At 45.8% G+C, this 57,671-nt stretch carries 51 protein-coding genes (1 of these 51 running past the window's edge); 30 read left to right on the top strand and 21 right to left on the bottom strand.

Going from position 1 to position 57,671, the window contains the following annotated elements; all coding sequences use genetic code 11:
* Together pstC and pstS are read right to left on the bottom strand one after the other, a co-directional pair.
* On the bottom strand, positions 1-265 hold the start of the coding sequence (gene pstC / locus H8K55_RS18560) for a phosphate ABC transporter permease subunit PstC (RefSeq protein WP_230408704.1). It extends 713 nt beyond the left edge of the window; only the first 265 of its 978 coding nucleotides appear in the window; it begins with the start codon at positions 263-265; its stop codon lies beyond the left edge, outside the window.
* A 208-nt stretch (positions 266-473) separates the two neighbouring features.
* Positions 474-1,517, bottom strand: a complete 1,044-nt coding sequence (gene pstS, locus H8K55_RS18555; protein ID WP_186943561.1) for a phosphate ABC transporter substrate-binding protein PstS — start codon at positions 1,515-1,517, stop codon at positions 474-476.
* 417 nt (positions 1,518-1,934) lie between these two features.
* Here pstS and ppk1 point away from each other — a divergent pair, with 417 nt between their 5' ends.
* Positions 1,935-4,016, top strand: a complete 2,082-nt coding sequence (gene ppk1 / locus H8K55_RS18550; protein ID WP_230408709.1) for a polyphosphate kinase 1 — start codon at positions 1,935-1,937, stop codon at positions 4,014-4,016.
* Between the two features lie 17 nt (positions 4,017-4,033).
* Positions 4,034-4,513 carry a phosphohistidine phosphatase SixA gene (sixA, locus tag H8K55_RS18545; protein WP_186943560.1) on the top strand — a complete coding sequence of 160 codons (480 nt, stop codon included), beginning with the start codon at positions 4,034-4,036 and terminating at the stop codon, positions 4,511-4,513.
* Between the two features lie 14 nt (positions 4,514-4,527).
* Here sixA and H8K55_RS18540 read toward each other — a convergent pair whose 3' ends face one another.
* On the bottom strand, positions 4,528-5,403 hold the full coding sequence (locus tag H8K55_RS18540) for a UDP-2,3-diacylglucosamine diphosphatase (RefSeq protein ID WP_186943559.1): 876 nt from the start codon (positions 5,401-5,403) through the stop codon (positions 4,528-4,530).
* Positions 5,400-6,167, bottom strand: a complete 768-nt coding sequence (locus tag H8K55_RS18535; protein WP_186943558.1) for a GNAT family N-acetyltransferase — start codon at positions 6,165-6,167, stop codon at positions 5,400-5,402. Before H8K55_RS18535 ends, H8K55_RS18540 begins: the two co-directional genes overlap by 4 nt.
* Positions 6,168-6,390: 223 nt before the next feature.
* Here H8K55_RS18535 and H8K55_RS18530 point away from each other — a divergent pair, with 223 nt between their 5' ends.
* Positions 6,391-7,071: a MarC family protein gene (locus H8K55_RS18530; protein WP_186943557.1), complete on the top strand. Its 681-nt coding sequence runs from the start codon at positions 6,391-6,393 to the stop codon at positions 7,069-7,071.
* 126 nt (positions 7,072-7,197) lie between these two features.
* Here H8K55_RS18530 and H8K55_RS18525 read toward each other — a convergent pair whose 3' ends face one another.
* On the bottom strand, positions 7,198-7,512 hold the full coding sequence (locus H8K55_RS18525; protein ID WP_186943556.1) for a hypothetical protein: 315 nt from the start codon (positions 7,510-7,512) through the stop codon (positions 7,198-7,200).
* Positions 7,513-7,750: 238 nt separating this feature from the next.
* Here H8K55_RS18525 and H8K55_RS18520 point away from each other — a divergent pair, with 238 nt between their 5' ends.
* Complete coding sequence (locus H8K55_RS18520) at positions 7,751-9,871, top strand: bifunctional diguanylate cyclase/phosphodiesterase (RefSeq protein WP_186943555.1); 2,121 nt, start codon at positions 7,751-7,753, stop codon at positions 9,869-9,871.
* A gap of 116 nt (positions 9,872-9,987) precedes the next feature.
* Entirely contained in the window at positions 9,988-11,025 is a 1,038-nt protein-coding gene (gene tsaD / locus H8K55_RS18515; RefSeq protein ID WP_186943554.1) for a tRNA (adenosine(37)-N6)-threonylcarbamoyltransferase complex transferase subunit TsaD, read from the top strand.
* 129 nt (positions 11,026-11,154) lie between these two features.
* Here tsaD and plsY read toward each other — a convergent pair whose 3' ends face one another.
* From plsY to H8K55_RS18480, 7 genes are all read right to left on the bottom strand, one after another.
* Positions 11,155-11,760, bottom strand: coding sequence for a glycerol-3-phosphate 1-O-acyltransferase PlsY (gene plsY / locus H8K55_RS18510; protein ID WP_186943553.1), 606 nt, complete (start codon positions 11,758-11,760; stop codon positions 11,155-11,157).
* 154 nt (positions 11,761-11,914) lie between these two features.
* Positions 11,915-12,403, bottom strand: a complete 489-nt coding sequence (locus tag H8K55_RS18505; RefSeq protein WP_186943583.1) for an aminoacyl-tRNA deacylase — start codon at positions 12,401-12,403, stop codon at positions 11,915-11,917.
* A gap of 94 nt (positions 12,404-12,497) precedes the next feature.
* Positions 12,498-13,457 carry a site-specific tyrosine recombinase XerD gene (gene xerD / locus H8K55_RS18500; protein WP_186943552.1) on the bottom strand — a complete coding sequence of 320 codons (960 nt, stop codon included), beginning with the start codon at positions 13,455-13,457 and terminating at the stop codon, positions 12,498-12,500.
* Positions 13,451-13,996: a methylated-DNA--[protein]-cysteine S-methyltransferase gene (locus tag H8K55_RS18495; protein ID WP_186943551.1), complete on the bottom strand. Its 546-nt coding sequence runs from the start codon at positions 13,994-13,996 to the stop codon at positions 13,451-13,453. Before H8K55_RS18495 ends, xerD begins: the two co-directional genes overlap by 7 nt.
* 589 nt (positions 13,997-14,585) lie before the next feature.
* Positions 14,586-15,866, bottom strand: coding sequence for a TRAP transporter large permease (locus H8K55_RS18490; protein WP_186943550.1), 1,281 nt, complete (start codon positions 15,864-15,866; stop codon positions 14,586-14,588).
* The gene (locus H8K55_RS18485) at positions 15,863-16,414 is read right to left on the bottom strand and encodes a TRAP transporter small permease (protein ID WP_186943549.1); all 552 of its coding nucleotides are present in this window, start codon (positions 16,412-16,414) and stop codon (positions 15,863-15,865) included. Before H8K55_RS18485 ends, H8K55_RS18490 begins: the two co-directional genes overlap by 4 nt.
* Before the next feature lie 121 nt (positions 16,415-16,535).
* The gene (locus H8K55_RS18480) at positions 16,536-17,489 is read right to left on the bottom strand and encodes a TRAP transporter substrate-binding protein (RefSeq protein WP_408057990.1); all 954 of its coding nucleotides are present in this window, start codon (positions 17,487-17,489) and stop codon (positions 16,536-16,538) included.
* Between the two features lie 363 nt (positions 17,490-17,852).
* On the opposite strand from H8K55_RS18480, the gene H8K55_RS18475 reads away from it, so the two are divergent.
* On the top strand, positions 17,853-19,937 hold the full coding sequence (locus H8K55_RS18475) for a two-component system sensor histidine kinase NtrB (RefSeq protein ID WP_186943547.1): 2,085 nt from the start codon (positions 17,853-17,855) through the stop codon (positions 19,935-19,937).
* Positions 19,937-20,527: a response regulator transcription factor gene (locus H8K55_RS18470; protein WP_186943546.1), complete on the top strand. Its 591-nt coding sequence runs from the start codon at positions 19,937-19,939 to the stop codon at positions 20,525-20,527. The genes H8K55_RS18475 and H8K55_RS18470 overlap by 1 nt, the downstream gene beginning before the upstream one ends.
* A 134-nt stretch (positions 20,528-20,661) precedes the next feature.
* On the opposite strand, the gene queG is transcribed toward H8K55_RS18470, so the two are convergent.
* Entirely contained in the window at positions 20,662-21,732 is a 1,071-nt protein-coding gene (gene queG, locus H8K55_RS18465; RefSeq protein WP_186943545.1) for a tRNA epoxyqueuosine(34) reductase QueG, read from the bottom strand.
* A 55-nt stretch (positions 21,733-21,787) separates the two neighbouring features.
* Here queG and tsaE point away from each other — a divergent pair, with 55 nt between their 5' ends.
* Together tsaE and H8K55_RS18455 are read left to right on the top strand one after the other, a co-directional pair.
* Positions 21,788-22,273: a tRNA (adenosine(37)-N6)-threonylcarbamoyltransferase complex ATPase subunit type 1 TsaE gene (tsaE, locus tag H8K55_RS18460; RefSeq protein WP_186943544.1), complete on the top strand. Its 486-nt coding sequence runs from the start codon at positions 21,788-21,790 to the stop codon at positions 22,271-22,273.
* A 15-nt stretch (positions 22,274-22,288) separates the two neighbouring features.
* Positions 22,289-23,632 (top strand): N-acetylmuramoyl-L-alanine amidase, encoded by a 1,344-nt coding sequence (locus H8K55_RS18455; RefSeq protein ID WP_186943543.1) that lies wholly within the window; start codon positions 22,289-22,291, stop codon positions 23,630-23,632.
* Positions 23,633-23,797: 165 nt separating this feature from the next.
* On the opposite strand, the gene H8K55_RS18450 is transcribed toward H8K55_RS18455, so the two are convergent.
* Positions 23,798-26,008 (bottom strand): carbohydrate binding family 9 domain-containing protein, encoded by a 2,211-nt coding sequence (locus H8K55_RS18450; RefSeq protein WP_186943542.1) that lies wholly within the window; start codon positions 26,006-26,008, stop codon positions 23,798-23,800.
* A gap of 556 nt (positions 26,009-26,564) precedes the next feature.
* On the opposite strand from H8K55_RS18450, the gene H8K55_RS18445 reads away from it, so the two are divergent.
* The 7 genes from H8K55_RS18445 to ggt all read left to right on the top strand — a co-directional run bounded on the left by H8K55_RS18445 (position 26,565) and on the right by ggt (position 34,428).
* Positions 26,565-28,340 carry a glutamine--tRNA ligase/YqeY domain fusion protein gene (locus H8K55_RS18445; protein WP_186943541.1) on the top strand — a complete coding sequence of 592 codons (1,776 nt, stop codon included), beginning with the start codon at positions 26,565-26,567 and terminating at the stop codon, positions 28,338-28,340.
* A 234-nt stretch (positions 28,341-28,574) separates the two neighbouring features.
* Positions 28,575-29,522, top strand: a complete 948-nt coding sequence (locus tag H8K55_RS18440) for a retron St85 family effector protein (protein ID WP_186943540.1) — start codon at positions 28,575-28,577, stop codon at positions 29,520-29,522.
* A complete protein-coding gene (locus tag H8K55_RS18435; RefSeq protein ID WP_186943539.1) occupies positions 29,512-30,429 on the top strand; it encodes a retron St85 family RNA-directed DNA polymerase in 918 nt (305 codons plus the stop codon). Before H8K55_RS18440 ends, H8K55_RS18435 begins: the two co-directional genes overlap by 11 nt.
* A 229-nt stretch (positions 30,430-30,658) precedes the next feature.
* Complete coding sequence (locus tag H8K55_RS18430) at positions 30,659-31,231, top strand: zeta toxin family protein (RefSeq protein ID WP_186943538.1); 573 nt, start codon at positions 30,659-30,661, stop codon at positions 31,229-31,231.
* Positions 31,207-31,383: a hypothetical protein gene (locus tag H8K55_RS18425; protein ID WP_186943537.1), complete on the top strand. Its 177-nt coding sequence runs from the start codon at positions 31,207-31,209 to the stop codon at positions 31,381-31,383. Before H8K55_RS18430 ends, H8K55_RS18425 begins: the two co-directional genes overlap by 25 nt.
* 497 nt (positions 31,384-31,880) lie before the next feature.
* Positions 31,881-32,270, top strand: a complete 390-nt coding sequence (locus tag H8K55_RS22355; RefSeq protein WP_408057988.1) for a DUF6289 family protein — start codon at positions 31,881-31,883, stop codon at positions 32,268-32,270.
* A 460-nt stretch (positions 32,271-32,730) separates the two neighbouring features.
* The gene (ggt, locus tag H8K55_RS18420) at positions 32,731-34,428 is read left to right on the top strand and encodes a gamma-glutamyltransferase (RefSeq protein WP_222612531.1); all 1,698 of its coding nucleotides are present in this window, start codon (positions 32,731-32,733) and stop codon (positions 34,426-34,428) included.
* A 38-nt stretch (positions 34,429-34,466) separates the two neighbouring features.
* Here the strand turns inward: ggt and H8K55_RS18415 are convergent, their stop codons facing one another.
* Entirely contained in the window at positions 34,467-35,897 is a 1,431-nt protein-coding gene (locus tag H8K55_RS18415; protein WP_230408703.1) for a class I SAM-dependent methyltransferase, read from the bottom strand.
* An 83-nt stretch (positions 35,898-35,980) separates the two neighbouring features.
* On the opposite strand from H8K55_RS18415, the gene H8K55_RS18410 reads away from it, so the two are divergent.
* Positions 35,981-36,235, top strand: a complete 255-nt coding sequence (locus H8K55_RS18410; protein ID WP_186943536.1) for an addiction module protein — start codon at positions 35,981-35,983, stop codon at positions 36,233-36,235.
* 266 nt (positions 36,236-36,501) lie between these two features.
* Here H8K55_RS18410 and H8K55_RS18405 read toward each other — a convergent pair whose 3' ends face one another.
* Positions 36,502-37,827: an alpha/beta hydrolase family protein gene (locus H8K55_RS18405; RefSeq protein ID WP_186943535.1), complete on the bottom strand. Its 1,326-nt coding sequence runs from the start codon at positions 37,825-37,827 to the stop codon at positions 36,502-36,504.
* Positions 37,828-38,333: 506 nt separating this feature from the next.
* On the opposite strand from H8K55_RS18405, the gene H8K55_RS18400 reads away from it, so the two are divergent.
* The 6 genes from H8K55_RS18400 (at position 38,334) to H8K55_RS18375 (ending at position 43,772) form a co-directional block, all read left to right on the top strand.
* Positions 38,334-40,043, top strand: a complete 1,710-nt coding sequence (locus tag H8K55_RS18400) for a hypothetical protein (RefSeq protein ID WP_186943534.1) — start codon at positions 38,334-38,336, stop codon at positions 40,041-40,043.
* A 532-nt stretch (positions 40,044-40,575) separates the two neighbouring features.
* Positions 40,576-41,034 carry a Crp/Fnr family transcriptional regulator gene (locus H8K55_RS18395; RefSeq protein WP_186943533.1) on the top strand — a complete coding sequence of 153 codons (459 nt, stop codon included), beginning with the start codon at positions 40,576-40,578 and terminating at the stop codon, positions 41,032-41,034.
* Between the two features lie 525 nt (positions 41,035-41,559).
* Complete coding sequence (locus H8K55_RS18390) at positions 41,560-42,714, top strand: hypothetical protein (protein WP_186943532.1); 1,155 nt, start codon at positions 41,560-41,562, stop codon at positions 42,712-42,714.
* Positions 42,715-42,806: 92 nt separating this feature from the next.
* Complete coding sequence (locus H8K55_RS18385) at positions 42,807-42,944, top strand: hypothetical protein (protein WP_186943531.1); 138 nt, start codon at positions 42,807-42,809, stop codon at positions 42,942-42,944.
* Between the two features lie 14 nt (positions 42,945-42,958).
* Positions 42,959-43,459: a hypothetical protein gene (locus tag H8K55_RS18380; protein WP_186943530.1), complete on the top strand. Its 501-nt coding sequence runs from the start codon at positions 42,959-42,961 to the stop codon at positions 43,457-43,459.
* A gap of 136 nt (positions 43,460-43,595) precedes the next feature.
* Positions 43,596-43,772 carry an addiction module protein gene (locus tag H8K55_RS18375; RefSeq protein WP_186943529.1) on the top strand — a complete coding sequence of 59 codons (177 nt, stop codon included), beginning with the start codon at positions 43,596-43,598 and terminating at the stop codon, positions 43,770-43,772.
* A gap of 73 nt (positions 43,773-43,845) precedes the next feature.
* On the opposite strand, the gene H8K55_RS18370 is transcribed toward H8K55_RS18375, so the two are convergent.
* From H8K55_RS18370 to H8K55_RS18355, 4 genes are all read right to left on the bottom strand, one after another.
* A complete protein-coding gene (locus H8K55_RS18370) occupies positions 43,846-46,467 on the bottom strand; it encodes an Ig-like domain-containing protein (protein WP_186943528.1) in 2,622 nt (873 codons plus the stop codon).
* 898 nt (positions 46,468-47,365) lie between these two features.
* A complete protein-coding gene (locus H8K55_RS18365; RefSeq protein ID WP_186943527.1) occupies positions 47,366-48,718 on the bottom strand; it encodes an amidohydrolase family protein in 1,353 nt (450 codons plus the stop codon).
* Positions 48,719-48,860: 142 nt separating this feature from the next.
* On the bottom strand, positions 48,861-49,577 hold the full coding sequence (locus H8K55_RS18360; RefSeq protein ID WP_186943526.1) for a glutathione S-transferase family protein: 717 nt from the start codon (positions 49,575-49,577) through the stop codon (positions 48,861-48,863).
* Between the two features lie 10 nt (positions 49,578-49,587).
* Positions 49,588-50,010, bottom strand: a complete 423-nt coding sequence (locus tag H8K55_RS18355; protein ID WP_186943525.1) for a DoxX family protein — start codon at positions 50,008-50,010, stop codon at positions 49,588-49,590.
* Between the two features lie 102 nt (positions 50,011-50,112).
* Here H8K55_RS18355 and H8K55_RS18350 point away from each other — a divergent pair, with 102 nt between their 5' ends.
* The 5 genes from H8K55_RS18350 to H8K55_RS18330 all read left to right on the top strand — a co-directional run bounded on the left by H8K55_RS18350 (position 50,113) and on the right by H8K55_RS18330 (position 54,993).
* Positions 50,113-50,997, top strand: a complete 885-nt coding sequence (locus tag H8K55_RS18350) for a LysR family transcriptional regulator (protein WP_186943524.1) — start codon at positions 50,113-50,115, stop codon at positions 50,995-50,997.
* 401 nt (positions 50,998-51,398) lie between these two features.
* On the top strand, positions 51,399-52,919 hold the full coding sequence (gene thiI, locus H8K55_RS18345; protein WP_186943523.1) for a tRNA uracil 4-sulfurtransferase ThiI: 1,521 nt from the start codon (positions 51,399-51,401) through the stop codon (positions 52,917-52,919).
* A 99-nt stretch (positions 52,920-53,018) separates the two neighbouring features.
* Positions 53,019-53,177: a hypothetical protein gene (locus tag H8K55_RS18340; protein ID WP_186943522.1), complete on the top strand. Its 159-nt coding sequence runs from the start codon at positions 53,019-53,021 to the stop codon at positions 53,175-53,177.
* 93 nt (positions 53,178-53,270) lie between these two features.
* A complete protein-coding gene (locus H8K55_RS18335; protein WP_186943521.1) occupies positions 53,271-53,810 on the top strand; it encodes a TlpA family protein disulfide reductase in 540 nt (179 codons plus the stop codon).
* 322 nt (positions 53,811-54,132) lie between these two features.
* Entirely contained in the window at positions 54,133-54,993 is an 861-nt protein-coding gene (locus H8K55_RS18330) for an OST-HTH/LOTUS domain-containing protein (RefSeq protein ID WP_186943520.1), read from the top strand.
* 145 nt (positions 54,994-55,138) lie between these two features.
* Here the strand turns inward: H8K55_RS18330 and H8K55_RS18325 are convergent, their stop codons facing one another.
* On the bottom strand, positions 55,139-56,065 hold the full coding sequence (locus H8K55_RS18325) for a TraB/GumN family protein (protein WP_186943519.1): 927 nt from the start codon (positions 56,063-56,065) through the stop codon (positions 55,139-55,141).
* A gap of 60 nt (positions 56,066-56,125) precedes the next feature.
* Here H8K55_RS18325 and H8K55_RS18320 point away from each other — a divergent pair, with 60 nt between their 5' ends.
* Together H8K55_RS18320 and H8K55_RS18315 are read left to right on the top strand one after the other, a co-directional pair.
* Positions 56,126-56,353, top strand: coding sequence for a hypothetical protein (locus tag H8K55_RS18320; protein WP_186943518.1), 228 nt, complete (start codon positions 56,126-56,128; stop codon positions 56,351-56,353).
* A 433-nt stretch (positions 56,354-56,786) separates the two neighbouring features.
* Complete coding sequence (locus H8K55_RS18315) at positions 56,787-57,380, top strand: HD domain-containing protein (RefSeq protein WP_186943517.1); 594 nt, start codon at positions 56,787-56,789, stop codon at positions 57,378-57,380.
* Positions 57,381-57,671: the final 291 nt, after the last annotated feature.

The following is a 57,671-nucleotide window of genomic DNA, read 5'->3' as shown; positions in this document are numbered from 1 at the left end:
ATGTCACGAGTGTACCGACAATCGCGATCATGCCGCCGTATTTATCATTGATGGGATCCCACTCTATCGTCGTGATAAAGGCGAAACCGAATTCTTTCATCGCTGGTAAGGCGCCGTAAAACAAAGAAACGACAATGCCAACCAAGACCAACAACACCATCAAGGCAAAACTAAAAGTGAGTTTATGAAACAGAAAATCCTGCAGTTTCTGTTTGCGCATAGTTGAACTATGCTGAGTGTTCAGAGTTATTTGAGAACTTGTCATCGCTGGACTATCTTCCTGTTTAGTATTCCAAGTCATGCATGACATAAATTGGAGATACAAGCTTCATCGCTGTGGCAGTTTTATTTTATTTATTATCCGCTTGATGTACAAACATCCCAACTAGTCAGTTGGGATGTTTGCGTCGTTCAAGCCGTTTTGTTCAACCTAAATTCAAGCTAAATTAAGCTAAATTCAAGCTAACTCTTGATTAATACAAAGCCTTGCCTGAAGCGTCTTTCAAATTGGCTTTCCAGCTAGCGTGAATCAATTTAGTCACGTCAGTTGGCAAAGGTACATATTCCAATTCAGTCGCCATTGCTGCGCCATTCGCAAATGCCCAGTCGAAGAATTTCACAACTTCTTGTGTATTTGCTGGAGTCGCAGGCACTTTGTGTAACAAGATGAATGTTGCGCCGCTGATAGGCCAGCTATCTTTACCCGCTTGATTCGTCAACACCACGCCCATGCCTGGTGTTTTCGCCCAATCAGCGCCAGATGCTGCTGCTTTGAAATTCACATCGTCTGGTTGTACAAATTGACCGTCACGGTTTTTGACTTGCGTATGGATCATTTTATTACGCTTTACGTACGCATATTCTACGTAACCGATAGAACCTTTGATGCGCTGTACGTTCGCTGCAACGCCTTCATTACCTTTGCCGCCCAAGCCCACTGGCCATTTCACCGCTGTACCAGAGCTGACAGTCGATTTAAATTCTGCACTAACTTTAGACAAGTAATCAGTCCAGATAAATGTCGTACCAGAACCGTCAGAGCGATGTACTACAGTGATATCTTCCGCTGGCAATTTTGCACCTGGATTGAGTGCAGTAATTTCTGCCGCATTCCATTTAGTAATAGTGCCCATGTAGATCTTTGCTAAGACTTCACCTGTCATCTTCAATTGACCTGGTGTTACGCCTTCCAAATTCACAACAGGAACTACGCCACCGATTACGGCTGGGAATTGCATCAAGCCATCGGCTTCTAATTCTTCTGCCTTCAAAGGCATGTCAGACGCACCGAAGTCGACTGTTTTTGCTTTGATCTGTTTGATACCACCACCGGAACCGATGGATTGATAATTAATAGTGTTTCCCGTTGCTTTTTTGTAAGCATCTGCCCATTTTGCGTAAATTGGGTAAGGGAAAGTCGCGCCAGCGCCAGTCACTTCAGCGGCATGCACAGACGAAAAAGCCATCGCAGCACCTGCCGCAACAACTAAGGACTTAACAATACGATTGAATTGCATATTTACCTCGATTAAATGGGGAAAACAAAGCTGTATGTCATTTGACTTCTCTTCGGTGTCAACACTCCGGCCACACCGTTTAACTAAGCAACTAACACGAGGCGAACTTTACAAGTCGAATATGACAGGAATATGACAGGGCACAGAACATTGTGAAATATTTGCCTTGTAGGAATTTTATTGTCATAAACTTGTCACAATCAACAATTACACTCCCAGCAAGACAAATGCGCTACCCAGCGCCTACACTCACTAAATCGAAAAATCATGATAAATCCTGATGTCATAAATGGTACAAATAATGGTACAAATGACACCTCAATGAGTTTGGAAGCGATCAGTGCTTCTTCATTACCTGCAGGCGAGACGATAAGTCATATTTCTCCCAAAGCCAGTAGCGATAGCGAATCTGCTTTAATGGCGGCTTGGGGTTTGCCACGTTCAGGCATCTATTTAGATAGAGAACGTTCCCAAATCGCTTTCAATTGGCGTGTGCTGGCGCAAGCCGAAGATAGAAGCATTCCTTTATTAGAGCGTTTGAAATATCTTTGTATCGTCGGCAGCAATCTGGATGAATTTTTTGAAGTGCGGGTTGCCAGCTTATTGGCACAAAACACCATAGACGGGCAATTGGCACAACATGCGGGCTTCACCGGCATGATGGAAAGAATCGCCAGAGATTGCCATGATTTAGAAATACGCCAATATGAAGTGCTCAACCAAGATATTTTGCCAGCACTCTCACGCAAAGGCATCCATCTGCTGCGCCACACCGAAAGAACTGAAGCTCAGCGCGCCTGGGTAAAAGCCTATTTTGATCGTGAAGTACGCCCACTGTTGACGCCGATTGGTTTAGATCCGGCACACCCATTTCCGCAGGTAGTAAATAAGAGTTTGAATTTTATTGTCTCGCTAGCGGGCAAAGATGCCTTTGGTCGCGGTACTGCGATTGCGATTGTAAAAGCGCCACGCGTATTACCACGCGTCATCAAAATTCCTGATGAGCTAACTGAAAGTGGACAAGCATTTTGTCTGCTCTCCTCCGTCATTCATGCCCACATCGGCGACCTATTTAATGACAGAGAAGTGCTCGCATATTCGCAATTTCGCGTAACCCGTGACAGTGATTTGTGGGTTGATGAAGATGAAGTCAAAAATCTGCGCCAAGCTTTACAAGGTGAATTACAAGGTCGCCAATTTGGTGTGGCGGTGCGCTTGGAAGTCGCAAAAAATTGCCCTGAAGCTTTATCCCAATTTTTGTTAGAACAATTTGCATTGAGTAAAGATCGCTTATATGCGGTCGATGGTCCAGTGAATATGGTGCGATTGTCTGAATTAATTGATCATGTAAATCAAGCCAATTTACGCTTTCCAGCCTTTACCGCTAAACCCGATCCCAAATTGGCGCAGAAAAATATTTTTGAAGTCTTAAACAAACAAGATATTTTGCTACACCACCCGTTTCAGCCATTTCAAACGGTGATCGATTTTATCCGCAGCGCCTCACTTGATCCGAATGTGCTCGCGATCAAACAAACGATTTATCGCACGGGCATGAATTCGGATTTAATGGAATCCTTAATCACCGCTGCGCGCATGGGTAAAGAAGTGACAGTGATTGTGGAAATCATGGCGCGCTTTGATGAAGAAGCAAATATCAATTGGGCGGATCGCTTGCAAAGAGCTGGCGCGCAAGTCGTGTATGGTGTGGTTGGCCTAAAGACGCACGCTAAACTCGCTCTGGTCATCCGACGCGAAGAAGGTGGGCGACTGCGTCATTATGCGCACTTAGGCACGGGCAATTATCACCCGTCGACCACGCGCTTTTATACTGACTTTGGACTATTAACCGCGCATCCTAAAAAAGCCGCGGAAGTGAATGAAATTTTTATCCACCTGACCGGTTTGACCAAACCGAAAAAGTTGGAGCATCTATGGCTTGCACCATTTTTCTTACAGCCAAAAATTATCAAAGCGATTCGTAATGAAGCCCGCATCGCGCGTGAAGGTCGCCCCGGTCGCATCATTGCCAAAATGAATGCACTAGTGGATGAATCGGTGATTCGCGCGCTATATGCAGCCTCTGCAGATGGCGTCAAAATTGACTTGATAGTACGCGGCGCCTGCACGCTGCGCCCTGGTGTGCCCGGGCTCTCGGAAAACATCAAAGTGCGCTCAATTATCGGCCGCTTCCTAGAACATTCGCGTATTTATTACTTCCGCAATGATTTGGAACATGATGTCTATCTTGCGAGTGCCGATTGGATGAGTCGTAACCTATTCCGACGTATTGAAGTTGCATTTCCGGTTTTGGAAAAACATCTGAAAAAACGCATCATCAGCGAAGGCCTTGATCCGTATTTGAAAGACAATCAAAACGCGTGGATCTTGAATGCCGATGGTAGTTATGAGCGCAAGAAAATCCGTGGCAAACAAAAATCATTCAGTGCACAGCAATATTTGATGCAAACCTTGGGTTCTCCGGAGACGGATAACTAGCGCATTAGGGGCACGACATGGACTTAATATTATGGCGCCACGCTGATGCAGAACCAGGCCATGAAGGATTAGCCGACAACTTACGGCGCCTCACGCCCAAGGGGCAAAAACAAGCGCAAAAGATGGCTTATTGGCTAGACAGCGTATTGCCTCACAATTGCAAAATACTTGTCAGCCCGACGATCCGTACGCGTGAAACTGTCGCGGCACTCGCCAAGCTTAATCGTCAATTCAAAATCATGGAAGAATTGAATCCTGAGGCCAGTGCGGAAGATTTGTTACAAGCGGCCCATTGGCCAGATGCACGTGAATCTGTGCTCTTAGTTGGACATCAACCTACTCTGGGTGAAGTCGCCGCACGCTTGATTACCCCCGCACAAAGTACATGTGCGGTACGTAAGGGCAATGTCTGGTGGATTACGCAAAAAGAACGTGATGGCGAGGGTTTGCGCACTTACTTGAAAGCGATTATGACGCCAGATCTGGTGATCAAATAATTCTACAAAAGTGGCTACACCAATAGCTCGACCTGCTTCACTTCTATACTCTGCGGCTGCAACATCACATCATGCCAAGTAATCAGACGCAATTCACCATCTGCTTCTTCTATCAATGCCGACAGGCTTTCCACCCAATCACCATCATTGCAATAAATGATACCGTTGATTTCGCGAATTTCTGGTTTATGAATATGTCCGCAAATCACCCCATCCAATCCACGCTTGCGTGCTTCATCAGCTAAAGCGTCTTCAAATTTAGTGATGTAGCTCACCGCATTTTTGACTTTTGATTTGAGATATTGCGACAAGGACCAATACGGTAATCCGGCACGCGCACGCCAGTGATTGAAGATCTGGTTGATTTTCAAAATCACGGTGTACATGCTATCGCCCAGATAGGCCAGCCACTTAGCGCAGGCAATTACGCCATCGAAGCGATCGCCGTGCAGTACCAACATACGCTTACCATCCGCGGTGGTGTGTACCAATTCATCGCGTACTTGTATGCCACCAAAATCGAGTGCGATAAATTGACGCGCTGCTTCATCGTGATTTCCAGGCACGAAGATCACATTCGTGCCCTTCTTGGCTTTCTTCAACACGGTTTGCACGATATTGTTATGGGTTTGATCCCAAAACCAACGTCGTTTCAATTGCCAACCATCGATGATGTCCCCCACCAGATACAGGGTTTCAGACTCAGTGGCTTTAAGAAATTCCAGCAGCCGCTTGGACTGGCAGCCGGGTGTTCCCAAATGCAGATCAGATATCCATATTGTTCGAAAATGCTTTACATCTTTTTTACCATGCTTGGTGTGTTTAGTGTGCTTAGCATGCTTAGGATGTTTTTGCATTGCCTTTTCAAGGAACTGATCTGCTGGCATCATTTGGCAATGTCCTCTGTACCGTAATGTTTGGCGTAACGATTATCTAGATTCGCTAGAGGTAACATCACAAATAGATCTGCACTGTGAAAATCAGGATCCCACGCTGGCTCGCCACAAACCCAGGCGCCTGCACGCAAATACCCTCGTAACAGAGGCGGGATACGCGCTTCACATCCTTCATCCATATTCTCTAAAGGGAAAGGCAAATGCGGCGTCACGCGATATTCCAGCGGAGAAAATTCTTGTTCGGTGAACTGACGATAAATCGCCGCCGCATTATACCCACCATCTGCCAGACTAATACTGGCGCAACCGATTAAATACTCACAGCGCTCACGTCGCATATAAGCGGCTAGACCTGCCCATAACAACATGATCACGGCACCACTACGATAATCGGGGTGTATGCAAGCACGTCCAGCTTCGGCAATACTGCCACGGATATTTTGCAGGCGAGATAAATCAAATTCGCCTTCTGAGTAATAACGACCGATCTGACGTGCTGCATTCGGGCCGAGAATTCTGTAAGTACCAACCACTTTTAGGGTTTTGGTATCGCGTACGATCAAGTGATCGCAATGATCATCAAATTCATCTTTATCCAGGCAGTCTTCATTTGCCAGCGCAGACAATCCCATCGCCTCAATGAATACTTTGTAACGCAAGCGCTGCACTTCTTTCACTTCTTTTTTAGTGCTCGCTAGGCTCAGACTTAATTTAGAAAAACTGGGATTAGCATCTCCCGGTATGGTCAACACTCTCATGCACGGTTCTCCTTTAACCAATGAAACTGACAGTGCAGAATAGAGAATGAATACTTCAAGAAGATGACAATTTCATGTCTGTTTTGTGACATAAAGGTAGAACATAAGCGCAAGACACAGGCTGCGGAGTTGTTGTGCGCCAGTTTGCACCTTGCAATGGATTTTCCACCAAAGCGGAGAAATATTGCATAATCACAATTATTATAAAATTTCAGGAGGCAAGATGAGCATTGCACTTTCCGTCTTTGTTAAAGCTCTCATCGTGGTGCCCGTCACACTCTTACCCATACTTAATCCAATTGCGGTTGCGCCTATCTTTTTGTCGATGACGGGGCCGATGGATCAGGTGATGGCGAATCGCTTAGCCAAGCGAATTGCGTTTAATTGTTTCTTCCTTTTGATGGGGGCAGTATTTGTTGGCTCTTACGTACTCGATTTCTTTGGTATTTCCTTACCCATAGTGCGGGTTGCTGGCGGCATCGTGGTGGCGATGGCGGGTTGGAAATTACTGAATGATCAGGGGCAGGATAAATTACGTAACTCCGTAGCTGCGTCGGCTGGCAGTTGGACCAAAGAAGAATTGCGTCGCCACAGCTTTTTTCCGTTTAGCTTTCCACTCACTGTTGGGCCCGGTGCCATTGCAACTTCAATTACCTTAGGTGCACAACTTCCGAACAAGCCGGTTGATTGGTTAATCACGGGTTTAGCAGCAACGATAGGCGTATTCTTGACCACTTTTGCGATTTATCTATCCTACCGTTTTGCACGTAATCTAGAGAATTTCTTAGGCGATGTGGGAGCCACAGTCTTGATGCGTTTGTCGGCTTTTATCTTGCTGTGTATCGGTATTGAAATCGGCTGGACGGGTATCGCAGAATTGTTGGAAGATTTGAAAATGCACTAAAGAATCACTGATTAATTACTGAGGTGAGAAACAAAAATGGCTTGTCAGCACTCTTCATGCTGACAAGCCATTTTTGCATACATCTGCTGCAAAACAGCGTTACCAATGATGATAGATGAAAAAAATTTACTCGCCAGCCTCATCCGCAGTCGCGACATCGTGCAACATTAATGCATGTTCCACCTGAGTCGATTCGTCACCAATTTTACTCTTCCAAGCTTTCATGAAATAGATGCGCTCAAATTCCGTTGGCGCTTCATGCCAGATCACCATTAAGGTACCTTTGTGGTCATGCAGTTTTGCCAGTTTGGTGATGCAAGCCTCGTTACCGTCGGCATCCGCCAGCGCCATCGCATAGCCATAAACACGGTTTAAGCGTTCGATACGATCTGGTTCTGTTTCACTATGTGTGGCAGAGATTTTTGCGTGATCTAAAAACATAGGGGCGCTCCCGAAATCGATAGAATATGAAGAATTTCATTTTAGCTGATCCAAACTCGGTCTGGGCGCTTTCTCGTTGATTATCAGAACTATGCGATAAAATCCGAACTTGTTTACAACGCTTCTAGCTTGACCATGCACGTCGAGAGAAAGTTTCACTTTCCAGTTAGCATAGAATTTGTTTAAATGGTGGAATAACACAATCAGTCAGGATAAGGCTGCTCGCCGACGCGGAACTATGAAAAATGCCTACCTTTACTTTATTGACCGCTTTCTGCCACGCAGAATCAGTTATCGCCTAGCCCTCAGCTATCTATTAATTCTTTGCCTATTTGTCATTGTCGTCGTTCGCAGCGTAACGCAAGTGCAGGATATCTCGCGACGCAGTCAAGAATTTGCCCGTAACGATTTACAAAAACTTCTGCAAGTACAAAATTTAGCACTCGATATTGAAGGCTCAACCAGTGCCTTAGTATTGATTTTTAATGCTACACAGGACAAACGTAAGCCGGCATACGACGCAGTCGATGCGAAGAAAAAACATATCGATCAATTAATACAAAAACTCGGTGCAGAATCCGACGATGAAGTCCAAACTCTTTGTCTGCAGCGCCTGGATGTGACTCATCAAGAATTTCGCCAATCGTATCTGAATTTATTTGATGAAATTGAATTGGATAATCCAGATGGTGCAAAACGGGTGTTTGAAACCCAAGTAGCGCCGGCTCGTCAGGCTTTTCTGACGGAAAGCGGAATATTGCTGGACTTAGCAAAAAAACGCATACAACAACGCCAAGACGAAGAACAAAGTGATTTGGCCAGACTCAAATTACAAGTCATCGCAGTTTCTATTTTTGCGGTCTTATGCGGCATAGGACTCGCATTTATCACGCAAAGTAGCGTGGTCCAGCCACTGACGATGTTGGAGAAAAGCGCATTACAGATTGCTGCGGGCAATTACACCAGCAAAGTACCCCCAACCAGAACGACTGAAGTTGCCCAAGTCGGGCGCGCGCTAAACACCATGGCCGACGCCATCGCCTTACGCGAAGCAGAAATTGAACAGCTCGCTTATTACGATCCACTTAGCAATTTACCCAATCGTATCCTGCTCTTAAAAACATTTGAGCAACAAAGTCTGCACGAGCATGCGATGCTCTTGATGGATATCGCACGACTGAAGATCGTCAATGAAACTCTGGGCTTTGGCACAGGTGATACGTTGATCGTTGAAGTCAGCCAAAGATTAAAGCTTGCAACTGAGGCCCTTGCACAAAATCACCACGCCTTTCTGGCAAAATTTTCTGGTGGCCAATTTGCACTGTTATGCGCAGCGCCGGACGGTGGACTGATCAAGGATGTGGTGGCAGATTTACTCAACAATATCAATCATCAGTTGAGTACACCAGTTCAATGTGGCAATCACAGTGTTGATGCGAACTTAGTATTCGGAATTGCACTCGCCAACAATGAAACCAGAGATTTAACCGGACTGATTCGCAATGCGGAAGTCGCGCTTTATGCTGCCAAAGAAAACACTTTGATGTCCGCGTGGTACTCAGATGCGCAAGAAGCCTCGCGTTTAGGTCACTTGAGTTTGCTGTCTGATTTACGTTCTGCAGTACAAAATAATGAATTACAAATGTGGCTGCAACCCAAAATTCATCTCAGCGATTTGTCCTGCTATGGTTTTGAAGCACTGGTGCGTTGGCAACATCCGCAACGCGGTTTTATTTCTCCGGCTGAATTTGTTCCCTTTGCTGAACGCACAGGTTATATCAATCGGGTGACTGACTGGATGCTGAAACAAGCAGTTCAAACTTTGGCGAGTTGGCGCGATAGTTATCCTCAATTAAGCATTGCGGTCAATGTCAGCACGAATGATTTACGCGATCAACACTTCCCAGAACGGGTTCGACAATTGATCGATCAATATCAAGTCAATCCTGCCAATCTACAATTGGAACTGACCGAGAGCGGCATTATGGAAAATCCGGGGAATGCAATTCCCCTGCTGCAAGCCTTACGCTCTATCGGCATAGGCCTGTCCATCGATGACTTCGGCACTGGTCATTCTTCACTCGCGTATTTACAAAAACTACCGGTTTCCGAATTGAAAATCGACCGCAGTTTTGTCATCAATATTGATCAACATCCATCGACCCAAAAACTAGTCAAAACCATCGTTGAAATGGGGCATGGGCTAAATTTGCACGTGATTGCCGAAGGCATAGAAACACTCGCAGAACGGGAAGCTCTGGTTGCACTCGGCTGCGATTCTATGCAGGGCTATTTCGCCAGCAAGCCATTGCATGGTGATGCCTTGCAAAACTGGTTGAACACCTTGCCGAAAGCTTGACGACTTTGCCGAGCTAGTCACGGTCATCTTTGCCTTAACAAGGCGCAATCGAGACGATGTTCTATAATAGCGCCTGCCTGATTGGCTCAATTTTCATTTTCCGTAGAAATTAAAACATGATAGTTCTTGGTATCGAATCTTCTTGCGACGAAACCGGTATTGCTTTGTACGATACCGAGCAAGGCTTACTGTCGCACGCCTTGCATTCGCAAATCGCCATGCATCAAGAATATGGTGGCGTAGTGCCAGAACTCGCCTCACGAGATCATGTAAAACGCGCCCTCCCCCTATTGCGCGAAGCATTAGAAAAGGCGCAGCTTCATCAAAATCAAATTGATGCCATTGCCTACACTCAAGGCCCAGGCTTGGCGGGAGCATTATTAGTGGGCGCGTCGGTTGCCTGTGGCTTAGGTATGGCGCTAGATAAACCTTTAATCGGCATACATCATCTGGAAGGCCATTTACTGTCACCACTGTTAGCAAGCCAACCGCCAGAATTTCCGTTCATTGCTTTGTTGGTGTCTGGTGGTCACACCCAATTAATGCGAGTTGATGGCGTGGGGCAATATGCCTTGTTAGGTGAAACACTGGATGATGCTGCTGGCGAAGCCTTTGATAAATCGGCCAAGTTACTTGGACTTGATTATCCTGGTGGCCCTGCGATCTCGAAATTAGCGACCTTAGGCGATCCAACGATTCATCAATTTCCACGCCCTATGCTGCATTCTAAAGATTTAAATTTCAGCTTTTCTGGCTTAAAAACCGCCGTCCTCACCGCTGTCAAAAAATACCCTGATGCTTTAAGCGATACAGATAAAGCCAATGTCGCACGTGGATTTGTCGATGCGATTATTGATGTACTGGTCGCAAAGTGCCTAACCGCGCTCAAGCAAACCGGTCTCAAGCGTTTAGTGATCGCGGGTGGTGTCGGTGCCAATCTACAATTACGCGCCGCTTTAAATGCGGCCGCCAATTCTTCGAATCCCAAAAAGCGCTTTCAAGTGTATTACCCTGAGCTGGAATTTTGCACTGATAACGGTGCCATGATTGCGTTTGCTGGTGCGATGCGCTTACAAGTACATCCTGAACAGGCTACCAAGACTTATAGCTTCAATGTGCGCCCTCGTTGGCCACTGCATGAGTTGATGCGGTGAGTAGTTTGTGTAGATGTGGTGACTAAATGGAGTAACTAAATGCGGTAACGTTTTGTCTTGTTCAGCCATAAAAAAATCCCTCAATGACATTCATCATGAGGGATTTTTTATTGCATGAAATGAAGAAACTTACTTCTTCTTACTACCTATCCGGCTTTCTTTACCGCGCATCAAATTGCCAATATTGGCGCCATGACGGTAAATCAATAAACCACTCATAATCGCCACCGCTAACAAAGTCAAATCGGCACCAAACAATAAGCCATAATAAAACGGTGCAAACAAAGCCGCGATTAAAGCGGCTAATGATGAATAACGGAAAGCGTACGCCACTACCAACCAAGTGACGAAAGTCGCCAAACCTAACCAGATATTCAATGCCAGCAAAACACCCAAGGCTGTCGCCACGCCTTTACCGCCAACGAACTTGAAAAATACTGGCCACAAATGACCAATAAATACAGCAAGGGCAACTGCTGCAATCGTATCGCTCGACAACTCAAACTTCTGCTGAAAAAACATTGCCAGCCACACCGCCAACCAGCCTTTAAAACCATCGCCCAGCAAGGTCAAGGCCGCCGCCGCTTTATTGCCCGATCGCAGTACATTGGTTGCGCCGGGATTCTTAGAGCCATAGGTGCGTGGATCTGACAATCCAAATAAGCGACTCACTACTACCGCAAAAGAAATCGAGCCGATCAGGTAAGCCGCAATAATCGCGATCACTGCATTCATCTGTTATTCCATCCTATTTTTTTAAATTTATATTTAATTATTATTTGTCGTAAGCACTGAAAGCGTCCAGTTAGAAGCTCACAACAGGCTCAAGCAAAGCAGGACATTTTTGCACATCGCTCTATGAAATTCTAGTTATTTAGGTCTAGAAAACTTACAAAGCACAACTCACTGCCTTCGCCGACAAAATATCCAACAACAATGCGGGCGCTATTCCAATGAGGTAACCACGCCGACCACCGTTCAAATAGATTTTTTCCAAATCCAAAATCGAAGCTTCCACATACACGGGCATTGCCTTCTTAGTTCCAAACGGAGAAGTGCCACCTATCATGTAACCAGAATGCCGTTGCGCCACCTCAGGCTTGCAAGGCTCTACCGATTTACAAGCAATTTGGCGCGCTAGGTTTTTAGTTGACACGGTTTTATCGCCATGCATCAACACCACCATAGGCTTGGCATGTTCATCTTGCATAATCAAAGTCTTCACCACTTCATGCTCTTCAACACCTAATTCGCGTGAAGAGACCGAAGTTCCGCCATGCTCTTCATACGCATAAGGATGCTCGCTAAAAACTGCCCCTCTCTTACGCAACAACTGCGTCGCCGGGGTTTCTGAGACGTGTTCTTTTTTGGACAAGATAGCACTCGCTTAAAAACTTTAAATGAAAATATAACTTCAGCAACATCGTTTATTGACGATACTGCTCTCCGCACATTATATCGTCCCTCAGTTCCTATCCACGCGGATGATGTTGTGCATGTAATTGCTTAAGCCGTTCGCGTGCGACATGGGTATAGATTTGTGTGGTCGAAATATCCGCATGCCCTAGTAATAATTGCACCACGCGCAAGTCAGCGCCGTGGTTTAATAAATGGGTCGCGAAAGCGTGGCGTAGCGTATGCGGCGATAGAGGTGAAGTGATGCCTGCTAGTGCAGCACATTTTTTGATCACGACCCAAAACATTTGTCGTGTCATTGCACCACCGCGAGCCGTTACGAACAGAGCATCGTCGATTTGCCCATTTAAAATCGCTGGGCGACCTTCACTCAGATAGCGTTGTAGCCACATCCTCGCCACTTCGCCAAATGGCACTAAGCGCGTTTTACTGCCCTTGCCAGTCACGCGTAGCACGCCATCGTTCAAACTTACTTCAAATGATTTGAGTGAAACCAATTCAGTGACACGTAAGCCGCAAGCATAAAGAAGTTCTAGCATAGTACGGTCGCGCAATCCTAAAGGCGTTTGCTCATCAGGCGCTTGTAGCAAGGCTTCTACTTGTTGTTCACTCAGCGTCTTGGGTAAGCGATCTGCTTGCTTGGCCGATTTCAGTTTGGTACATGGATTGATGGCAATCTGATTTTGTCGAAACGCTTGTTGGTAGTAGCGCTTCAATACGGTCATGCGACGATTGGCCGACGTCGCTTTTGAACTACTATGTTTGGCTGCAACATAAGAAAAAATATCGATCTCGGTTACTTGCAACAAATGTTTCTGTGTTGTTGTATGTAGCCATTCTGCGAACAGGCGTAGGTCACGTCGATAGGCTTCCAGCGAATTTTTTGACAGGCCATCTTCCAGCCAAAGCGTGTCGCAAAATTGATCGATTTGCGCTTGTATTTGCGCCGGTAATTCCGCTGCATCGGCAAGCTTGATTTTCGCTTTGGTATTGGCAGTCGCTGCCTGTTTTACCACATCGCCTCCTGGTGTTGCGTGGACTCGGGCTTACTATACTCTGGTACCTGTTCTAAGCGTAGTAAATAGCGTTTAATGCCAAGATGAAAACCAGTTTCATCATCATGATGGGCAAAGCCGCCGAGTCCGCCTGATGCCGTCACACGATGGCAGGGAATAACCAAGGGATACCAATTCGCACCACAAGCCTGCCCGACTGCACGTGGCGCTGATTGTATGTGTTTGGCAATCTGACCATAAGTACGCACCTCGCCCCGCGGAATGCTGGCGATTGCCTTCCAAACCTTTTGCTGGAATTCTGATCCGACTGGTTTTAAAGGCAAGTCAAATGGAAAATCTGGATCAGCAAAATAATGTTCAATCTGTTGTGCCGCTAATTCGGCAACAAGATCCGATGGAGACTTGTCCTGAAATCGTGGCGGTAGATAAACCAGCTCGCTGATGTACTGATGCTCGGTACGCACGCCAACATAACCAAATGGTGCGGGCACGATTGCGGAGAAGATCGTTGATCCTAAATTTGATTCGGGAGTTGCCATCACTATTCCATGATCTATTCAAAAGGTTTACGTGATTGTCCTACAGAAACGCACAAGAAAAAAGGCGCATCCAGTGGATGCGCCTTCTAAAATTTTTCACGTTCGGGCTGTTTAGTCTCTTTGAACAGGACTCAGCTTATCTTGAAACGCGAATCTCCCCCCCTTTTTGACTGCACCCTACAGGGCGCTATTATTGCACTACCGTATTCTGTCTTGAACCGAATCCAACAAGTTTTTCAAGTTGCATTCGATCTGAAATTGCGATTTGTAAATCAAGCAAATTTCTAAGGTGTGCGAAATATAGCACGGCTTTTCAACAAATCTATCGTTAGATTTAAACAAAAAAACGCTTTGTTGCATTTGTGCTTCTGCAGCAGAGAAAGATCGCTAACATCAAAAAAAATGTGCTAAATCGAATCCGAATTATTAAATTTCCCATAGGGAAATATAAGCAATTCCCAGTGGAAATTATTTAGACCAAAAACGAATCGAAGGCGAAAAAAAATGCCGCAAATTATTTGCGGCATTTTCGTTTTCAATCTAATTTTTTATCTTCTAATTTAGTACTTAATGTCATTCCAAATCCAACTCATTTATAAATCAGATTCGGCAACCAAGTAGAAATAATCGGAACATAAGTCACCAGCATCAAGAATCCCAACATCGTAAATAACCAAGGCAAAACGGCTACCGTCAATTCAGTGATGCCCATTTTGGTGATGCCAGATGCGACATATAAATTCAATCCAACTGGCGGATGACACATACCGACTTCCATATTCACCACCATGATGATACCGAAATGAACAGGGTCGATTCCTAGCTTCATCGCCACCGGAAACAAGATCGGTGCCATGATCAATACGATAGAGGATGGCTCCATCACATTGCCCGCTAACAGCAACAAAATATTCACGACCAATAAGAAACTGATCATGCCGAAACCGCTGTCGAGTATCCATCCTGCCATCGCCTGCGGAATATTTTCGCTGGTCATTAAGAATGAAAATAAGACCGCATTCGTAATGATGTAGAGCAGCATCGCCGACATCGCTGCCGAATCAATCAAGACCTTCGGTACCATTTTCAAGCTCATGTCTTTATACACAAACACTGCGATGAAAAACGCATACACCGCAGCAACGGCAGCCGCTTCGGTCGGCGTAAACATGCCAGAGTAAATACCGCCCATCACAATAATAATTAAGGATAAACCCCACGCACTTTTTCTAAACGCCACCAAGCGTTCACCCCAAGTCGCTTTCGGCATGCGCGGATAATTATGCTTACGTGCCAAAAACCAGGTTGTCAGTCCTAGGAAGAATGCCAACAGCAAACCAGGAATCACACCAGCCATAAAGAGCTGGCCAACCGACGTATTCGTCGAGACGGAATACATGACCATCACAATCGATGGCGGGATCAAGATACCCAAAGCACCCGACGTGGTAATCACACCAGCACCAAAACCTTTCGGATATCCTTGCTTCACCATCGCAGGCAAAATGATAGAGCCGATCGCCACTACAGTCGCTGGTGACGAGCCGGAGACCGCCGCGAACAAAGCGCATGCTAATACACCAGCCAATGCCAAACCGCCGTGCCAATGACCCACCATCGATGCCGCAAACTTAATCATGCGCCGCGCCACGCCGCCATGGGTTAAGAAATTTCCGGCGAGAATAAAGAAAGGAATCGCCATGATTTCAAACTTCTCAATACCGGTAAATAATTTCAATGCTACTGATTCTATCGGTACCGATGTCATGGTAAATAAGAACGTCAACACCGTTAAGCCAAGGGCGATGGAAACCGGCATGCCCGTTAACATCAACAGCAATAACAAGCCAAAAATAATCAGGGCACTCATACGTTCACCTCTTCATCTAAACCTTCCACGTGCGCATGGTCATGTTTAGGTAATTCACCTGTTTGTAAAAATTTCCACGCGACTTGCAAGAAGCGAAAAGACATCAAATACGAACCAAGTGGAATCGCGAGATACACCCACCACATAGGGATTTCCATATCGGCCGAGGTTTGGTCAGTTTGTGCCATACCGTACACAAATCTCGCACCGAGAGTCCCGATAATGCCGGTAAATAAGGCGCCCGAGCCCAAGCTAATCAGTACAAATAATTTCTTGTTTTTGTCACTCAGGCGATTCACCAAAACATCAACTCCAACATGAATACCAGAGCGCACGCCATAAGCGGCTCCAAACTTTGCCATCCAGACGAATAAATAAATAGTCAGTTCTTGCGCCCAACTAGTATTGAGTTTAATCAAGGCATCTTGAACCAACGGAATATCAAATCCCGACAAGTAACGATGCAATACGGCGACGAAGGTAATTAAAGTCGCCGTTGCCATGAGCAAGGCGATCAAATACTCTTCCAAGTGATCAAGCAATTTCATGCTGGCTCCTTGTGAGAAAATTATAAGTAGGAAATCAGCCCAGAAACATTATTGGCGATCTGGGCTGTAGGTGGAATCAATAGACTCAAGAATTGGCGAGAGACAATGAGACCGAGAAAATTTATTTGAGACCTAAAGCAGCGGCTTCTTTTTGTACACTTTGGATCAAATCTTTACCGATACGACTTTCCATTTCACGCTGCACCGGCATCAATACCTTTAACCATTCTGCGCGTTCTTTATCGGTCAAAGTATAAACGGTAGTTTTGCCAGATTTCTTCACCGCGTCTAAAGCATTGTCATTTTCAATCTGCGCAATGGCGTTCGCATATTGCGTCGCTGATTTCATCGCCTTATTCAACTCTGTACGAATATCTGCTGGCAAGCCGTCCCAAAACTTCTTATTCACAATCACGGCGTAACCTAGATAGCCATGATTGGTCAAAGTCACGTGTTTTTGCACCTCGTGCATTTTTTGTGTATACAAATTGGACGGCGGATTTTCGGTGCCATCGACCACGCCAGTTTGCAGCGCTTGATAAACTTCAGAGAAAGCCATGACCTGAGGATTAGCACCAAGTGCGCGCATCTGTGCATCTAACACTTTAGACGATTGAATACGCAGCTTTTTACCCTTCAAATCACTCGGCAAATGCATGGGAACATTTGAGGACATGACCTTAAAACCATTATCCCAGAAGCCCAGGCCAGTAATCCCTTTTGGCTCTAACTTCGCCATTAAACCCGCACCTACCGGACCTTCAGTTACGCGATGTAAGACGTCACGATTTTGAAAAATATACGGCAGATCAAACACTTCAAATTCTTTCACACCAAGGGGGCCAAACTTAGCCAGTGATGGTGCCAACATTTGTACCGCGCCTAACTGTAAGGCTTCCAGCTCTTCTTTATCTTTGTACAAAGTGCTGTTCGGATAGAGTTCAACTTTGACCCGGCCTTTCGTCCCTTTCTCGGCCAGTTCTTTAAAGCGTTCAGCCGCTTTACCTTTGGGCGTGTCATTGGCGACTACATGGCTAAATTTAATGATGATGGGATTTTGCGCATAGGCGCCCATACTAAAAGACAGACCAGCTAGTGTTAATGCGGTGGAACCAATCGCTGCGGCTAAAGCGCGTAAAGACTGGCGTTTTTGAGTTTGGCGTTTTTGAGTTTGAATATCTTGATGTTTCATAAAAGTCTCCTAGTTTATTTGTATTACAAACTTATTTTGTAAACTTATTTTTCAAGCATTATTAGCTGCATAACTGCAAATGCACAACTGTGGTTTACCACAATGTCGTCAGAATTAGACAAATTGGATAGGAATGCCGCCACGCAAAGAGATTAAGCTACACTTTTACTATGAAAATCAAGCATTTATCGTTAAGCCACTGCATGACCCATGTAAGAGCCAATGAGCCCGACACAAAGTAAACCCATGAATAAATCAATCCGCATACCAATGAGCACGAAACGCTTTCGTACTTCGCTACCCTGGATGCTACCTATCGTGCTCGTCTTGCTTTTCTTGGCGGTACTGATCTGGCTGCCGTGGCAAGCTCAGCGCATGGAAGCTAACGAGCGCCAAGAGCAATTGATTGCCGACACGCTGTGGGTGGAACAAGCTTTGCAGTTTCAACTCAAGCGCAATGAAGAAAGCTTACTGAATTTGGCTGAAGACTACGTCGATCACAAAATTACCGCCCCGACCACATCCGATCGTCTGCGCTTATACACGACGAATAATCACGAAATTCAAGATGCACTTCTATGGGATGCCCAACACAGACTAGTTGCTAGCAATAGTGATAGTAACGATGATAGTAATGCACTCAAACAAGCATTAATTGCCAGCGATAGTTTTACCCAAAAAATACAAAAGCCCTCTTGTGCAAAAAGCCCGGAAAAACCTGACAGCCTGATCTGTCGTTATCCACTCTTCCGCGACAAGCTCTACCTGGCCAGCATTACCGTCAGCTATCGATTACAAACCTTATTAGATGAAACGGTACCTTGGTGGTTCGCACAAGATAACGATATTACTTTGCTCGATAGCGAAGACAAAATACTGGCGCGTCGCGCTGCCGGTGGTAGCGGTAAGAACGTCTACACGCACAACCGTACATTGGAATTTCCACAGTTAAGTATCACGCTACGAACCAATAGTACAAAAAGTGAGCCGAAGTTATTGTCCAATCTATTGGTCTTATCGGTCATTTTATTATCCTTAGGACTGGTCTGGAGTTTGATCGCTTTATGGCGCGATATTAATCGCCGCCTGCAGGCAGAAGGTGCGCTGCGCAAAGAAGCCGCATTCCGTGCGGCGATGGAGAATTCTCTGATCACTGGCTTGAGAGCACGTGATATGCAAGGTCGCCTGACCTACGTCAACCCGTCGTTTTGCAAAATGTTAGGTTTTCCGGCCGAAGAACTGGTGGGTAAACTTCCCCCCATGCCGTATTGGGCTCCCGAAGAAATCACCGAATATGAAAATCGTTTTGCACAAATTTTAACTGGAACGGTACAACCAGAAGGGTTTGAAACCATCTATCAACGTGCAAATGGTGAACGCTTCCCTGTCCTAATCTACGAATCACCACTGGTGGATGATCATGGTCAGCAAACCGGATGGATGAGTTCTATCCTTGATGTGTCTGAGCTAAAACGCGCACAGGAATTAAGTCGACAACAAGAAGAAAAGCTGCATCAAAATGCCCGCCTGGCAACCATGGGTGAAATGGCGTCGATGTTGGCGCATGAATTAAATCAACCTTTAGCCGCGATCTCCAGTTACACGACAGGCGCTTTAAACATCCTAAAGCAAGAACAAGCACCTGCTGACCTTAGTCTCTTGGCTGCAGCCTTAGAGAAAGCCACACAGCAAGCGCAACGTGCGGCGCAGGTGATACGTAGCGTGCATGAATTCGTCAAGAAACGTGAAGCGAGCCGCGCCTGGTTTGATATCAATGCCTTACTGCAAAGCGTCATGCCTTTAATTGCGCTACAAGCACAAAGTGCGCACATCCACGTGCATTATCAGATCGATCCAGATCTACCTGAGGTTTTTGCAGATAAAGTCTTAATCGAGCAAGTCCTGCTTAATCTGACCCGCAATGCAATTGAAGCCATGCACGATGTTGCCTATCCACAAAGGCAAATGCAGATTCATGCGCACTTCTTATTTTCTCCTTCATCTACTCCTTCATCTACTCCTTCAGCCAATCTGTCGTCCAATGAATCCACTGATCGCCAACAATATCCTGCCCTCTTGCTCATCCAAGTCATCGATCAGGGACACGGGATTTCAGCTGAGGTCGCGGAAAAATTATTTTCACCGTTTTTCTCGACGAAGGCCGCTGGCATGGGGATGGGTTTGAATATTTGTCGAACTGCGATAGAGTTCCATGGTGGCAGTTTGAAGTACCGCCCGAATCCCTTGGGCGGCACCGTCTTTGAGTTTACGATTCCCTGTCGAGACAAACAATCAATGAACAACGCGCAAAACACACACGAGGATGCCTGATGCTCCATATCGTTGATGATGAAGAAATCTTACGCGACGCCTTAATGTGGCTGGCACGTTCACGCAACATCGCTGCGCTCAGCTATGCGCATGGCGAGGCTTTTCTGGCGAAGCTCGATCAAGGCTTACAGTTCGCTAATGAAGGCGATTGCCTTTTGCTCGATGTCAGGATGGCAGAATTAAGTGGCACGGCTCTGTTCGACATACTCAGCGCACGCCAGTTGACGCAAAGATTGCCGGTAATTTTTTTGACTGGTCACGGCGATGTACCAATGGCAGTCGATAGTCTAAAACGAGGCGCATTCGATTTTTTTGAAAAACCCTTCAATGACAATGCACTGATGGATAGAGTCGAGCAAGCCTTGCAAGTTTCCATCAAAGCCGGTGAAGCGCATCAAATTCAAGTCAGATTACAAAGCCTGTCGCAACGTGAACGCGAAGTCTTGGAATTAATTTTGCAAGGCATGATGAATAAAAACATCGCCGATGAATTGGGCATTAGCATGCGCACAGTGGAAGTGCATCGCGCGCATATCTTTGACAAGATGCAGATTAAATCAGCAGTGGAATTGGCTGGATTATTGAAGTAGAGAAATTGGCTAATTGACTAATTCATAGTGGCTAATACTAATTACGCAAAATTGCGCCGGCTAGGCGCGGAGCCGAAGACAGTACATTTGTACGGCGAGGCGAGCGCAACAACGCCAGCGTCTGTTTTGCGTAATTAGCTAAGATGCTGTGCGAGCGCCCACTCGATGTGCTCACGCACTAAGTCCGATGCATCAGTCAAACGAGCTTGCAAAGCTTGCACAATATCGGCGCGCCCTTTTACATGTTGCGCGGTATTACCTAATCCTACCGCCAAATTTCTCAGCCATTTTTCATAGCCTATACGACGTATTGGACTACCTTCCATGCGGCGTAAAAAATCCGTCTCACTCCAGGCAAACAATTCCAACATGCTGCGATTATCCAAACCATGTCGCACGTCGAAATCATCCACTGTCGCCTTCTGCGCAAATTTGTTCCACGGACAATACAACTGGCAATCATCGCAGCCATACACGCGGTTACCAATCAAGGATCGCAGCTCAACCGGAATCGCGCCATGCAGCTCTATCGTCAGATACGAAATGCAACGACGTGCATCAAGCTGGTAAGGCGCAATAATCGCCTGCGTTGGACACACGTCGATACAAGAACGACATTGTCCGCAATGATTACTGGTAGGTGGATCGACAGGTAAAGGAATATCGACCAAAATCTCACCGAGAAAAAATAGAGAACCAGCTTCACGCGTTAGCAATAAAGTATGCTTACCGCGCCAACCTAGCCCTGCCTTCTCGGCTAAAGCCACTTCCATCACGGGTGCAGAATCGGTAAATACGCGATAGCCAAATTCGCCCACACGGGCAGCGATCGCGTCAGCCAGATGTTGTAAGCGTTGCCGCAATACTTTGTGATAATCACGGCCGCGCGCATAGATAGAAATCACCGCAGCATCAGCTGCATGCGATTTTTCCCGTTCGCGCCAATTGTCCGGTGCATCACCTGGCAAATAATCGACCCGAACAGTAATCACACGCACCGTGCCCGGAACCAACTCATCAGGCCGATAGCGTTTGCTGCCATGACTTTCCATATAGCCCATTTCACCATGATAACCAGCGGCAATCCACGCTTGATAGCGTTCGACTGCATGTGAGAGATCCACATCGCTTATGCGTACGTCCGCAAACCCGGCTTGCTGCCCAAGTTGTTTAATTTCGATAGCAAGTTGGACGTAATCAGTCATGTTTCGTGTATTTTGTGGTATGTTTTGAGGCTTCTATGGCAGCAAAGATTTCAGAATGCAACATTATAAGACAAGCCTGGCAGATGAAGCGGCAACGCAAGCTCTGGGTAAGAGTTTGGCACACTGCTTACAAAGCGGTATCGTGATTTATTTACATGGTGATCTCGGTGCAGGCAAGACCGCCCTGACCCGCGCCATCTTACACGCTGCAGGACATGAAGGCACGGTAAAAAGCCCGACTTACACCTTGGCAGAACCCTATGAGATTTGGGTACAAGGCGCGGTCACTAAATTCATGCATTTTGACCTGTACCGCATGCGCAGTCCGGATGAATTCATTGAAGCCGGTTTTCGTGATGAAATGAACGAACGCACGATTTGCGTGATCGAATGGCCAGAAAAAGCCGCTGGCATTTTGCCATCACCCGATATTGAAATACAAATTGATATTCTGGAAGCCGGACGCAAGGTAGAATTGCGCGCTTTGTCAGAAAAAGGCAATGCCTGTCTGGCGCAACTACGTTTCGCACCGAATTTATAAGTAGTCAAAGTCTCTATGTCCAAGCATCCATCAGCTCGCCGCCGCACCTTTCTCCAAGCGGGAGCGACTTTGCTATTGTCAGTGCTGGTACCCAAAGCAGCGAATGCCATGCAGATTCTGGCTGTGCGAGTTTGGCCTGCGGCTGACTATACACGTGTAACTTTGGAAAATGATGCTGAACTCAAGGCAACCCATTTCCTCGTCAAAGATCCAAATCGCATGGTGGTGGAAATCGAAGGCTTAACGCTCAATTCCACACTCAAAGAATTGGTCGCTAAGATACAAACTAATGATCCCTATATCAAACAAGTACGCGTCGGCCAGAATCGCCCAAATGTCGTGCGCATGGTGTTTGACTTAAAGGAAGAAATTAATCCACAAGTCTTCACATTGAAGCCCGTCGGCAATTATCAGCACCGCTTGGTGTTTGACCTCTATCCAGCCAACCCAGTTGATCCTATTACTGCGCTGATAGAAAAAGGCGAATGGCATAAAGATGATGCCTTAAGCGCAGCGATGGCGGGCAGCAGTACAAATCAAAGTAAGAATGAAAGTAGTCCGGGTAAAGCAGATAGCAAAGCGGGCGATAAGGCGGTGACTGGTTCAGATAAAGTTGTGCCAGATGAAAAACGCGCTAGCAATTCACAGATACGCATGATCACCATCGCCCTAGACCCTGGTCACGGCGGAGAAGATCCGGGTGCGATAGGACGTGGCGGCAGTCGTGAAAAAGACGTGGTACTGGCGATTGCCAAACGCCTCAAACATCAATTGGAACAAGAAGAAAACATGCGCGTCATGCTAACCCGCGATGGCGATTATTTCGTGCCTTTACAAACTAGGGTTACCAAGGCACGCGGGGTGCAAGCGGACTTATTTGTTTCCATCCACGCAGATGGATTCATTGAACCTACGGCACGTGGCTCATCGGTCTTTGTACTCTCCGAAAAAGGCGCGACTTCCACTGCTGCGCGCTGGCTCGCGAAGAAAGAAAACGATGCCGATTTAATCGGCGGTATCAATATCAAAAATCAAGACAAGCAACTCGCGGGCGTCTTGCTCGATTTATCAACTACTGCGCAAATCAATGACAGCATGAAGCTGGGTAAAGTCGTGCTGAAGGAAATTTCAAACGTGAATCGCTTGCACAAAGCAGCGGTTGAACAAGCGGGTTTTGCCGTTTTGAAAGCACCTGATATTCCCAGCATTTTGATCGAATCCGCGTTTATCTCCAATCCCGAAGAAGAAGCACGTCTGACTGACGAAGCTTATCAAACGGAATTATCTGAGGCCATCGTCAAAGGAATTAAAAAATACTTTGCAAAAAATCCGCCTTTGAATCGCGGAAAAATTGCTTAAACTGAAACGCCTAGGTGCTATCACCGCAGTGGCATGCTGCGATCCGAAATAATTTTAGAAATGCTTCCACGAAATCATCTTTTCTCTACCCCGAATGCCCCCAAAATATGATCTGTGCATGCTCAAGATTTCTCCAAGATTGACAGCCACCTATAGTTATCCACCCTACAATTGATACAAGTAATTCAATTTGATAAAAGCACGACGCCCAGTGCGCAAATTCAAATCCTCAGTCTTTTGCAATGCCGATGAAGTCGGAATAAATGCCAAGTTCTCTTGTCGATTGCCATAACCTGCGATCAGGCTGGTGCCGGGTGAGAGCAAGTAATTAATCTGAAAATCCAAATTCAATTGTTTGCCAGATTCAAGACTAGTTAAAGCAGAATTACTACTCAACAAATGATAATCAGCAATCACGCGCAAACCCAAATAACGATGGTGCTGATAACTGAATTTGCTACGCCACATCAGATTGCGATACACCGTATCACCATCTTCTAGCGCCGTATTTTTGGCAGGCATACGCAAATCATTCCACAGTAATTTCTGCTCGATACGCCATTGCTGATGCGGTTTGAAGTTCAAGGTTAAATCGATACTGCGACCTTTGCCCATCAAGTTCCCTACAGGAGTAAGCGGCGCATAATTGATGGTGTCCGAGCTACCAAATTCTGCCAGCGCACTTAACCAACTGAACCAGCTACTGCCAGCACTCACAAACCAACCTTGCTTGTGATACGACTTTCCTAAAAATTGTTCGTGACCACGTCGCTGAAACACCTCTAACCACGAATCACGACTCAGCTCTGCGCCGACACCCGCATCAAAAGACCAGTCTTGCAATTGATTTACCTGATCACGTGACACCGTCGTGTTGGCGATCACGCCCGCCTTGTGCAAAACCTCATCGTCAAAATGCCAGTAATACTTTCCTTCTTGATGCCACTGCTTTAGATCGGTGCGCGGCAAAAATGCCAAGCTATTCGCAAAATCGCGGCTGATGTCGGAATACTTGGTGAGATACTCCAAATGTTTGCCCTGATGCTTGGCTTCAAGATAATATAAATGCCCGCTTTGCTGATGACTCTCCACCTGACTTTGGCTCCCCGCCAACTGCGCTTGCACGACCCAGTTATCATCCACTTGATACCGCGCATCCATACCCGCCACGCTATCGCGCTGCTGCGTCAAACGTCGGTCACTCATGAAGCCGCCCAAGCTCAAATCCTGCGTCACATCGTTTTGCACGCGGGCGACAGCGATGTGCGCCGATGCACGACTATCTTCGGCCGCAGCCTGATCATCGATCAATAAAGCGCCATAAGCCCAATTGTCATAGCGTCCGGTCATACGCAAACCCGCTTGAGGCTGCAATACCCGACGCGAAAAAAAGAGCGGTGTCGGTGTCTGAAAAAAACCTGCATTCTCTAAGAAAAACGGGCGCTTTTCTGGGAACAAAACTTCATAGCGCTTATCGATCACGATCTGCGGCTCGTCCGATTCAACTTCACTAAAATCCGGCTTAATCGTCACGTCAATCGCACTCGCCTCACCCACCACCCACTTGGCATCAAGCCCGGCTTGGGCTTTGCGCTCATGGTGCCACCGCCCCTGCATATTATCGGTAGTGAGCAGGCGCGTATCACCCACATAGACAAAGGGATTGAGCTGAGCATTTAAGCCAGCCTGTAGCTTCTCAGGGATCGTCAGCTCGGCCATCTGCGGCACAAAACCCGCAAATTGTTTGGAAATATGCGGCCAAAATGCTTCTTCGTTCAAACGCGCAATCACACGACCAACCGTAAAGCCCCAATTTTGCACAGCGGCATTTTGGAAGCGCAGACTCTTAAACGGAATCGCCATACGTACCACGTAACCAAAATCCGTCAGCTTGCCCTCCGACTCCCACTGCGTATCAAAGTTTTTATCTAACTCCAATCCCTCAGTACGTTTTGAATCCGATTGCACACCATACGGATTGGCAAAGAATGAAAATGAACGACGCTTGTCATGAAAAGTGTCGAGCTCTAACACCACAAAATCATCCCCCACAAAATCTTCGCGCTTAGCGATATGCGCACGGATGAGCGCGGGATCATCTTGCGCCACAAACACTGCATACAAATGCGTGTCGTCATAAGAAAGATAAGCCGTGGTCGCGCGCGAGGCCGGAGTCCCATCACCCGGCGTACGTTGCTTAAAATCCTGAATCGCCACACCAGCATGATCGGGAATACCTTGTAAATAATCCGCAAGCTGAGGCGGCGTCTTGGCGCGTGGAATGAAAATAGCCGATTGAGCAGATGCATCTGGGATGAAAACTGTGGCGGGAAGAACAATGACTACGCACAGTGCGATGAGAATTTTTTTTAGCATAAATACGGTGAGCGGAAATGCAGTGAACAGAAATACAGTGAACTAAGCAATTCAATAGAAATAGAAACAGAAATAAAGAACTGAAATAAAATGAATCACAAACGATAGGCTTGGGCATCCCTAGCCTTATGATTTTTGTTGGCTGTTTCTAGGCAGTTTTCAAGCAAATTGGCATGAACGACGGCGTTCAATTAGCTTATTCAAGGCCACCAGAAGCCATTCACATGCAAACAAATCTTCAGAAAAATCCATGAATACCCATTGGAGTATATAAAAAGGCATTAAGTTCCGCTAAACGCATCGTTTAGCAGCATTTTTGCTATGAAACAGATAACAAACGACAGAGCGAGCTCAAAACTGCCTAAATATGCTGCGCTACGGTAAAATGCTTGCTATTACAGTATCCAATAGTCCCCATAGAATTGACGCAAACGGTAACGGTAGGGTGCACCATGCGCACCATCACTTTTCGCACGATAAAGACCTAACGGTGCGCACGGCGCACCCTACATCGTTTGCCCAGGTTCTAGACCACTTTTTCCATAAAGATTGAGCGATGAATAGCACGAACAAACCAGACAATAAGCAAGCTAACAAGCACGACAGCAAAAACACAGAAGCAGCAACCCCAGTCATCTCCAACTTCCTGCGCGGCATCATCGACCGCGATTTAGCCGATGGCAAATACACCCGCGACGGCTTGCCAAACGTGATCACCCGCTTCCCGCCGGAACCCAACGGCTATCTTCACATCGGTCATGCCAAATCCATCTGTCTGAACTTCGGTTTAGCCCGCGATTACGACGGCCGTTGCCACTTGCGCTTTGACGACACCAATCCAGAAAAAGAAGATCAAGAATACGTCGATACGATTATGGACAGCGTGAAATGGTTGGGCTTTGATTGGGAAGGCAACGCAACCAACGGCGGTGGCAATCATCTCTACTACGCCAGCAATTACTTCGACACCTTCTACGCCATCGCAGGATATTTAATCGAAGCAGGCCACGCCTATGTCGATAGTCAATCCGCTGAAGACATGGCAGCCAATCGTGGTGACTTTTCCAAGCCAGGTGTGAACTCGCCATTCCGCGACCGCGCCGTCGCAGAATCTTTAGATTTATTCCGCCGCATGAAAGCCGGTGAATTTGCCGATGGCGCTCACATTTTGCGCGCCAAGATCGACATGGCCTCACCGAACATGAATATGCGCGACCCAGCGATCTACCGCATCCGTCACGCGCATCACCACAACACTGGCGACAAATGGTGCATCTACCCGATGTACGATTACGCCCACCCATTAGAAGACGCGATAGAAAACATCACGCACTCGATCTGTACTTTAGAATTCCAAGATCACCGTCCCTTCTACGACTGGATCATCGCCCGCGCTGCCGAAGGTGGTTTCTTCAAACAACCGGTACCGCAGCAATACGAATTCGCGCGTTTGAATCTGACCTACGTCGTCACCTCCAAACGCAAGCTGCGCCAACTGGTAGAACAAAACATCGTCAGCGGTTGGGACGACCCACGCATGCCTACCATCGTCGGCATTCGTCGTCGCGGCTACACACCAGAAGCCATCCAACTCTTCTGCGAACGCATAGGCGTCACCCGCTCCGACGGCTGGATCGACTACAGCACACTAGAAGGCTGCCTGCGTGAAGACCTAGACCCAAAAGCACCACGCGCCACCGCCGTCTTGCGCCCACTCAAACTCATCATCGACAATTTCCCTGAAGGCGAAGCTGTCGCGTGCACAGCCCCTATCCATCCACACCACCCAGAACTCGGCAACCGCGAATTCACCATCAGCAAAGAACTGTGGATAGAACAAGAAGACTTCATGGAAGAACCAACAAAAGGCTACTTCCGCCTCTTCCCAGGCAATAAAGTGCGTTTACGTTACGGCTATGTAGTCGAATGTGTTGGCTGCGATAAAGATGAAAACGGTAATGTGATTGCCGTGCATTGCAACTACTTCGCCGACAGCAAATCCGGCACAGAAGGCAGCGCCAACTACAAAGTCAAAGGTAACATCCACTGGGTGAGCGTGTCTGATTCTTTGGAAGTGGAAGTGCGTTTGTATGATCGCTTGTTCACCGATGCAAACCCAGATGCTGGTGGTAAAGACTTTATGGCTTTGTTGAATCCCGCGTCTTTAGAGACTATTCGTGCTTATGTTGAGCCGGGTATGGTGAATGTGGAACCTGATACGCGTTTGCAGTTTGAACGGCATGGGTATTTTGTGGCTGATCGTGTGGATTCTGTGAAGGGTGTGCCTGTGTTTAATCGGGTTACTACTTTGAAGGATTCGTGGGGGAAGTGAGTAAAACTTATTAGTTAACAAAGCACGTAGTTGGTGTTAATATTCTAGCCTCAATTACGCGTTTCGATGGTCGTATATATCTCTTGATCATTAATGTCGGGCGTTTCGCCAGACCGAATTTAATTGTTAGCTTTAACAGCGTAGAAACCCCCGAGCGCCGTGCCCGCGTCGCGAGCTCCTAGTCCCGTCGCCCGGTGATTTCTACGCTGTTATAAATGGTAGTTGAGACCCCTTATGTTTAAATCAATCGACGAATTCGCTCAAGCAATTGATCTCCAAAAATCAAAGGTAAAAAAAGGGCCTCATAAAGTAACTATTTTTGGAGGACCACAAACAGATAAAAATGGCCAAGCAATATCGCAACGCGGAATATTTTTGCTATTCGCAACAAATTTAGCAGATGCATTTGTTGTACCAGAAGATTTTAAGAATTGGAATCAATTTGGCGTCTATGATGATTTGCTACTATTTGAAGAAGATATCTGTGCAATTGCAGACAGCGTCTTAATTTTTCTTGAGTCTGCGGGCGCAATTGCGGAATTCGGTACATTAATAAAGCCCCCAGAAATAGCGTCAAAACTTCACATTGTCATCAATAACGACTTCCACCAAGAAGAATCGTTCATCAATCATGGTTTAATAAACCATATTAAAAATAAATTTGATGATACAAAAATCACGGTATCTCAAGACAGCTCATTGAGTTTGATCGAAACTAGACACATAGTCCAAACTATTAAAAATCAATTTGAAAAACAGAGTAAAGAAGAAGCATTTAAGGCACTAAACGTTCGCCATGTTTTACATCTAATAGTAGACTTCATTGATCTCGTTCAAGTCGCAGAATATAAAGACATTAAGCGATTCCTAGAAAAGCTAAAACTTAAATACACCAAGAAAAAACGCCTAGAACAATTGCTCTTGACGCTAAAAAATATCGGGCTGATTCGCGAACAAACCATCCTAGAATATCGCTGTTTTTTCATTTTAGATTACGAAAACTCGACTTTTGACTATGCTTTCAATAAAGCTATTCAAGATGATGGCGTTCAAAAAAAACAAAATCCAACAAAAAGAATAACTTGGAAAACCGTACTTTTTGAAGAATCTCAGAAAGAAGATTGGAGACGTTCCGCGTTCAAATTGATCAGATCGGACAAGGAGAAAAAAAATGTCGCTTAGAACTCGGCTTCTCGCAAATCTGCCATTCTCAAAAAATGAACTTAACCTCCTAATAGCCTCAGCACCGATTCGCTACAAAGAATACTCAATTCCCAAACGTCAGCCGAATAAACGAAGAGAAGTCTCTCAGCCGACACCAGAAATTAAATTAATTCAGCGGTGGGTTGTCGAAAATGAGTTAAATAAGTTCCCAATTCATGAGTCAGCAAGAGCATATAAAAAAAATGTCGGTTTGATAGCCAACGTTTTACCTCATAAAAATAATCGTTATTTATTGAAAGTAGATTTCAAAGACTTCTTTCCATCAATAACAAATCATGATTTTCGAAAATTCATGATTGGAACGGAATTTAGCGATGACGATCTACATGATCTGTCACAAATACTATTTAAAGCAGATCATAAAACCAAAACATTAAGACTTGCAATTGGCGCACCAAGCTCTCCGCTTTTATCAAACATTTTGCTCTATTCATTAGACTCAGTAATTCACGACCATTGCAAAGAAATCGAAGTAACGTACACACGATATGCAGATGATTTAAGTTTCTCAACAAATCGACCAAACCTTCTTACGAGTTTATACGAAAATCTTCCAATTCTTATCTCAAGTGGAACAGACATTCACTTGACTGTAAATATTGAAAAAACGGTACATACTTCAAAAGGTAATGGCAGAAGAATCACCGGTTTAACAATCACCGAAAAAAATGAAATTTCTATTGGAAGAGAAAGAAAACGGATCCTTAACGCACAAGTATTTCGCTTCAAGAATAATTTACTTTCAATAGAGGACATCGAAAAACTGAAAGGCTATATTTCATTCTTAAGGTCTGTCGAACCGGAGCACATTAATCGACTTATACAAAAGTATGGTGAATCTACGATACTCGCATTACAGCGTTAAATTAGTACGAATAGGTCTACCCATTAGCCCCAGGCAAGCGAATGAGCAAATGAGGAGTTCTAACATCCGACGCACGGGTCAGCCATGTCGGGTGGGCACGGTTCTTGTGCCCACGCGGAAGATAAGTTCGAACGCATAAATAATTGATTGTTTTAAATAGGTAATTCGTTGATCAACCATAACGCGTGGGCACAATGTGCCCACCCTACAAACCAAACTCAAACACACAATGTCACAACCCCACGTTATCGTCATCGGAGGTCCAAATGGTGCAGGTAAATCCACCATCGCACCTTTGGTTTTGCGTGATTATTTGGCGGTGCCGGATTTTGTGAATGCCGACCAAATTGCAGCTGGTTTGTCGGCGTTTAATCCTGAAGGTGCAGCGTTTGAGGCAGGTCGCATTATGTTGCGACGGCTTGATGAATTAGCAGCATCTGGTCGTAACTTTGCATTTGAATCGACTTTATCTAGCCGCACTTTTTCTGTGTTTTTGAAAAAGCTCAAGACACAAGGTTATCGTATCAATCTCTGTTATGTCTGGCTCGATAGCATCGCACTCGCGCAAGAGCGTGTCGTATTACGGATGAAAATGGGCGGACACAATATTCCACCAGATGTAATTGCGCGACGTTATGCACGTAGCATACAAAACTTCCGTGATTTGTATTTACCGCTTGCAGACAAGTGGAGCGTGTTCGACAACTCCGACATCAACCACACAAAAATCGCAGTTGAAGCAGAAAATGGCGAATTGGAAATTTATGAGGAAGCGCTATGGAACAGCATCAAAAATCAATAGATGATCCAATCGCAGCAAAACTGCGTGATACCGCAGCGCTAGAAAAAGTGATGCAACAAGCCGTCACCGAAGCTGTAGAAAAAGCACGCAAGCTCGGCTATCTACAATCACCATCTGTGCAAGAAAATGCGGTTGAATACAAGCCTAAATAGGTCGTATCAAAATCACGGGTCAGTCAAAATCACGCAAAATCACGGGAACTAAAGGGGCAGCATCGCTGACACCTAATCGTTCAAAAACGGTGTAATACGCTTCGCTCTTACACCTTGCAATATCTGATGATAATTCATATCAGGCAAAAATCATTACCTTTTCTTCGATTGGTGCTCGTTTTACAGCGCTAAAACACTTCACCGCTAAAGAACATTTATACGGTCTCAATTTCCTATCCCAAAGGGAGAGAAAACGAGCACTTCAATGAGTTTCTAAAATCGCTCAAATTATTGCAGACGACAGCTAAAGAATACACCGATGACCCCGCGTGTTTTTTCAGTACAAGTACTGATTTTCGTCGGTATAAATCCCAATTGTTTTCATCATCTATCAAACTCTACTATGAGGTACTGTGCCTAAGAACATGGGCACGGTGTCTTTCCATGGTATTTAGCGAAATGCGCTCGGGTAGAAGCATCGATCTTGACCTCGGTTTATGAGGCATAAGCTACAAAATGAAAAAGGTTTCGCAACCAATGAAAGAAAAGTGAGGTCTGGTCGGCATGCGGTTTTCGATGACTCGGCTTCAAACGAGTATTTAACAAATTTTTCTAATATTCAACCTTATTGCATGGAGACAACAATGGCAATTCAATCGACGTTTCTAAAACCAAAAACGCTAGTTCTTGGCCTCGCTATATTAAGCATGTTATATGGAATCGCAGCTTATGCGTTGCCAGGCAATTCTGTAAATCGAACCTACTATTCGAATGCACAAAAAACGCATGTCGTAGGACACTACACTTTGTCATGCAGCGGTGCACACCATTCGTCTGGGCAAGTGACGAACTACTCCAAATCAACCTCTACTCCTTGTCACCACTAGGAAGAGAAACATTCAATTTTTTTATGCACACTGAATGCTCAAACTAAAAAGAGGACGGTCGGGATGATTGACTGTCCTCTTTCACTTTATACAAGCTCGGGATCACATGAAACGGAGCCGAGCCATGTAGGACGGGTGCAACCCGCGCTGTAAATTACCTTAATGATTCATCATTCAAATCTTCTTTCAAGCATCTAATTGCCCTTTCGGTATTTTGAACGTGCTGGCGACGCGGGTTGCACTCGCTCTACATTTTTCACGTTGCTTGCCTTTTAAAAAAAGAAATCGTTAATGCTATCAATGACAATCGATAAGCGTCAAACTAGCTATTCCCCACTGAGTTTTCATCGTCAACACCTAAAAAAGGTATAGTTGAACCTATTCTGAGCGATAGTGAAATTTTCACCGTTCTACCAATTTGATTCACACGTTTAGTTTCCCCTCTTTCTGGAGATGTTCCATGCTACGCCGTCAGGTTCTCGTCCTCGTTTCTGCCTTTTCTTTACTTGTCCTCGTAACACCTGCCATACACGCTGGATCTACGCCTGCCCGCGCTAAGCTGGGCATGGTGGTGTCGCAAAGCGATATCGCTTCCGACGTGGGTTTTCAGATTATCAAAAATGGTGGCAATGCGATGGATGCTGCGATAGCCACTGCGTTCGCTTTGGCGGTGACGCATCCTACGGCGGGCAATATCGGTGGTGGTGGTTTTATCGTGTATCGTCCAACTAGCGGTGCAGCTGTTTCGTATGATTTTCGTGAGGCTGCACCTAACGGATCATCTCCTGAGATGTGGTTAAAAGACGGTAAATACGATTACGATCTGCATCACAATAGCCACCGTTCCGTTGGCGTACCCGGTACAGTTGCGGGTTTGTATATGGCATGGAAAGAGCAAGGTTCTAAGCCTTGGAAGGAACTTGTCATGCCTGCCGTGGTGTTGGCGCGTGATGGTTTTGAAGTCTCGCATGGCTTGGCGCGTTCTTTAGAAAGGATGTTGCCCTCTTTTAAAAAATACCCGGCAACATTGGCGCAATTTTCTAAAAATGGACAGCCTTATCAAGCAGGCGAAACGCTGAAACAAGCCGATCTTGCACGTAGTTTGCTGCGCATTGCTGAGCAAGGCCCGGCGGGTTTTTACGAGGGTGAAACGGCGCTCTTAATCGAACAAGACATGAAGGCGAATGGCGGCCTCATCACACGCGAAGATCTGAAAGCCTATCAAGCCAAGAAGCGTGATGTGATCAAAGGAAGTTATCGCGGCTATGACATTATCGGGATGGCACCACCCAGCTCGGGCGGTGTCGCGTTGGTCGAGATGCTCAATCTGCTGGAAGGCTACGATCTGAAAACCAACGGCTATGGTTCTGCCAAAAATCAACACTTGATTACCGAGGCGATGCGTCGCGCTTTTGCAGACCGTGCGCAGCATCTGGGTGACCCTGATTTTGTCAGCGACATGCCTATCGCCCGCTTAACATCGAAAGAGTATGCGACCAACCTGCGCAAGACCATTAACCCCGCTAAGGCTTCAAAATCGACACCAACATCCTTCACCTGGCCAGCAGAATCGCTAGAAACCACCCACCTTTCTGTGGTCGATGCGCAGCGCAATGCAGTCTCTTTGACCTATACCTTGGAATACGCTTACGGCTCGCGTATCGTGGCGCCGGGCACGGGATTTATATTGAATAATGAAATGGGCGATTTCAATGCAGGGCCAGGTTTGACGAATGAACGCGGTCAGATTGGCACTAAGCCTAACCTAGCTGTACCCGGCAAGCGCATGTTATCGAGCATGGCGCCGACCATCATCGCCAAAGATGGCCAATTGTTTATGGTGACTGGCTCACCGGGTGGCAAAACCATCATCAATACGGTACTCACCACCGTTCTAAACGTCATTGATTTTGGCATGAACGCGCAAGAAGCAGTCGATAGCGGTCGCATGCATCACCAATGGTTGCCGGACACCTTGACTGTTGAACGATTTGGCTTCTCTGCCGACACCATCAAGTTACTGAAAGCGATGGGGCATAACGTGGTGGAAGGTGGCAACCAAGGTGCCGCCGAAGTGATTATATTGAACGCGAAAGAGAATCTGCTTGAAGGTGGTGTCGACCGTCGGCCGGCAGATGGCGGAGCGGCTGGGAAATAAGCTTTCAGGATAGGCATGGTTCTTATTTTAGGATAAGATCAACGACAGCTCTGGTGCCGCAATAGGATACGTTCAATGCTGCTAAGAGCATCATATGGTTGGCGAAAATCTGCAAACAGCTGTGCATTATCGGGTGGTTCGTTACGGCATTCTGGTTCTGTACGAACCAAGTCGAAGATTTCTTGGAAACTGCGCAGGCCGTCTATGTGGGCGAATATCTTGCCAGAGTATTTTCCTGGATTAGCTACCAACGTTGCCCCCAGTCTCTGATGGTGCAACACAGTCGGCTCGCCCTTATTTGGCGCAAACAATTCGGCCAGCGCTTTCCCACTGAAGGGATCGTGGGCGAAAAACGGAATATATTCTAAATTTCCATATGGCGACTTTGCATCCTCGCCATGGGTTAGGTACATCGTATGGCGCGTCAAGTCACCAATCAACAATTCAGATATGGCATAGCGATCACGTTCGCTCAAATCCTTGAGATGGTGACGCAGCTTATGAGCGTCACGACCCAGCGTCATCTCTGGCAGGTAGGGAAATCGTCCCCGATTGACGTCAGTCAGTGCGATGGTTAGATTATGGCCATCCTCTAGCCACTCGAACAGTTGCGGCACCGTATACGCCCGATCTTGCGAATGCAGCAGAGAATCATAGATGGCAGCATCGGTTTGGTCGTCGCCATAATCGTCTCCCGCAAGCTTGTACCAGTTTAGAGCAGGTAGAGCCGCCAGCACTTCTTTGGCATGCGTCAGTTTGTCGTCTTCATTGCAACCTCGGTTCGCTAGTTTTAATAGACTTTGCATATGGTAAATTCCAGTGCGACCAATTTGCCCATATACCATCAGTCCGATCGCACCTTGCGGCTTTAATACACTAAGAAGCGCGCACATTCCAGCATTAGGATCGGCCAAATGGTGTAGCACGCCGACACAATTGATATAGTCGAACAGACCCAACTCAAGCTTTGGGAGGTCGAGAATTGATCTCTGGATCCAGCGGATGTTCGTTAGCTTCCGAATAGCTGCACGCTCCTTGGCGATTGCGATACTCGCACCACTAAGGTCCAGATGAACGATTTCGGCATTCGTATCCTTTAGTTGTTCGCCCAAATAGATAGTGGCGTCACCAGTGCCGGCACCTGCTACCAACACACGAAAGCCATTCTTGAAGTTCTCCTTTCCCTGAAAACAATAGTGGTTCATCAATGGCAGGCTATCCAGCCAAGTGTGCATCAGCCGTTTGTATTCGTCTTGCGGTTCGCATGGCGGATAGGGAAGACGCTCATATTGAGCTTTCACTTCAGTGAGGTAATTCGTCGTGATCATCACAAATTTAATCTGGTAGTTTAAGTGGGAAATATCTTCATGTTTTTTATCAAAATATGCAATAGAATTTTTAATCAAAACAGCAAAGACATCTACGTCAAAGTTTAACAAATCTAGAAAGAATGGGGTTAGTTTTGACATTCAAACAAACTCCAAAATCTAATTCATTCATACGAAAAAAAATCTTCTATAATCAATTAACCCGGTGAAAATTTAGATAAAAAATGGGCACGTTACTCGACGAAATTAAACAACTCAATATCGCTGATCGGATTGAATTAATAGAAAGTTTGTCGAATTGCATTGCCAATCGTAGTTCTAATTTCTCGATTACGGATGCGCAGAGAGCTGAGTTTGATCGTCGTTTGGCCAGGCGCGCATCAGAGAAACCACATAGTGTCACTCTCACTCAAATAACACAAAAACTCGGCGTCAATATAGGAATTTTATGGTCGTCTTTGAACCAGACGCAGAACTAGAAATCATGGATGATTTTCAATGAGACGAAGAACAGTCCTTCGGTTTAGGTGGTGAATTTCTTAGAGCAGTAAAACAAAGCGACGCCGTGCTGACATGTATTCCATTTCAATATCAAATTCAACATAAAAAGTACGCAGCACCTTCCGTAGTTGGTTCCATATGCTTTGCACTACCTCATCGAAGATCATGCAGTGTCCGTGTTATATGCGCGAAGCAGGCAAAATTTTAGAGATTTCTCCCCCAAAGCATGCCATAGGCTAGACGCTTACCTGCGGTACGACTGTCCATAATTTTTCCTCAATCGTCCTTTCGCCCAATCTGCCATCAAATCATAAAACCTAGGCGTCACGTTAGTGTGTTTGCGTGAGAAATCAGATGCCTGTTCATAACGCCACATGCCATGCTCAGTGTTAGGGAAAATAAACATCACATTATTTTTGCCCTCATCTCGCAATTTCTGTAAGCGCTCCACAGTGAGTGAAATTGGTGCTTGCCGATCTTCATTCGCGAATGCCCATAACTGTGGGACATCAAGCGCTCGTAAAACTCGCATGGGATCTTGCGACCAGTCGACATCGAATTTATCCAAATGCGGAACACCATCGCTACGAAGTACACTGACGGGAATACTCAGAAGCACGCCTGTATAAGCGCCTTTGATGATAGAAAACCACGGCTCTTTTTCGAAACGTTTTTTGATCGAATCAAGGTCATCGAGTCCGTCTTTATAAGCAGACTTAACAATGCGTGCGGTAATGTCCGTGACCATTCGCGCCTTAGCGAAGACATCTGTGCCGTAGCCACGTTCTTCCAACTCCTTGGTCACCTGTGCCGCATCTTCTTCAGCAATATCCACCGCGAGACCGTAGCCAATTCCCAAAAAATCTGCTTTAGCGCGTGCTGCAGCGAGCGGAGCAATCCACCCACCTTGGCTCAAACCAATCAGACCAAAACGACCATAACGAGCAGCCGCCAGACGTTTGGCTTCGTGCGACGCTGCGACCAAATCGTTCGCTAAGATGGGAAAATTTTGAGTATAGTTTCCCTGAGATAATCCAGTACCGCGTTTGTCATAAACAAAAACCGACACGCCGCGTCCCACCATTTGATAAGGATCTCTCCCATGGTCAATCCAAGCACCATCCTCAGAGCCGTGCGCATAAACGACGAGCGGCGTATGCTTATCGGCGTTAGTCGGTTCGATTAGACGACCTGCGAGGGAAATGCCATTTGACTCAAAACGCGTATCAGTTTCAACAATGGTGGCTCTCGGCCAAGTCTCTTTATTTCGAACCAACACAGCAGCATCACGACACACGACTGGTGAATTGGCATCTAAGGTATTGCCAACCATGCCGTCGCTAAATGTATAGTCAAAACCTCGGCTCGCTTTGGTAAGTGCAAGAAAAGTTGAGCCATGCTTTCTAAAGATTCCGGTCTGACAGAGTCCAGCCTGCGGCAAACGAGATTCCGCATGAGCCTTATCAGTCGATAATTCGCGATGCCTCGGGTTACTTGTTAAATCCTCGGCGCAAGCAATACAACTTACGGTCAGGAATTCGACAAATAGTAATCGAATCAATGTGTGCATAATGTCTCCTGTTGAAATAGTTCACAGAGATAGTATTCAACATCGATTTACTTACTCTTTCACTTCCGACGAACAAGGGAATGTGAGGACTAAAGCCAAGAATTTCAGGATTGAATCATTAAAAATTCGTGCGTGTGAATCGTTATTTGCGCAAATCATCTCGTTTGAGCGGAATACACGAACTTAGGCCTCATAGATGCTTGGCGGTTCGATGCAAATGTACGCTGCATTACAGCCAATTTATTACAGCCGCATTGTTTCTGATAATCGGACATGTGCACATCAAGACTTGATTTCCTTTCCATTGAGTCGTACGCACTGCTCCATAGGCTTAAGCTCAGCATTACCAAATTTACGTCAAAAAAAATGCATGCTCACATTTCCAACAGATATTTGAAATCTTCACCATAAGATATTTACTTTTTTAATCCACTTTTCTTTTACGTAATTTTTATCGCTAAAATAGATGCATCTTCTGTTGGCATTTCTCTTATGTGAGGCGATTCATGAGTTCAGCCGTACCGATGCAACAAGCGAAAACAAACACGGCAGGGCAAACTGCACAGCAAACGAGCCAATTGGCGGGACAGAACCAACAAATCAGCACAAGTGATTTTGCCGACCTACGCTCGCAAGCAACGACTCAGCGCCAACGGCAAGACGCCGCCAACCAAAGCCCACAAAGCCGCCAACTCAAAGCATTTCAGCAAATGGCTCAAGACAGTGGACGCGCAACGCAGCTTAAAAGCTTAGGTGCCATGAAAAATGCCCCAGCGGTACAGCGCATGAAAGAAGAGGACACGCTACAAGCCAAAACGGAAGGTACGACTGTACAGCGATCGAGCCAGCAAACAGCGCAATTGCAAGCATATGCGCAGATGCAAAAAAACAGTCAAACGGTCATTCAGTGTTCGGTGGAGAGGAGTCGTGCACGTGTAAAAAATAGGGAAGACGCAGTTTGGTATTCTAGCCATGACGAGCATACTTTTTTTGTTACAAAAGAAGCTGCGGAGAAATACGACCGCACATTAATAGGCGAGAAGATGCAGACTCACTTTGAAAAAGTCGATGAAAAAAGAGAGCAAAGTAGGAATAAAAGAAAGCGCAAATACGAAGCAGAAATAAGCAATAAATACGATGATTATGTGCCCCCCACTACCAGTACAGCGCGGGTCTATAAAGGCGCGAAAAAAGGTGAAAAGAGAGAATTCGATGACTTAGATATTTTTAAACTCGATATTGACAATGCTAAAAACTATTCTGAAAAAATTTTCAGGGACAGAAAGCTCGATAAGTTTGAAACTCAAGTGATGGAATTAAGCGGCCATCACTACGTTCTACAGCCAGGACAAGACATAGGATTAACACCAACGCGGATGCGACCTGATATGCAAGAAGGGCATGAAAACCTTCCTTTGGAGCGCGATGGTAAGGCACAGACCTATGCGTCGGTTGGAAAAAATATGGATCAAATCGTTGAACGCTGTATTACCAAGGAAAATGGTCCCAAGGAGACACGTATTCGAATTGGGAAGGACTTAGATCGACAAACTCGTGGTTCTGACGTTGGAGGCAGCATAGAGTACAAAAAAGAGGAGCTCGATATCATGAGTGAATGTGCAGCCATTCTTCGTCTAGATAAAGGCCGCGTCCCCGACGCCACAAAATACATTCGAGAAACCATAACCTCAGGGAATTTTAGTTTTACCCAATTATTAGGAGAACAAAAAAAGTATGTTGGTGCGATAGTATCCGGCGGAGTAGCGGCTTTACGACTCGTAAATAAAAATAAAAAATACGGAGACGATGCATATTTATCCGACGGATCAGATATCGACGAACACATACACATAGACAAGAAGAGAAAAGTTAGCCATTCCTCTCCCACGGTTGTGGAAGAGAAAGATATCGTCGAGGAAGAACTAGACTTTGAGTTAGAAGGCATGATTGAAGGGGATCTCGACAAGAGGTCTTTTTCCAATTGGGAGAAAAACGTGATCGCGCTTGTGAGCAATGCCCTAGGTGAAAGAAAGCTCGATGACGAGATTTTGCAAAATCTTTTTGCCGCCAATTTAACAGAGAAAGAGGCCTCCGAGCAACTCATTAGCTTAATGTCTAGCGGTGATGAGTATGAGGGAAACGACGAACATTTCTATCCTAGCGATGATGGTGACGTTTACAAGGAGTCCGACGAATTAAAGGAATCGCTTGACTAGGTCAGACGTTTTTAAGCAATTCACTGTATTTAATTTCACATTGTCTTCAGTGTTTTTACAAGCGTAGCGCGGGGCCACAAGCGTAGCTCGGGGTCAGGCCTTACATTTTACAAGGGCCTTAGCTCGGGGTCGGCCTTAGCTCGGGGTCAGGCCTTACATTTTACAAGCGTAGCGCGGGATCAGGCCTTACACTTTACATAGCACCATAATTGAAGCAGTAAGACGCCCAAAAAAAACGAATCGCAATTCAACATCTTAGCCAAAAGGATTTCAACAAGCCAGGTAAGGTGATCACATTTTTGTGCATACACGAAAAATATCCCTAGCATATAGAAATTGATTGTCTTAATTCGGTGCCTTGTTTAACGACCGTAACGCGTGGGCATAATGTGCCCACTGTACGCAGCTTGAACGGCAGCGCTAAAAATACTTTGCAAATCACCCACGTGTTGATTCCTACAAATGAAATCTAAGTAGAAAAGAGCCGCCGCTGGCTGGTATTCTATGGAAAACGACCAAATGCGAGGATGCCATGAGTAGCCAAATTGCCAATATGCTTGATGGACTGGAATTGTTTAGTGATTTTTCCTACTCCGAACTGGAAGTCATTGGTGGTTATTTAAATTTTGAAGAGGTCAAGGCCGGCAAGGTGATCTTTAGCGAAGGTGAGCCGGGCAGCTTTCTGGTGATCTTGATCAAAGGCCGGATTGCAATCTACAAGGAAGCCGACCAAGGCAAACAATTGCTCTCCACTGAAGTGAGGGGACGGGTAATTGGAGAGATGGCGTTGCTCGACAACGAGCGGCGCTCGGCCACCTGCATTGCCGATAGCGATTGCGAATTGCTGGTATTTACCCAAACCAACCTGAAGCGACTATCGAATAACCGCCCCGCTACCGCCTATCACTTCATGTTTCATTTGGCACGTTCGCTCTCAAAACGTTTGCGTCGCACTTCAGGCATATTGGCCGATTTTTTGGGTCACGCGTAAGATCCGCAAACGGGGACAGTTGTAACATTCCAACATCCAAATAAAAAAAACACACCTCGTCCTCCCAAGAAAAGTCTTCAAAACTAAAAGGAACAACGTCGAATTATTTCCCAACAAAAAAGTAATACGAGGCTGCCTCCTTCGGCTGAAATAACAAGATATCGTGACACTAAAAGATAAATACATCGCAGCGTTTGAATCAGCCAAAGATGAGCACGGTTTTTGTGCCCACGCGGAAAATAATTTCGAACGCATAAATTAAAGGCAAATGGTTATCGTATTAATCTTTTTTATGTCTGGCTCGATAGCATCGTACTCGCGCGAGAACGTGTAGCATTACGTGTGAAATTGAGCCAACATAAAATTCCACCAGATGTGATTGCGCGACGTTATGCGCGTAGCATACAAAATTTCCGTGGTTTGTAATCTTGAAGAATAAGTGAATGGATGTCAGGAATTCTAACCGTCAACTTGCGATCATTCAAATACAAAATATTATATTAATGACAAAATGAAAGGTTTTATATGCATTTCAAAACTAGACATTTCGCTAAGAAAATACAAGCAAAGAATATAGTTCAAAATGAACCTTTGGAAAAAAGATTTACCGAATTCGTGAGACAGGCCGTGACGATCGGCACGCCAATTTCCGGCATCGTTTCGGTTGCATATCTATGGTTATATCTGACCTACATAGGTCGCCAAGATCAGTTATTACCTGCGTTATCGAATGCCAAAGGTTTGCTCGCACTTTTCGGCGCATCCTTGCTTTACTTTCCGCTCCTAATTTTTGCATTTCTATTGCCTGGAATATTCACGTATTTGTCATACCATTTTCTAAAAAAACACATCCTGTATGATGACAAAATTCCACACCAATTGATGGCTATGTGCCTGACAGCCGTAACGCTAACCGTGTTACTCGAAGTTGCACGCCGAGTCGCCATGGATAAATATTTTCATGTACCGGCATGGGGAGAGCTCGCATTATCATTGCCTTTGTTAATGTATTTCAGCCTTCATCGATACCGCAAGCAACATAAAAAAGAGAACACTTACTTTTCTTTCCAACAGGAACTCTATTTTTGTACACTTGGAGTAATTGGCTGGCTCGTTGTGATGTTAGTTTGTGTTCCGTTGAGCCAGACTCTACGTGACACTGACGTAGGCAATATACGCAAAATCTTTGATGCCTTTGTTGTGAGCGTATCTTTACTCACAATTGCTCCTTTATTTGTACGATTGAAACAACGATGTAATACATCTGCAGAATTGATTAAGACAATGAGTTTCGCCACAATATCTATTTTAATCATCGTACTTCTCTTCTCACCAAAGGTTTATGGGCTCACACTAAAAAAAGTCGCCTATTCGCTTGGGATGCGCGAGAAAGGAACGAGTAGGTATATTTTGAATGCCAAATATTTCGGGCACGATTTGACAACCGATTGGAAAATGGAAAAGCTAAATGGAGATTTTTATCTAGTTACTGCGCGTAATTTATTTACGTTTGGAGATACAGCAATCCTATGCCCAAGTAATTACAAGGATAAGTCTTCGACCGAAATACGCGAGCGAGCAAGAAATGAATGCCTTGCTTTACCTATTTCGGAAATTCACCCTTGGTGGCAGCCATATGCGCAGCAAGGCGTGAGTTCTGACATTCCGAAATCCCCATAAATTGTGAAGAAAAAATAGAGCCAAAGATAATCAGCTAAACGGAAATCACAAACTCATGTCACAACTCCACGTCATCGTCATCGGAGATTCAAATGGTGCAGGTAAGTCTACCCATCACGCCCTTAGTTTTGCGTGATTATTTAGTGGTACCGGATTTTGTGAATGTCGATCAAATCGCTGCTGGATTGTCGGCGTTGAATTCTAAAAGTGCGTCCCGCAGATCACAATAATTTAGATCATTAAAATGCTCCATAAACTTTACGGTTTTTATTTCCTCAGCAGTAATGCGGAATTTTCCAGCAAATTTCAGCTTGAAGAATCGGTCAAAAAACTCAAACAGAAAATTGAAAATGAAAAGCGAACGAATAGTTCCTATCCAAGATTTTCGTCCGACATTTCTGGAACAAAAGTAGTGATTGAGTCATCCAATATTCCGTTCTGGACAAATATGAAACCCCAGTTTACCGGGAAATTTGCACTCAAAAATGGGGCTAACTTCCTAGTCGGAAGATTTTGCGTTCCGACATCAATCCGCTTGCTTATTTCGATTCTATTAGTAGCGAGTTTTTACCTAACCGCGATTGAGATTTTTCGCTATTTGACGATACCCAACCTTAAATTCCCTACTGAGACTCTTTTATTTTTGGGTGTGAACCATTTCTTTTTATTTTGGAGTTACCTTGTTTCCGAAAGTGATGTTTCAGATATCTCAGAAACGATACGATCGGCTTTACAAGATAACTAGCAACAAAGAGAGAGCGGCGCGGGGTCAATTCTAACATTCATACATTCCCTCAAAGACTCATGAATAAATCGATCCTCGCCATTCCGAGAAAAACCTTCTACCATCGAATAACACAAGCATAATTCAGGTCTTCACAATGTGCGCATTATTCGAAGAAATCCAGCAGTTTGATATTGCTGCCCTGCCGTCTAACTTCACAATTACAGATGCACAAAAGGCGGAGCTTGATCGTCGCTTAGCAAAACGTGCATCGGAAAAATCCATCGGTGTCAGCCTAGATCAAATCGCACAAAAACTCGGCGTAACGATATAAGTTTTTTTGCGATTTGAACCGGATGCCGGAAGTCATCGAAGTATTTCAATGGTATGAAGAACAGTCCTTTGGTTTAGGAATACAACATGGCGTCATTCAAATGTCCGACGATGAGCAATTCCGTATGGGAATCAGGTACAGGGTAGTGCCAGTTGATGTCTTCAACACCGGCAAAGCTGATGTTAGACAAGTGTAGAGATTCTGCCTCGAAAATGCTCAGACCTGTTACCTGCTGAGAAAGCTTGGGTGTTGGCATCCATGCATTGCTGAAATCGTACATGGCATTTTCCGCACCAGTGCTACTAAACCCGAATGCCATTAAGCCATTTGATGGCACTACCGCCGTGGTCGGTGCTGATGTGACACTCTCGTTAGTCCCCAGCGAATCCGTATAATAAATTTTGACGGTAATAGCTTTCCCAAGTTCGGCAGCCTTGATCGCGTAAGTGGATGAACTTGCACCTTTGATTTTGACACCATCTGCCATCCAGAGGTAATAGATTGTCCCCATACCATCGAGATCATTAACCGTACTATTGACACTCAAAACTTGTCCCACCTTAGCAGTCCCAGACAGCGTGACGGCACCCGTTGGTGCATCATTCACATTGATGACTGCTAGTGTTGATCCAGAATTGACACGCTCAGCATTGCCTAACTGATCCAAATAAATCGCCGACACCGAAATGTATTTGCCGACTTCATTTTGACCCAAGCTAAAATTTGAGTTGGTCGCGCCATGGATGTCAACACCATTCGCACGCCACTGATAAGTAATCACCCCCATACCATCGACGTCGGCAAGTGTATTGCTAGCCGTCAGCATCTCACCCTGTCGATTGATGCCACTCCAAGTCACGGCGCCTGTTGGTGCATGATTATTATCTTGAACTGCGCCGGTTGCAGCCGAACTTACACTCTCGAAGTTACCGCCTTGATCGGTGTAGACCGCACTGACGCTGATGTTCTTTCCGGTATCCGTACTGCGCAAAGTATAGGTGGCGAGATTTTCACTTTTAATCGTGACACCGTTTGCCTTCCAAACATAGGTAATCGATCCTAAGCCATCGGTATCGACCAGGGTATTGCTCGCGGTGAGAACTTGCCCTACGATGAGCTTGCCAGAAATACTGACGATGCCGGTGGGGGCGTCGTTAACATTGGCGACGTTCACCATCAGGTTGGCACTGCTGGTCGACACGTCTATTCCGTCACTTACTTTAAACCCTATGCTTGCATAGGCATTGCCACTCGTATTGGCGACCGGGGTAAACACTAAGCGACCAGCAAGAATATCGGTCGCACTGATACTTTGATTTTCCGAAACACTATTTCCGTTCAGACGTAGACTGCCTTGCAGCGGCAAACTGGTGACCATCACGGCTTGTAGCGTATCTCCGCTATCACTGTCGCTGAAACCAAAATTTGAAATTCCTAACGTGAGCGAAGTATCTTCGTTTATCGTAACGCTTTTATTGGACGATGATGGCACGGCATTATCAGCGACAGCACTCGTTGCTGCAGAGCTGACAGTTTCAAGCGTCTCGTTTAAATCTGTATATGAAGCGACCGCTGTAATCACTTTGCCGACTTGAGCTTGGGTGAGTAATAGTGTTGTCCCGGTCGCGCCGTTGATAGTATTGCCGTCGGCTTTCCATATATAGCTGATCGTTCCTAAGCCGTCGGCATCGGCAAGATTGTTGGTGACGCTTAAGGTTCTACCTTCACGTGCAGTGCCGCTGATGGTGACGCTGCCGGTGGGCGATGAATTCAGTACTATATCCAAGGAAGTTGTTGCACCTCCACCTCCGTTGCCCGATACATCTGTATAAGAGTCGCCTGCTACTGTTATGCTCGCAGTGTTCGATCCAGTGCCTGCGGTAAAGGTTGCAGTTCGGGTTAGGCCACTCCCCGTAATTGCGCCTAGCGTCCCGCCTGTGACGACGATATCACCGGAACTTCCATCCCAAGCAAAAGTATCACCAGGATTTTCGCTAAAGGTAAAAGTGATGGTTGCAGTATTACCAGAATTGACGCTTGCAATATCGCTGCTAATGCTAAGTGTTGGGTCCGTAACATCGTTATACGTGTAGGTGATGGCATCTGCTGTGATGCCTGTTAGACCTATCACTGTAAGCCGATAAAGGGGTACGTGATCGTCATACATGGCGGGACCAAGAGCAATATAATGCGTGTAGAGGTGTTCTAGTACTAGTGTAGTGCCACTCAAGGTGGCATTCTCTTGAATTTCATAGTCATCTGGAAAATCATAGTAAGAATCAGTCACTGTAAGAGGATAGGCAGAGGGATCGGTGACCATCGACATCCCCGTGCTCGCGGTGACAATATTCAAGGTGTCGCCAACGCCAAATCCTGTTAGATCGACAGTGTAAAGTCCAGAAGTTGCACTAGCCAGATTGATCGTCAGTGTGACGTTTCCGCTGAGAAGATACGTCCTTGCAGCGGCAAGGTCGCTGAGGGACGTTAATATGCCATTGAACGTGCTTGCGACCGGAGGCGATGCATTCATAGTTCCAAATGAATATGTCGGCAAAGTCATTTGTCGATTGTTTGTCTCAATCGGTATCGATGAATTAAAAAATGTCGAGGAGTCTGATGGAGAATATTGGTCAATGTCCTCTGTATTGCTGCCTGTGTTAGTACTGATATTAGTACTGATGCGCTTGTTATTCATACTTGTTACCTTTCGAGAGATTCCTAACTACATTCAGATTATCAGTACTAAATTTACAAGCATAAAAACTTGATTTTGATTAGTACGAAAGCGATACAGATGAGTCGAACATAGATTGAACTACCTATAAATTTATTGGGACTAGTGTGGAACTAACACATCGTACATCGATTGGTCAGGCGGAGAAATGCGTGATTTTTTGCCTTAGTCATCAAATGAACAGCGCGCAATCGCTTTATTCATTATCTAAGTTTTTTTGGATAAAGTCTCCACGAACGTAGGCGACTTCAACAAAAAATTTAGGAGCGAGACCAATTGTGCAACGTCACGGAGATTTGATATTGCTAGTGGTTAGTAGAATCTGAAAAATTTTCTAGCCATCTACGCAAGATCTCTTCTGCATGTGGGGGTCACATGTGCGTGTTCAGGCCTTACATTTGACATAGAGTCATAATTGACGAAGTAAAGCGCCAAAAAAACGAATCGCATTTCAACATCGTAACCAAAAGAATTTCGACAAGCCATGCCACAAGCCCGCGTCATCGGACGTCCAAATGGTGTAGGTAAATCCACCATCACACCTTGGGTTTTGCGTGATTATTTGGGTGGCATCGGATTTTATGAATGTTGATCAAATCGCGGCTGGCTTATCAGCGCTTACTTCTGAACTTAATTCTGAACTTTTGATAGAAAAAACATAGCCCCCTAAGAACTGGTACGGCGGTCAATTTTTGAGATCCAACATCAACACCCTAAAGCGTCAAATCAAGACTTGAAATCAATGAATTTTTGTGTTTTCTCAGGTGCGTATCGCGTGCTCTACACTCACGCCGAGCGCACTGACTGTTTGCATGACATAATCATGCAACCTCCATTTGAACACCAATTTTGCATGGTTTTAAGGCTTGATCACGACGCCCTCTTTCATCACAAATTTCACTTGCTCTAATACCAGCGGATTGTCCAATGGATTGCCCGGCACGGCAATAATGTCGGCGATTTTCGATTTCTCTAGACTACCGATTTTATCGCCCCATCCCAGGAGTTCAGCTGCATGGATGGTGCTTGTTCGAATTACTTCTGCAGGGCTCAAACCGGCCATTGCATAAACACGCAATGGCAAGAGTGAACTTTGGCCGCGTGTTAAATTACCCGCTTGGTAGTAGGAATCACTGCCCAAGACAATTCTGACACCCGCCGCTTTGGCTTTAGCAATTCTCTCCGTCGCGAATTTTTCGGCATACTTAAACATGTTTAAACGCGCCTGATCCGATTCACTGATTTCTTTTTCGCTGGACTTTCCGAGGTAAGACCATGCAGGAGAATCCGTAGCAACCATGGTGATGTTTTTCTTTGCCATCAATTTTAGAAGTTCATCGGAAATCCCATACGCATGTTCTATCGAATCCACACCAGCCTGCGCCGCAAGCATGCCCGCTAGTTCGGTGCCGGCGTGCGCAGCAACTTTGATTCCTACCCGATGCGCTTCATTGACGATCATCTGCAACTCTTCGAGTGTCAATAAGCGCGACTCCGCATCGACAATCACCTTAATCACATCAGCACCGTCGAAGATGGCACTACGAACCGCTTTACGTGCTTCTTCAGGGCCACTAATGACGGCGTATTCCTTGTCGATCAAGGCCTGAGATTCTTTCGTCAATTTGTTAAATTGCCCGCCAATCGGCGCCAAGGCACGCGTCGATACCAACATGCGCGGTCCCTGTATCCAAGATTGATTAATGGCATCGCGCAAGTCAACGTCCGCATTCGTACCAGAGTTACCAAGGTCACGCACGGTGGTGATGCCTGACATCAGATCTTCGCGTGCCATGGTCGCACCCAACAAGGCTCGCTTCGCATCAGACGTCGTGGAAAGTGTGTGCACCATACTGCCAGACTCACGTATGCGCGCAGAAGTTTCAAACGAGAGATTTTGTAGCAAGTGAGTATGCGCATCGATCAAGCCCGGCATCAAAGTGACATCGCCAAGATCAATCTGTTTGGCACTGAGAGGGATCGCAATATTCTGCCCAAGTTCAATGATTTTGCCTTTCGATACCAAGACAATCGGATTGTTCAAGATTTTTCCTGATTTCACATCCAACAAACGCGCAGCCTTGAGTGCGATGATTTCACTATCACCGCTTGCGGGTAACAAAAGACTAACACCATTGGCGATACTTGCTAATGTCAGCGTTGACAGCGCTAAGGACAAGCATAAAAAACGACCCAAGAAACTCAATTTCATCGATTACCTCCCACTACAAAAGAAGAAGCAATAGTGTAACGAAAAACCAATAAAGTAAAGGATCGCTTTTTGTCAGCACCGTAGAAAAAAGAGCGCAATTTGCCCGCTCTACGAAATTTAATGTGAGACATATCAAAAGACCTCAAGCAGTAATCATTTCACGTGGAGCGAAAATTTTTTCCATTCGTTTTGATAAGGCAGATTGCCGATTGACTAAAAAGGTCGTTAATTGCTCTCGAAAGTCTCCGCTAACAGCGCCTTGAATTGACGGGCGTAATGCTAATTGTTGGCGCCAGGCGCATACCTTGGGCGTGTGCTTAAAAAAGCCAAAGTCATCGATCAATTCAAACGTGTCAAAATACCGAAACAGTGGTCCGAACACCGCATCGACCATAGAAAAATCCTCTCCCGAAAAATAACCACCTCTCTCGCTCAATACTAATTCTATCTGCGCGAATTTTTCTGCTATTTCGTTGACCTTCAAGGCGAGCGTCTTCTCATCTGGCGCATTATAGAAACTCGCTACGCTGTTTAAGATGCTAGTACCAAACTCCATCCATGCACGGTGCCGCGCACGTTGTAGTGGGTGCGCAGGATGCAGATGTGGTGCTTGCGTTTCGTCGAGGTATTCGCAGATCACAGCGGATTCAAAAATTGCTTCATCGTCCACCATCAAGACCGGTGTTTTCCCTAGCGGTGATAGCTGCAAAAACCATGTTGGTTTGTTCGCCAGATCGATCTCTTTGCGTTCGAAAGGAATGCCTTTTTCGCGAAGTAAAATTGCCGCACGCTGTACATAAGGGCACAAAGGATGACTGAGTAAAGTAAAAGTGGGCAGAAGTATGCTGGAAGTTGACATGTCACACTCCTCATTCAGAAAAGGTAAACCGTTGGCTGCGGCGGGCGGCAAAACTGCCATCGCCAATCAACCAAAGTGAGATCGAGGCAATGCTGAGAAACAGTGGATATTCCCAACCACCACCTGGGCTAGTGTGAGTCCAACCATTTGGCAGATGTACCCATGTCGCCGTCAACATGACAGGCACTAACGCCAAAGAAACTTGTCTGGCGTACACGCCAAAAATCAATGCGATGCCACCCAAAAATTCGGCAGCAAATACCGGATACGCCAAAAATCCGGCAAAACCGATACTTTCAAAATACCCAGCTGTGCCCGGCAGCGTAAACACAAAATATTTCAACGCAGCGTGCGCCAGCCACATGATGCCTAGGCTAAGGCGTAATAAGCTGATGCCAAATTGGGCAGCGTTGTTTTTCATATTGTTGTTCATGTTGTTGGTCCTGTTGTTGGTCATTTCATGGTGCCATTGAGTTGTTGAAGCCCTCAGTATATGATTGCCATAACGCATAAAAAATAGGCATAAGTGAATTCTATGATTGCGAAAACGCAATACAAATTAAGTGCGGCTGATCTTGAATTGGTGCTGGCTTTGCATCGAGGTGGTACGCTGGCGGCAGCTGGAGAACGTCTGGTGCTGGATGCATCGACGGTATTTCGTTCGATACAACGCATCGAACGTGGTTTGGGCCAACCACTCTTTACCAGATCACGTAACGGCTACTTAGCGCTGGAACTGGCACAAGTATTGACAGCACATGCAGAGCAGTTAGAGCGAGAACTGGAATTGGCACGTTCTGCCGCCCAGCTTGTGCCCGATCAGGTATCTGGCACCGTGCGCCTAACTACAACCGACACTATTTTGCATGGTTTGGTCGCTCGCGTACTGCCCTCTTTGCGAGTCGCGCATCCACTGCTTGAGCTCGAAATGCATACGGGAAATGAACTGGCCAATCTGACTCGCCGAGACGCAGATATTGCGCTGCGCGCGACGAAAAAGCCACCACAACATTTAGTAGGAAAATGTATAGGCCCTATCCGTATCGCCTTGTTTGCTTCAATCGGAAGTGGCATTAAAAGCATGGACGACGTCCGTGCGCAGAATAGTGCATGGATAGCACCTGACGATGCCCTGCCAGAACATCCCTCGGTATTGTGGAGAAAAAAATACTTCCCGAAAGTGCAGCCGCAATATCGAGTCAGCAGTATTTTAACTGTGGCTGAATTTGTGGTGCAGGGCTTGGGGGTCGGTATTGTTCCGCTATTCCTAGGCCAGCATCGTAGCGAACTGCGACAAATTACCGATACGCTTGATGAGTGCCAAACTGAACTCTGGCTACTCACACACACGGAATCGAAACATCTCAGACGCGTCTCTACCGTGTTCGCACATTTGGCAAGCCAGCTAAGCTTGAATTAGTTTGCACCACTGAAAACAAGGGATCAAGATTTGACATGCAACGCCGTCTCAGCAATGCATCATTGCGAGTCCTTACCCCAAATCTCGAGGAGCTACTTTGACGGATAGTTGTGAAGTGATTTGGAAGACTGTTTAAGCTTGCCGTTTCTATCTTCTCGACCTTTTACTCAAGTCCCACTGCCGAGCGCCCTCACAAAGCAAACACGAGCCAGAGTCGTCTTGGGAAGTGAGTAAAGTTCTCCCAAATGAATATATTTTTTGATTTTCATCTTCTCAATGCCCGCCACAATCAAGCGCATTGCCAGCAGCGCTGTGGGGATTTCAGCGCCTGGCTTGATCAAAAATAGCGAACTACATCCCTTATAATGTGAGGTTTTGCCTGCTTGAAAACCGTCTTCATTATGAATTATGTCGTAAAACTCTTCCCTGAAATCACTTTGAAAAGTGCCTCATTACGCAGGCGTTATATCACTGCATTGCAGATCAATATCCATACAATTTTGTCGTCTATCGATCAAGAGATCAAAGTGCTGCGCGAGTGGGATAGGCTGGTGGTTCAGGTGACGCCTAGCGCTGATCAAGCGGCTCTGGTCGATGCGCTTGGGCGTATTTCGGGTATTCAGAAAATTCTCGCCGTGCGTATTCTCAACACGTTTGATCCTGAAGTGATGTTGACTGCGGTGCGCACTGCTTTTGGTAGTCAGTTGAACGGGAAAACATTTGCGGTGCAAGTTAAGCGTAGTGGCTCGCATGAATTTACTTCGCTAGGTTTAGCGCGTCGCATTGGTGGTGCGCTTCTGGATGAATTCCCGAGTTGCGGCGTGGATTTGGACAATCCACAATTGCCAATACGCCTAGAAGTGAACTCCAAAAATACGCTGCTAGTGGAAGCCGAGTATCCAGGTTTGGGCGGCTATCCTGTGGGAACACAGGAGGAAGTTTTGTCGCTGATTTCAGGTGGATTTGATTCAGCGGTGGCGTCTATGCAACTCATTAAACGCGGCTGCAAGGTGCATTATTGCTTCTTTAATTTAGGTGGCGCGCAGCATTCCCGCGGTGTTAAGCAGATGGCAGTAAATTTGTGGCAGCGCTATGGGGCTTCGCATCGGGTACGTTTCTTTGAAGTGAATTTTGCGCAAGTATTGGCGCAAATCCTTGAGCGCATACCGGTTGGCAATCAAGGCGTTGTGCTGAAGCGCAGCATGTTACGCGTAGCGGATAGTTTGGCGCAGCGCTGGGAAATCCCTGCCTTAGTGACGGGTGAAGCCTTGGGTCAGGTGTCGAGTCAAACGCTGACGAATCTGAATGCAATTGACCGTGCGAGTGAAACGGTGGTGTTGCGCCCACTGGTGAGTTGGGATAAGCCCGATATTATCGATATGGCGCGTCGCATAGGCGTAGCCGAGTTGGCTGCGTCCATTCCTGAATTTTGTGCTGCCATTTCCAGCAATCCCAATGCGAGAGTCAAACTTACTAAAGTAGAGCTTGATGAGGAGCGCTTAGATGCTGACATTTTGCAGAACGCGATAGACGCAGTGCAATACTTTGACATCAAAGACTTGATGCAAGAGCTAGAAACCGCTGCGCCACTCACTGAGCTACTCACTGAGCTACGCTGTGTCGCAAACTCGCAGACAGACACAACAATGTCAAGTACGGAAGACGTGCTCACTGATGTACTCATGAATGTAATTATCGATGTGCGGCCCGATGCGCAAAATAGTACTCTTGCGCCGCAATTGCGTAAGCATTCCAAACTGAACATACAGCACATCCCCTACTATAGGATCTTGACCGAATTTGCTAAACTTGATCAATCCAAAAACTATTTTTTGTATTGCGATAAAGGCGTGATGAGCGGCATGCAGGTGGCGCATTTACGTGAGCGTGGGTTTAGCAATGTTCAGGTATGGCAGCAATGATGAAAATCAGTCATGGGGTCTGACCTGCCGACATCCCGATCAATTTTAACGAAAAAAAATAGAATCACAATTCATCATTAAAACGGGAAACGCAAGCCCTTGCCACAAACCCACTTCATCGTCATCGGAGGTTCCAAAGGTTCAGGTAGATCTCTCATCGCGCCTTTGGTTTTGCGTGACTATTTAGTCGTGCCGGATTTTGTTAATGCGGATCAAGTCGCGGCTCGTCCATTGGCATTTAATCCGGAAGTGAAGTAAAGTTCACCACCTGCCAGCTTCATAATATAAGACGAAGAAGCGCTAATTAGGATAGCGAGACCCCTTTTCACAAAATCTTTTAGGAACAAGAAAATGCGTTTGTTTTCCAAATCTGTTTTACGGTCTGCATTAGCGGCTTGCACTCTACTTTTGAGTGCGGAATTATTTGCTGCGAATTCAGTGGGACAGCCTGCTCCCAACGAATTGGGACGAACACTCGATGGCAAAGTCATTACGCTGTCGAGTTATGCAGGAAAAGTCGTGGTGGTTTCGTTCTGGGCGACTTGGTGTACCTATTGTTTGAAAGAATTGCCCATCCTGGAAAACATACAAAATCTTGGTGGTGAAGATCGAGTACAGGTCATTGCAGTCAATACAGAAGAGCGCGATGTATTTCGAAAAGTCGCACGTACACTCAAAGATTTAAAAATGATGTTGGCCTATGATCCCGATGAAACTTATGCGAAGAGCTTTGGTGTCAAAGGCATTCCGCATTTAGTCATTATTGGACGTGACGGAAAAATTATTCAGGTCTATCGCGGCTATGGTGAAAGCAGTCTGGATGGTATCGTCGCCGATTTGAATCAAGCCATCAATACACCAGCACCGAGCACCGTCTCTGGCGCGAAATAAGGTACATGGGCTTAGTTCTATCATTCCATGCCCCCGCATCAATTTTAACGAAAAGATAGCACCACACCTGATCAATAAAACGGGGGGATAAGTCCATGCCACAACGCTAGTCATCCGAGAAACAAATGGCACGGATGAATCTACTGTCGCACCTTTAGTTTTGTGTGATTATTTGGTGGTGCCGGATTTTGTGAATGCAGATCAAATCGTGGCTGACTGATCGGCATCTCGGCACGTGTGTAAGTCTAGATATGCAAGGTTAACGTCACAAATGTACAGTCGCGAAACGTGATCCCATCATTCTCCTCTGCTTAGCGAAACCATGAACGAAGACATAGTCAAAGTACAACAAGAAGTACAGCGTAAATTTGGACGTTGTATGTTCCGCTTACAGCAAATCGAACAGTTGTTAAAAATCTTGGTGTCTCACGCGTCGGTACAAGGTCATGTTGATGAAATTCTTAACATCCAAAACAAGAAACTAGCCGATATTAGCAGGACAACCATGGGTGGACTCGTTAGTTTGCTGTGGGGTGAACTCTGCCCGCCGGCAACGACGGAAGAGATTCCTGGAAACGAACCAAAAGAAGTTAGCGAAACTGGTTGGATAAGCACGAAATTTCAGATATCAATGCCTGATAAGGAGTTCGAAAAGACGAAACAAGCATTAGTGGACTTCGTCGATTTGAGAAATGGGCTAGTGCACCAATTTATTGAACGGTTTAAAATCTCGTCAATATCTGAATGCCACAAAGCAGATGCCTATCTCGATGAATGCGATGAGAAAATAGGCACTCAACTATTACAACTGCAGTTGTGGTCCAAAGCGCTTTGTGATGCGCGTACTGCGATCTCAGCATATATAGGCACGACAGAATGTGAGAATGCATTTCTTCATGGTGTCTTGCCGGATGGGGACGTGCAATGGAATCGAAGCACGATAGTGGAGTATTTGCGTAGTGCCGAAAAGTCCTGTGCACTGCATGGTTGGACCTTACTTGACACCGCTATTGAGCATATACGGATGAGCGATAATACACAAACGCCATCTAAATATGGATGCAAGACTTGGCGCGAAGTTTTAAGAAAATCCGAACAATTTGATATTAAAAAAAATGTCAACCTTAACACTGGAAAAGGCCAGGTTTGGTACCGCAGCCGAATGATCGTAGTCGTTCATTAGGCATGTAAGGTGGGCACGACATGCCCACACCACGTCAACAAATCCGAACTCAACCACGTCATGCAATACGTCCATGCTATCGTCATCAATATTGGGATAGGACTGCCCCCTTTTTACTCTCTTACAAGACTGACTCCTAGACTTGCTAAGCTAGCTGCAAACGCCAACCGTCTGCCTTAAGCTGTTCCACCAGACTGTCTGGGCCTACCATGTGATACAGGCCGACAATTACCAGCGATGGCGCGGTCTGTTTTTGCATCGCGGCAAATCGTGGCAGCCAGTTACGGTTACGTCCTACCACATGCTTGGCATAGAGATCCGGTTGCGAGCGCTTCATAGCATCGACAAATTCGGCGGCGGGTGTGGTATCGCCATGCGCCCAGGCTGAATAGACACGCTCATTTTCTATGGTTCCTGCCAAGATATGATTCAGCGTGTACTGTAGAAATTGCACGTCTTCCTGAGCGGACATTTCGCCCATGAATTGAAGGACATCATCCTGCGTTTCAAATTCACTGGCTTGCGGAACCTTGGCTATCTGGGCGCTGCGCAGCAGAACGCTTTCGGCAGTTCCCTGCTCATCTAGTTTCATGGCCTGGAAATAAGCAGATTCGATCATGCTCGCAGCCAACCATGGTCGTAGCGGCGCAATCATTTCCAGCGGTAACTTCGCAAGTTCAGCCGCCTGCTTAACGCGAGTCAAATCGGCAGCACTCAGCCATTCACTTAATGGCTTTTTCGGATCCAGTCCATACTTCAAAGCTAGCGCCTTGGGATTTTGGCGATGAATACGATTAGTTTCAGTCCAGATGGTGCCACATATCTTTACTAGGCTTTCTATGCGCGTATCACTCCACGCTGTGGCGCGAGGCGGTGTCTGTCCCATCAGATAGACTGTATGTCCCGCCTTTTCCACTTTCCACAATGGCCATGACTTTGTTCCAATAGCTTCTTTTTCTGCAGCGGAAACAAGGCCACTTAACTCAAAACCTGCTGCGGCAGAAAATGCCGCCATGGCTTTTAATACCTGACGTCGCGATAAAGCATTCTGTTGATTCTTGGTGATTTGCATGATTCAACTCTCCGGGTTTTGTGCACAATTTGTGCACTTGTAGTGAAAAACACGCAGTGTATGAAAATTGCGTTTGCCAATAATGAGGTTTGCGACAGAATGCAAAGTAGAGCAACCCATTTGCAGTATTGTGAGCTTAGACGAGTGTTGCCATTGAAACCAGAAAACCTCAATAATGTGAAAGTCGAATCTGAACATCCTTTTTGGGTTTTTAAACCTGATCAAAATGGCTGGCTGGTTCTAAAAAGTGATTATGTAACGGGGTTTGACTATAAGCTTTTGAATTGATCTAAGCCTTGGATGAAATTGCGCCCGATTAAATAAACAGGAACGAGGATGGCACTTCCGATGGGAGCGCTTGGGAGAAGAAACGGATAGCATCGAAATTAAAAAATCTTGGGTAATGGACATGAAGTGATTGTTCAATTTTCGAGGGCTGTCGATGACTTTGATGTCTTAAAGTCGCTCAACAAATTTCCCATAAAATTCGAACGTAGATTGGAAATTCGCTTTCTTAACTTTTACTCCCCCCACTTTCGGTGTGAACCGCTTTCTTTGCGATCACCTCGATATTTTATTGCTTGGAATTCATGTCAGGTTCGCACGTCATATAGAAATTGCTGCGCGAACATTTAATTGCGCTTAGAATTCCACTCTGCCCGACTTCATTGGGTGAACACGGAAGATCCAAGTTCCCAGCCAACCTCATTTTAGCTTGCACATGCACGAACTTTCCCAACAAATTGATTTCATTCTCGAACTCGACAAACTCAAAGCAGTGTATCGCAAAGCACTAATCAAGGCTGATAAAAACCGATTCGAAAATAGCGCGGAACATAGTTGGCATATCTCACTAACGGCACATATTTTGTCAACGTATGCGGATGAGTCTGTGGATATCTCTCGGGTAACGTTGATGCTGCTAATTCATGACATCGTGGAGATTGATGCAGGTGATACTTTCGCGTTTGATCATCATTCGGTATTGGGTGCTCAGTCAGATAAAGAGATCGCGGCGGCGGAACGCATCTTTGGACTTTTGCCTGAACCGCAGCGTCAAAAATTCACCTCACTCTGGCATGAATTTGAACAAGCCGAAACACCTGATGCGCAATTTGCAAAAGCGATGGATAGGATACTTCCCTTGATTCAAAACATGCAGAACGAAGGCGGTAGCTGGGCGCAAAATACAGTATTCAAACATCAGGTGATCAAGCGTAATCAATATCTCGAAACTTCGGCACCGAAGCTTTGGAACTACGTATTAGCGCAAATTGATATCGCCACTGAAAGAGGCTGGTTGCGTGCGGAATAAATGTATGTAGTCGGCACATTTTTTGTGTACATGGAAATTTAATAGTCATCGCAAAAAACTTTGCGCTCTTAAATTTTTTCGCTTTCTGCAACCGTAACGCGTGGGCACAATGATGCCGTGCCCACCCTTCTATGAAGCATGTCAAGTACGACTTGCAAATGAATTGTATTCAATTTTCATTCATCATTTCTCACTCCTGCTTCGCTGTGTAGTACGTTCACTAGTCGTAATAAGTCTCTGGTCATTGGCTCGTGAAACTTAGGTTTCACCACCTTCTATCCGCTGGCGTTT

Origin of the sequence: Affinundibacterium flavidum (assembly GCF_014284175.1) — a bacterium.
In the GTDB taxonomy this organism is placed as follows: Bacteria; Pseudomonadota; Gammaproteobacteria; order Burkholderiales; family Burkholderiaceae_D; genus Undibacterium; species Undibacterium flavidum.
Note: the sequence above shows the minus strand (reverse complement) of the source record. Positions and strands in the feature narration are given on the sequence as shown.

Excerpts from the sequence above, each read along its gene's own strand:
- pstS (WP_186943561.1), bottom strand. The coding sequence starts at position 1,517 with ATGCAATTCAATCGTATTGTTAAGTCCTTAGTTGTTGCGGCAGGTGCT.
- ppk1 (WP_230408709.1), top strand. The coding sequence starts at position 1,935 with ATGGCGGCTTGGGGTTTGCCACGTTCAGGCATCTATTTAGATAGAGAA.
- sixA (WP_186943560.1), top strand. The coding sequence starts at position 4,034 with ATGGACTTAATATTATGGCGCCACGCTGATGCAGAACCAGGCCATGAA.
- H8K55_RS18540 (WP_186943559.1), bottom strand. The coding sequence starts at position 5,403 with ATGATGCCAGCAGATCAGTTCCTTGAAAAGGCAATGCAAAAACATCCT.
- H8K55_RS18535 (WP_186943558.1), bottom strand. The coding sequence starts at position 6,167 with ATGAGAGTGTTGACCATACCGGGAGATGCTAATCCCAGTTTTTCTAAA.
- H8K55_RS18530 (WP_186943557.1), top strand. The coding sequence starts at position 6,391 with ATGAGCATTGCACTTTCCGTCTTTGTTAAAGCTCTCATCGTGGTGCCC.
- H8K55_RS18525 (WP_186943556.1), bottom strand. The coding sequence starts at position 7,512 with ATGTTTTTAGATCACGCAAAAATCTCTGCCACACATAGTGAAACAGAA.
- H8K55_RS18520 (WP_186943555.1), top strand. The coding sequence starts at position 7,751 with ATGAAAAATGCCTACCTTTACTTTATTGACCGCTTTCTGCCACGCAGA.
- tsaD (WP_186943554.1), top strand. The coding sequence starts at position 9,988 with ATGATAGTTCTTGGTATCGAATCTTCTTGCGACGAAACCGGTATTGCT.
- plsY (WP_186943553.1), bottom strand. The coding sequence starts at position 11,760 with ATGAATGCAGTGATCGCGATTATTGCGGCTTACCTGATCGGCTCGATT.
- H8K55_RS18495 (WP_186943551.1), bottom strand. The coding sequence starts at position 13,996 with ATGGCAACTCCCGAATCAAATTTAGGATCAACGATCTTCTCCGCAATC.
- H8K55_RS18490 (WP_186943550.1), bottom strand. The coding sequence starts at position 15,866 with ATGAGTGCCCTGATTATTTTTGGCTTGTTATTGCTGTTGATGTTAACG.
- H8K55_RS18485 (WP_186943549.1), bottom strand. The coding sequence starts at position 16,414 with ATGAAATTGCTTGATCACTTGGAAGAGTATTTGATCGCCTTGCTCATG.
- H8K55_RS18480 (WP_408057990.1), bottom strand. The coding sequence starts at position 17,489 with ATGGGCGCCTATGCGCAAAATCCCATCATCATTAAATTTAGCCATGTA.
- H8K55_RS18475 (WP_186943547.1), top strand. The coding sequence starts at position 17,853 with ATGAATAAATCAATCCGCATACCAATGAGCACGAAACGCTTTCGTACT.
- H8K55_RS18470 (WP_186943546.1), top strand. The coding sequence starts at position 19,937 with ATGCTCCATATCGTTGATGATGAAGAAATCTTACGCGACGCCTTAATG.
- queG (WP_186943545.1), bottom strand. The coding sequence starts at position 21,732 with ATGACTGATTACGTCCAACTTGCTATCGAAATTAAACAACTTGGGCAG.
- tsaE (WP_186943544.1), top strand. The coding sequence starts at position 21,788 with ATGCAACATTATAAGACAAGCCTGGCAGATGAAGCGGCAACGCAAGCT.
- H8K55_RS18455 (WP_186943543.1), top strand. The coding sequence starts at position 22,289 with ATGTCCAAGCATCCATCAGCTCGCCGCCGCACCTTTCTCCAAGCGGGA.
- H8K55_RS18450 (WP_186943542.1), bottom strand. The coding sequence starts at position 26,008 with ATGCTAAAAAAAATTCTCATCGCACTGTGCGTAGTCATTGTTCTTCCC.
- H8K55_RS18445 (WP_186943541.1), top strand. The coding sequence starts at position 26,565 with ATGAATAGCACGAACAAACCAGACAATAAGCAAGCTAACAAGCACGAC.
- H8K55_RS18440 (WP_186943540.1), top strand. The coding sequence starts at position 28,575 with ATGTTTAAATCAATCGACGAATTCGCTCAAGCAATTGATCTCCAAAAA.
- H8K55_RS18435 (WP_186943539.1), top strand. The coding sequence starts at position 29,512 with ATGTCGCTTAGAACTCGGCTTCTCGCAAATCTGCCATTCTCAAAAAAT.
- H8K55_RS18430 (WP_186943538.1), top strand. The coding sequence starts at position 30,659 with ATGTCACAACCCCACGTTATCGTCATCGGAGGTCCAAATGGTGCAGGT.
- H8K55_RS18425 (WP_186943537.1), top strand. The coding sequence starts at position 31,207 with ATGGAACAGCATCAAAAATCAATAGATGATCCAATCGCAGCAAAACTG.
- H8K55_RS22355 (WP_408057988.1), top strand. The coding sequence starts at position 31,881 with ATGAGGCATAAGCTACAAAATGAAAAAGGTTTCGCAACCAATGAAAGA.
- ggt (WP_222612531.1), top strand. The coding sequence starts at position 32,731 with ATGCTACGCCGTCAGGTTCTCGTCCTCGTTTCTGCCTTTTCTTTACTT.
- H8K55_RS18415 (WP_230408703.1), bottom strand. The coding sequence starts at position 35,897 with ATGTCAAAACTAACCCCATTCTTTCTAGATTTGTTAAACTTTGACGTA.
- H8K55_RS18410 (WP_186943536.1), top strand. The coding sequence starts at position 35,981 with ATGGGCACGTTACTCGACGAAATTAAACAACTCAATATCGCTGATCGG.
- H8K55_RS18405 (WP_186943535.1), bottom strand. The coding sequence starts at position 37,827 with ATGCACACATTGATTCGATTACTATTTGTCGAATTCCTGACCGTAAGT.
- H8K55_RS18400 (WP_186943534.1), top strand. The coding sequence starts at position 38,334 with ATGAGTTCAGCCGTACCGATGCAACAAGCGAAAACAAACACGGCAGGG.
- H8K55_RS18395 (WP_186943533.1), top strand. The coding sequence starts at position 40,576 with ATGAGTAGCCAAATTGCCAATATGCTTGATGGACTGGAATTGTTTAGT.
- H8K55_RS18390 (WP_186943532.1), top strand. The coding sequence starts at position 41,560 with ATGCATTTCAAAACTAGACATTTCGCTAAGAAAATACAAGCAAAGAAT.
- H8K55_RS18385 (WP_186943531.1), top strand. The coding sequence starts at position 42,807 with ATGGTGCAGGTAAGTCTACCCATCACGCCCTTAGTTTTGCGTGATTAT.
- H8K55_RS18380 (WP_186943530.1), top strand. The coding sequence starts at position 42,959 with ATGCTCCATAAACTTTACGGTTTTTATTTCCTCAGCAGTAATGCGGAA.
- H8K55_RS18375 (WP_186943529.1), top strand. The coding sequence starts at position 43,596 with ATGTGCGCATTATTCGAAGAAATCCAGCAGTTTGATATTGCTGCCCTG.
- H8K55_RS18370 (WP_186943528.1), bottom strand. The coding sequence starts at position 46,467 with ATGAATAACAAGCGCATCAGTACTAATATCAGTACTAACACAGGCAGC.
- H8K55_RS18365 (WP_186943527.1), bottom strand. The coding sequence starts at position 48,718 with ATGAAATTGAGTTTCTTGGGTCGTTTTTTATGCTTGTCCTTAGCGCTG.
- H8K55_RS18360 (WP_186943526.1), bottom strand. The coding sequence starts at position 49,577 with ATGTCAACTTCCAGCATACTTCTGCCCACTTTTACTTTACTCAGTCAT.
- H8K55_RS18355 (WP_186943525.1), bottom strand. The coding sequence starts at position 50,010 with ATGAACAACAATATGAAAAACAACGCTGCCCAATTTGGCATCAGCTTA.
- H8K55_RS18350 (WP_186943524.1), top strand. The coding sequence starts at position 50,113 with ATGATTGCGAAAACGCAATACAAATTAAGTGCGGCTGATCTTGAATTG.
- thiI (WP_186943523.1), top strand. The coding sequence starts at position 51,399 with ATGAATTATGTCGTAAAACTCTTCCCTGAAATCACTTTGAAAAGTGCC.
- H8K55_RS18335 (WP_186943521.1), top strand. The coding sequence starts at position 53,271 with ATGCGTTTGTTTTCCAAATCTGTTTTACGGTCTGCATTAGCGGCTTGC.
- H8K55_RS18330 (WP_186943520.1), top strand. The coding sequence starts at position 54,133 with ATGAACGAAGACATAGTCAAAGTACAACAAGAAGTACAGCGTAAATTT.
- H8K55_RS18325 (WP_186943519.1), bottom strand. The coding sequence starts at position 56,065 with ATGCAAATCACCAAGAATCAACAGAATGCTTTATCGCGACGTCAGGTA.
- H8K55_RS18320 (WP_186943518.1), top strand. The coding sequence starts at position 56,126 with ATGAAAATTGCGTTTGCCAATAATGAGGTTTGCGACAGAATGCAAAGT.
- H8K55_RS18315 (WP_186943517.1), top strand. The coding sequence starts at position 56,787 with ATGCACGAACTTTCCCAACAAATTGATTTCATTCTCGAACTCGACAAA.